Annotated in this window: 64 protein-coding genes, 1 tRNA gene and 1 pseudogene; 32 read left to right on the plus strand and 34 right to left on the minus strand. The window is 61.9% G+C overall.

What is annotated here, in order from left to right:
- Window positions 1–281: 281 nt before the first annotated feature.
- From D3227_RS20315 to D3227_RS20360, 9 genes and pseudogenes are all read right to left on the minus strand, one after another.
- Window positions 282–1,433, minus strand: a complete 1,152-nt coding sequence (locus D3227_RS20315; RefSeq protein ID WP_120016105.1) for a GGDEF domain-containing protein — start codon at window positions 1,431–1,433, stop codon at window positions 282–284.
- 480 nt (window positions 1,434–1,913) lie between these two features.
- Complete coding sequence (locus D3227_RS20325; RefSeq protein WP_120016107.1) at window positions 1,914–2,720, minus strand: DUF72 domain-containing protein; 807 nt, start codon at window positions 2,718–2,720, stop codon at window positions 1,914–1,916.
- 24 nt (window positions 2,721–2,744) lie between these two features.
- A complete protein-coding gene (locus D3227_RS20330) occupies window positions 2,745–3,215 on the minus strand; it encodes a GNAT family N-acetyltransferase (RefSeq protein ID WP_120016108.1) in 471 nt (156 codons plus the stop codon).
- 31 nt (window positions 3,216–3,246) lie between these two features.
- Window positions 3,247–6,168 carry an excinuclease ABC subunit UvrA gene (gene uvrA / locus D3227_RS20335; RefSeq protein ID WP_120016109.1) on the minus strand — a complete coding sequence of 974 codons (2,922 nt, stop codon included), beginning with the start codon at window positions 6,166–6,168 and terminating at the stop codon, window positions 3,247–3,249.
- A gap of 733 nt (window positions 6,169–6,901) precedes the next feature.
- A complete protein-coding gene (locus D3227_RS20340) occupies window positions 6,902–7,192 on the minus strand; it encodes a hypothetical protein (protein ID WP_120016110.1) in 291 nt (96 codons plus the stop codon).
- 79 nt (window positions 7,193–7,271) lie between these two features.
- A pseudogene (locus D3227_RS20345) lies at window positions 7,272–7,878 on the minus strand (ATP-dependent Clp protease proteolytic subunit).
- 22 nt (window positions 7,879–7,900) lie between these two features.
- Window positions 7,901–8,371 (minus strand): SRPBCC family protein, encoded by a 471-nt coding sequence (locus D3227_RS20350; RefSeq protein ID WP_120016111.1) that lies wholly within the window; start codon window positions 8,369–8,371, stop codon window positions 7,901–7,903.
- The gene (locus tag D3227_RS20355) at window positions 8,368–8,682 is read right to left on the minus strand and encodes an ArsR/SmtB family transcription factor (protein WP_006202047.1); all 315 of its coding nucleotides are present in this window, start codon (window positions 8,680–8,682) and stop codon (window positions 8,368–8,370) included. The genes D3227_RS20350 and D3227_RS20355 overlap by 4 nt, the downstream gene beginning before the upstream one ends.
- Before the next feature lie 44 nt (window positions 8,683–8,726).
- Window positions 8,727–9,116, minus strand: a complete 390-nt coding sequence (locus D3227_RS20360; protein WP_245451815.1) for a cupin domain-containing protein — start codon at window positions 9,114–9,116, stop codon at window positions 8,727–8,729.
- 318 nt (window positions 9,117–9,434) lie between these two features.
- Here D3227_RS20360 and ssb point away from each other — a divergent pair, with 318 nt between their 5' ends.
- The 3 genes from ssb to D3227_RS20375 are packed head-to-tail and all read left to right on the plus strand — an operon-like array spanning window position 9,435 to window position 10,837.
- Complete coding sequence (gene ssb, locus D3227_RS20365; protein WP_120016256.1) at window positions 9,435–9,956, plus strand: single-stranded DNA-binding protein; 522 nt, start codon at window positions 9,435–9,437, stop codon at window positions 9,954–9,956.
- Window positions 9,957–9,982: 26 nt separating this feature from the next.
- Window positions 9,983–10,381, plus strand: coding sequence for a DUF2306 domain-containing protein (locus D3227_RS20370; RefSeq protein WP_120016112.1), 399 nt, complete (start codon window positions 9,983–9,985; stop codon window positions 10,379–10,381).
- 30 nt (window positions 10,382–10,411) lie between these two features.
- Window positions 10,412–10,837, plus strand: coding sequence for an OsmC family protein (locus D3227_RS20375; RefSeq protein ID WP_120016113.1), 426 nt, complete (start codon window positions 10,412–10,414; stop codon window positions 10,835–10,837).
- Between the two features lie 52 nt (window positions 10,838–10,889).
- Here D3227_RS20375 and D3227_RS20380 read toward each other — a convergent pair whose 3' ends face one another.
- The 3 genes from D3227_RS20380 to D3227_RS20390 form a co-directional block, all read right to left on the minus strand.
- A complete protein-coding gene (locus tag D3227_RS20380) occupies window positions 10,890–11,519 on the minus strand; it encodes a MarC family protein (RefSeq protein WP_120016114.1) in 630 nt (209 codons plus the stop codon).
- 94 nt (window positions 11,520–11,613) lie between these two features.
- Window positions 11,614–11,991 (minus strand): VOC family protein, encoded by a 378-nt coding sequence (locus tag D3227_RS20385; protein WP_120016257.1) that lies wholly within the window; start codon window positions 11,989–11,991, stop codon window positions 11,614–11,616.
- Window positions 11,992–12,023: 32 nt separating this feature from the next.
- Window positions 12,024–12,554, minus strand: a complete 531-nt coding sequence (locus D3227_RS20390; RefSeq protein WP_120016115.1) for a hypothetical protein — start codon at window positions 12,552–12,554, stop codon at window positions 12,024–12,026.
- A gap of 85 nt (window positions 12,555–12,639) precedes the next feature.
- On the opposite strand from D3227_RS20390, the gene D3227_RS20395 reads away from it, so the two are divergent.
- Together D3227_RS20395 and gyrA are read left to right on the plus strand one after the other, a co-directional pair.
- The gene (locus D3227_RS20395; RefSeq protein ID WP_120016116.1) at window positions 12,640–13,467 is read left to right on the plus strand and encodes a helix-turn-helix transcriptional regulator; all 828 of its coding nucleotides are present in this window, start codon (window positions 12,640–12,642) and stop codon (window positions 13,465–13,467) included.
- A gap of 178 nt (window positions 13,468–13,645) precedes the next feature.
- Complete coding sequence (gene gyrA / locus D3227_RS20400; RefSeq protein ID WP_120016117.1) at window positions 13,646–16,441, plus strand: DNA gyrase subunit A; 2,796 nt, start codon at window positions 13,646–13,648, stop codon at window positions 16,439–16,441.
- Between the two features lie 60 nt (window positions 16,442–16,501).
- Here gyrA and D3227_RS20405 read toward each other — a convergent pair whose 3' ends face one another.
- Window positions 16,502–16,654, minus strand: a complete 153-nt coding sequence (locus tag D3227_RS20405) for a hypothetical protein (RefSeq protein ID WP_120016118.1) — start codon at window positions 16,652–16,654, stop codon at window positions 16,502–16,504.
- A 194-nt stretch (window positions 16,655–16,848) separates the two neighbouring features.
- Between D3227_RS20405 and coaD the strand changes: the two genes are divergently transcribed.
- The 7 genes from coaD to tgt all read left to right on the plus strand — a co-directional run bounded on the left by coaD (window position 16,849) and on the right by tgt (window position 21,426).
- A complete protein-coding gene (coaD, locus tag D3227_RS20410; RefSeq protein ID WP_120016119.1) occupies window positions 16,849–17,349 on the plus strand; it encodes a pantetheine-phosphate adenylyltransferase in 501 nt (166 codons plus the stop codon).
- 110 nt (window positions 17,350–17,459) lie between these two features.
- Window positions 17,460–17,954 (plus strand): peptidylprolyl isomerase, encoded by a 495-nt coding sequence (locus D3227_RS20415; RefSeq protein WP_245451822.1) that lies wholly within the window; start codon window positions 17,460–17,462, stop codon window positions 17,952–17,954.
- Window positions 17,955–17,981: 27 nt separating this feature from the next.
- Complete coding sequence (locus tag D3227_RS20420; protein WP_120016120.1) at window positions 17,982–18,494, plus strand: peptidylprolyl isomerase; 513 nt, start codon at window positions 17,982–17,984, stop codon at window positions 18,492–18,494.
- Window positions 18,495–18,506: 12 nt separating this feature from the next.
- Window positions 18,507–18,956, plus strand: coding sequence for a DMT family transporter (locus D3227_RS20425; protein WP_120016121.1), 450 nt, complete (start codon window positions 18,507–18,509; stop codon window positions 18,954–18,956).
- The gene (queA, locus tag D3227_RS20430) at window positions 18,956–20,044 is read left to right on the plus strand and encodes a tRNA preQ1(34) S-adenosylmethionine ribosyltransferase-isomerase QueA (protein ID WP_120016122.1); all 1,089 of its coding nucleotides are present in this window, start codon (window positions 18,956–18,958) and stop codon (window positions 20,042–20,044) included. Before D3227_RS20425 ends, queA begins: the two co-directional genes overlap by 1 nt.
- Window positions 20,034–20,303: a hypothetical protein gene (locus tag D3227_RS20435; protein WP_120016123.1), complete on the plus strand. Its 270-nt coding sequence runs from the start codon at window positions 20,034–20,036 to the stop codon at window positions 20,301–20,303. The genes queA and D3227_RS20435 overlap by 11 nt, the downstream gene beginning before the upstream one ends.
- A complete protein-coding gene (gene tgt / locus D3227_RS20440; protein ID WP_120016124.1) occupies window positions 20,296–21,426 on the plus strand; it encodes a tRNA guanosine(34) transglycosylase Tgt in 1,131 nt (376 codons plus the stop codon). Before D3227_RS20435 ends, tgt begins: the two co-directional genes overlap by 8 nt.
- A 7-nt stretch (window positions 21,427–21,433) precedes the next feature.
- Here the strand turns inward: tgt and D3227_RS20445 are convergent, their stop codons facing one another.
- Window positions 21,434–21,853, minus strand: a complete 420-nt coding sequence (locus D3227_RS20445) for a DUF4864 domain-containing protein (RefSeq protein WP_120016125.1) — start codon at window positions 21,851–21,853, stop codon at window positions 21,434–21,436.
- Window positions 21,854–22,059: 206 nt separating this feature from the next.
- Between D3227_RS20445 and D3227_RS20450 the strand changes: the two genes are divergently transcribed.
- The 15 genes from D3227_RS20450 (at window position 22,060) to glpK (ending at window position 38,191) form a co-directional block, all read left to right on the plus strand.
- Window positions 22,060–22,296 (plus strand): Lrp/AsnC ligand binding domain-containing protein, encoded by a 237-nt coding sequence (locus D3227_RS20450; RefSeq protein WP_120016126.1) that lies wholly within the window; start codon window positions 22,060–22,062, stop codon window positions 22,294–22,296.
- Window positions 22,297–22,466: 170 nt separating this feature from the next.
- Complete coding sequence (locus D3227_RS20455) at window positions 22,467–23,879, plus strand: circularly permuted type 2 ATP-grasp protein (RefSeq protein WP_167480778.1); 1,413 nt, start codon at window positions 22,467–22,469, stop codon at window positions 23,877–23,879.
- A gap of 21 nt (window positions 23,880–23,900) precedes the next feature.
- Window positions 23,901–24,842, plus strand: coding sequence for an alpha-E domain-containing protein (locus D3227_RS20460; protein ID WP_120016128.1), 942 nt, complete (start codon window positions 23,901–23,903; stop codon window positions 24,840–24,842).
- Between the two features lie 44 nt (window positions 24,843–24,886).
- Window positions 24,887–25,681: a transglutaminase family protein gene (locus D3227_RS20465; protein ID WP_120016259.1), complete on the plus strand. Its 795-nt coding sequence runs from the start codon at window positions 24,887–24,889 to the stop codon at window positions 25,679–25,681.
- A 31-nt stretch (window positions 25,682–25,712) separates the two neighbouring features.
- Entirely contained in the window at window positions 25,713–26,444 is a 732-nt protein-coding gene (locus D3227_RS20470) for a proteasome-type protease (protein WP_006202076.1), read from the plus strand.
- A 106-nt stretch (window positions 26,445–26,550) separates the two neighbouring features.
- Complete coding sequence (locus D3227_RS20475) at window positions 26,551–27,963, plus strand: pyridoxal phosphate-dependent decarboxylase family protein (protein WP_120016129.1); 1,413 nt, start codon at window positions 26,551–26,553, stop codon at window positions 27,961–27,963.
- 125 nt (window positions 27,964–28,088) lie between these two features.
- A complete protein-coding gene (locus tag D3227_RS20480) occupies window positions 28,089–28,856 on the plus strand; it encodes a DeoR/GlpR family DNA-binding transcription regulator (protein WP_006202078.1) in 768 nt (255 codons plus the stop codon).
- Window positions 28,857–28,994: 138 nt separating this feature from the next.
- Window positions 28,995–30,521, plus strand: coding sequence for a glycerol-3-phosphate dehydrogenase (glpD, locus tag D3227_RS20485; RefSeq protein WP_120016130.1), 1,527 nt, complete (start codon window positions 28,995–28,997; stop codon window positions 30,519–30,521).
- Window positions 30,522–30,560: 39 nt separating this feature from the next.
- Window positions 30,561–31,640: an ABC transporter ATP-binding protein gene (locus D3227_RS20490; RefSeq protein ID WP_120016131.1), complete on the plus strand. Its 1,080-nt coding sequence runs from the start codon at window positions 30,561–30,563 to the stop codon at window positions 31,638–31,640.
- 11 nt (window positions 31,641–31,651) lie between these two features.
- Entirely contained in the window at window positions 31,652–32,719 is a 1,068-nt protein-coding gene (locus tag D3227_RS20495) for an ABC transporter ATP-binding protein (protein WP_120016132.1), read from the plus strand.
- A gap of 1 nt (window position 32,720) precedes the next feature.
- Window positions 32,721–33,587, plus strand: a complete 867-nt coding sequence (locus D3227_RS20500; protein ID WP_120016133.1) for a carbohydrate ABC transporter permease — start codon at window positions 32,721–32,723, stop codon at window positions 33,585–33,587.
- A 1-nt stretch (window position 33,588) separates the two neighbouring features.
- Window positions 33,589–34,512, plus strand: a complete 924-nt coding sequence (locus tag D3227_RS20505; protein WP_120016134.1) for a carbohydrate ABC transporter permease — start codon at window positions 33,589–33,591, stop codon at window positions 34,510–34,512.
- A gap of 2 nt (window positions 34,513–34,514) precedes the next feature.
- Complete coding sequence (locus tag D3227_RS20510; RefSeq protein WP_120016135.1) at window positions 34,515–34,796, plus strand: DUF2160 domain-containing protein; 282 nt, start codon at window positions 34,515–34,517, stop codon at window positions 34,794–34,796.
- A 79-nt stretch (window positions 34,797–34,875) separates the two neighbouring features.
- Window positions 34,876–36,600, plus strand: a complete 1,725-nt coding sequence (locus tag D3227_RS20515) for an ABC transporter substrate-binding protein (protein ID WP_120016136.1) — start codon at window positions 34,876–34,878, stop codon at window positions 36,598–36,600.
- A 97-nt stretch (window positions 36,601–36,697) separates the two neighbouring features.
- Window positions 36,698–38,191 (plus strand): glycerol kinase GlpK, encoded by a 1,494-nt coding sequence (glpK, locus tag D3227_RS20520; protein ID WP_120016137.1) that lies wholly within the window; start codon window positions 36,698–36,700, stop codon window positions 38,189–38,191.
- Window positions 38,192–38,272: 81 nt separating this feature from the next.
- Here the strand turns inward: glpK and D3227_RS20525 are convergent, their stop codons facing one another.
- The gene (locus D3227_RS20525) at window positions 38,273–38,731 is read right to left on the minus strand and encodes a BA14K family protein (protein ID WP_120016138.1); all 459 of its coding nucleotides are present in this window, start codon (window positions 38,729–38,731) and stop codon (window positions 38,273–38,275) included.
- Between the two features lie 305 nt (window positions 38,732–39,036).
- Between D3227_RS20525 and D3227_RS20530 the strand changes: the two genes are divergently transcribed.
- Window positions 39,037–39,112, plus strand: a tRNA-Lys gene (locus tag D3227_RS20530).
- A gap of 137 nt (window positions 39,113–39,249) precedes the next feature.
- On the opposite strand, the gene D3227_RS41695 is transcribed toward D3227_RS20530, so the two are convergent.
- The 10 genes from D3227_RS41695 to D3227_RS20575 all read right to left on the minus strand — a co-directional run bounded on the left by D3227_RS41695 (window position 39,250) and on the right by D3227_RS20575 (window position 46,794).
- The gene (locus tag D3227_RS41695; protein ID WP_167480779.1) at window positions 39,250–39,396 is read right to left on the minus strand and encodes a hypothetical protein; all 147 of its coding nucleotides are present in this window, start codon (window positions 39,394–39,396) and stop codon (window positions 39,250–39,252) included.
- Window positions 39,397–39,501: 105 nt separating this feature from the next.
- A complete protein-coding gene (locus D3227_RS20535; RefSeq protein ID WP_147377639.1) occupies window positions 39,502–39,903 on the minus strand; it encodes a hypothetical protein in 402 nt (133 codons plus the stop codon).
- A gap of 186 nt (window positions 39,904–40,089) precedes the next feature.
- Window positions 40,090–40,491: a DUF5615 family PIN-like protein gene (locus D3227_RS41170; RefSeq protein WP_147377640.1), complete on the minus strand. Its 402-nt coding sequence runs from the start codon at window positions 40,489–40,491 to the stop codon at window positions 40,090–40,092.
- Complete coding sequence (locus tag D3227_RS42225) at window positions 40,488–41,144, minus strand: DUF433 domain-containing protein (protein ID WP_208646406.1); 657 nt, start codon at window positions 41,142–41,144, stop codon at window positions 40,488–40,490. Before D3227_RS42225 ends, D3227_RS41170 begins: the two co-directional genes overlap by 4 nt.
- A gap of 197 nt (window positions 41,145–41,341) precedes the next feature.
- A complete protein-coding gene (locus D3227_RS20550) occupies window positions 41,342–41,647 on the minus strand; it encodes a hypothetical protein (protein ID WP_147377641.1) in 306 nt (101 codons plus the stop codon).
- Window positions 41,647–43,887, minus strand: coding sequence for a phage tail tape measure protein (locus D3227_RS20555; protein ID WP_120016141.1), 2,241 nt, complete (start codon window positions 43,885–43,887; stop codon window positions 41,647–41,649). The genes D3227_RS20550 and D3227_RS20555 overlap by 1 nt, the downstream gene beginning before the upstream one ends.
- A 1-nt stretch (window position 43,888) precedes the next feature.
- Window positions 43,889–44,284: a hypothetical protein gene (locus D3227_RS20560; RefSeq protein WP_147377642.1), complete on the minus strand. Its 396-nt coding sequence runs from the start codon at window positions 44,282–44,284 to the stop codon at window positions 43,889–43,891.
- Window positions 44,285–44,288: 4 nt separating this feature from the next.
- Window positions 44,289–44,762, minus strand: a complete 474-nt coding sequence (locus D3227_RS20565) for a hypothetical protein (RefSeq protein WP_147377643.1) — start codon at window positions 44,760–44,762, stop codon at window positions 44,289–44,291.
- 364 nt (window positions 44,763–45,126) lie between these two features.
- On the minus strand, window positions 45,127–46,254 hold the full coding sequence (locus D3227_RS20570; protein WP_147377644.1) for a hypothetical protein: 1,128 nt from the start codon (window positions 46,252–46,254) through the stop codon (window positions 45,127–45,129).
- Between the two features lie 75 nt (window positions 46,255–46,329).
- Complete coding sequence (locus tag D3227_RS20575; RefSeq protein WP_120016145.1) at window positions 46,330–46,794, minus strand: hypothetical protein; 465 nt, start codon at window positions 46,792–46,794, stop codon at window positions 46,330–46,332.
- A 92-nt stretch (window positions 46,795–46,886) separates the two neighbouring features.
- Here D3227_RS20575 and D3227_RS41700 point away from each other — a divergent pair, with 92 nt between their 5' ends.
- Entirely contained in the window at window positions 46,887–47,063 is a 177-nt protein-coding gene (locus D3227_RS41700) for a hypothetical protein (protein ID WP_167480780.1), read from the plus strand.
- 183 nt (window positions 47,064–47,246) lie between these two features.
- Here the strand turns inward: D3227_RS41700 and D3227_RS20585 are convergent, their stop codons facing one another.
- The 7 genes from D3227_RS20585 to D3227_RS20615 form a co-directional block, all read right to left on the minus strand.
- Entirely contained in the window at window positions 47,247–47,747 is a 501-nt protein-coding gene (locus D3227_RS20585; protein WP_120016147.1) for a hypothetical protein, read from the minus strand.
- Window positions 47,744–48,061, minus strand: a complete 318-nt coding sequence (locus D3227_RS41175) for a hypothetical protein (RefSeq protein WP_147377645.1) — start codon at window positions 48,059–48,061, stop codon at window positions 47,744–47,746. The genes D3227_RS20585 and D3227_RS41175 overlap by 4 nt, the downstream gene beginning before the upstream one ends.
- Window positions 48,062–48,373: 312 nt before the next feature.
- On the minus strand, window positions 48,374–48,553 hold the full coding sequence (locus D3227_RS20595) for a hypothetical protein (protein WP_120016148.1): 180 nt from the start codon (window positions 48,551–48,553) through the stop codon (window positions 48,374–48,376).
- A complete protein-coding gene (locus tag D3227_RS20600; protein WP_120016149.1) occupies window positions 48,550–48,744 on the minus strand; it encodes a hypothetical protein in 195 nt (64 codons plus the stop codon). The genes D3227_RS20595 and D3227_RS20600 overlap by 4 nt, the downstream gene beginning before the upstream one ends.
- Entirely contained in the window at window positions 48,744–48,950 is a 207-nt protein-coding gene (locus tag D3227_RS20605) for a DNA-binding protein (protein WP_120016150.1), read from the minus strand. Before D3227_RS20605 ends, D3227_RS20600 begins: the two co-directional genes overlap by 1 nt.
- Window positions 48,951–49,029: 79 nt before the next feature.
- A complete protein-coding gene (locus D3227_RS20610) occupies window positions 49,030–49,995 on the minus strand; it encodes a hypothetical protein (RefSeq protein ID WP_120016151.1) in 966 nt (321 codons plus the stop codon).
- On the minus strand, window positions 49,995–51,215 hold the full coding sequence (locus D3227_RS20615) for a tyrosine-type recombinase/integrase (protein WP_120016152.1): 1,221 nt from the start codon (window positions 51,213–51,215) through the stop codon (window positions 49,995–49,997). Before D3227_RS20615 ends, D3227_RS20610 begins: the two co-directional genes overlap by 1 nt.
- Before the next feature lie 601 nt (window positions 51,216–51,816).
- Here D3227_RS20615 and D3227_RS20620 point away from each other — a divergent pair.
- A complete protein-coding gene (locus D3227_RS20620; RefSeq protein ID WP_120016153.1) occupies window positions 51,817–52,014 on the plus strand; it encodes a DUF1127 domain-containing protein in 198 nt (65 codons plus the stop codon).
- A gap of 69 nt (window positions 52,015–52,083) precedes the next feature.
- On the opposite strand, the gene D3227_RS41180 is transcribed toward D3227_RS20620, so the two are convergent.
- Window positions 52,084–52,305 (minus strand): hypothetical protein, encoded by a 222-nt coding sequence (locus tag D3227_RS41180; RefSeq protein WP_147377646.1) that lies wholly within the window; start codon window positions 52,303–52,305, stop codon window positions 52,084–52,086.
- Window positions 52,302–52,628, minus strand: coding sequence for a hypothetical protein (locus D3227_RS20625; RefSeq protein WP_120016154.1), 327 nt, complete (start codon window positions 52,626–52,628; stop codon window positions 52,302–52,304). The genes D3227_RS41180 and D3227_RS20625 overlap by 4 nt, the downstream gene beginning before the upstream one ends.
- Window positions 52,629–52,887: 259 nt before the next feature.
- On the opposite strand from D3227_RS20625, the gene D3227_RS20635 reads away from it, so the two are divergent.
- Window positions 52,888–53,178, plus strand: a complete 291-nt coding sequence (locus tag D3227_RS20635) for a hypothetical protein (RefSeq protein ID WP_120016156.1) — start codon at window positions 52,888–52,890, stop codon at window positions 53,176–53,178.
- A gap of 14 nt (window positions 53,179–53,192) precedes the next feature.
- Window positions 53,193–53,342 carry a hypothetical protein gene (locus D3227_RS41705; RefSeq protein ID WP_167480781.1) on the plus strand — a complete coding sequence of 50 codons (150 nt, stop codon included), beginning with the start codon at window positions 53,193–53,195 and terminating at the stop codon, window positions 53,340–53,342.
- The last annotated feature ends 322 nt before the right edge of the window (window positions 53,343–53,664 follow it).

The following is a 53,664-nucleotide window of genomic DNA, read 5'->3' on the forward strand; positions in this document are numbered from 1 at the left end:
AGGAGAAGATGGTGTGACCGGTCGAACCGGGACCAGCGAGGCATTCCGAGGTGCTCACCGGCAGCAAATGTCGTGTCCGTGTTTGGAACTCGCTATCCGTGCAGCCCATCTTGGCCAGCGCTCACAAATTCGCGCGCAAAAGGCCGGACATATGAGCGCAAGCGATCCGATCAAACTACCTCAGCCATCCTTGCAAGCACGGGGGCGTCCACATATGAGCACCGGAAGCGCAGGTAACCTCCATTCGCAGGCCGACATCACCTGAATATCAGCATTATACCTTAGCCTGCGCGCCGGAATGTCGAGGCCAGCACACGGTTGCGGCCGCCGTGCTTGGCGGCATAGAGCGCCTTGTCGGCGGCGCTGAGCACCTTGTCGAAACTCATGCCGTCCTTGCTGCCGAAGGCATAGCCCGCGCTGACCGTGCATGACAGCGGGCGCGTTTCGGTCTCGATCCGCCGCGCTGCGAAGGACGCACGGATGCGTTCGGCGGCAAATTCCGCCTTTTCGGGCAAGGTGCGCTTCATGACCAGCGCGAATTCCTCGCCGCCCATGCGCGCAGCGGCATCGGTCGGCAGCAGATTGGCGGTAAGCTCCTCGGCGAACACTTTCAGCACCTGATCACCGGTGGCATGGCCGAACTCGTCGTTGATGGCCTTGAAGCCGTCGAGGTCGAACACCACCACGGCCGTGAAGGCGCCGACCGGTGCATCGCCATGCAGGTCGAAAAGGGCACGTCGGTTGAGCAGGCCGGTCAGCGGATCGGTCAGTGCATTGCGGCGGTGATGCTGCGCCAGGCGTCCCTGGTTGAGCGCCAGCGACAGCGCGCCTATGCCGGTCATGCAGGCGATGACGATGACCAGGCTGAGATCCTCGGCCCAATTCCTCGGCGCATGGCCGAGCACGAGCTTGCCGTCCCGCGCCAGAACCGTGGCGCATAGCAGGAAGGATACGGCGGTGATCGAATAGAGCGCGGCGACGCCGATGATCGGGACGGGGGATTCGCTGCGCCCCTTCCAGTATTCGAGTGCGGTAGCGAACAGCAGCAGGGCGGCAAAGGAATTTTCCAGCATGAAGCCCAGCCCGTCGTAACCCAGCGCCATTGGTGGCAGGGCCGCGGCAAGCGAGATGCCGGCGCCAAGAGCGATATGCGGCAGCGGCGAGCGGCCTGTCGTGAACTGGTGGGCCGCACCCAGCATGGTCGAGAAGCCGAGCAGCAGCAGGGCGAGCGTGGCGACGCCGAGCATCGGCCCGGGCTTGTCGATATAGGCCTTGTAGGCGAAGACGTCGCCGACGACGAGCAGCACGCTGACCGCCCAGGTCAGCAGGAATTTCTCCGAACGCGCGGTGAGCCAGATGCCAAACAACGTCAGGCTCAGGCAGGCGGCGGAAAAGCCGACCGCGAGCAGCAGTGAGTTGTAGTCGAGCGCCATGCCTCGTCCTTGCCCGCGCTGGTGCAGCTCAGCGCCCGGTTGGATTCATGCAGCAAGGAGGTATCGATAAGGTTACGATATCGGTGAAGATGTCGAGATTCCACTGGGTTAGAGGATCGCCACCGACAAAAGCAGAATAAGGCCGACCCCCACCATCAGCAGTCCCGGCCAATTCTGTGAAAGGCCGAGGAAGCCGAGCCCGCGCCGGCTTGGTTCAAGCGTTGGGCTCGGGGTTGCGAGATGTGGCATCGGCCGATCCGAAGCTGCAGGCGCCGGACCGCTAAGCCGCCCCCGCCTGAGGGTTGCGCCCGCCATGTACACAACCCCGGCGACAGTAAGCAACGCACCGATGAGGATGATAGCCATCTTCCTCGCCTCTATTCACGTCCGCGGGCGCCCGCCCGGTGCCCGCGAAGGCAAACGATCTAGATGCCCTGCAGGTTCCGACAGGGCTGCTGGACGCAGTGAAGGCTGGCCGCTTTATTCCGTCACCCGCTTCATCAGCGCCATGGCGCCAAAGGGCGCGCGCACTTTGCCTTCGGTGATGAAGTAGGCGAACACGTCGCGCGGGTTGACCGGCGCCTCGGTCGAAGGGTCGGCGCGTGGCAGATCGGCAGGCGCCTTGCCTTCCGCCCAGGTCTTTACCCGCGCCGCCCATTCGTCGAGGCCTTTTGATGTGTAGCAGTCCGGATTGTCGTCGCTGCCGGTCTGCAGCCGCGCATAGATGAAATCGCCGGTGACGTCGGCAATCGCCGGATATTTGGCATGGTCGGCATAGACGATCGCCACCTTGTATTTGCGCGCCAGTGCGGCGAACTCCGGCACGACAAAACTGTCGTGCCGTACCTCGACGGCATGGCGCAGGGCCACCCCATCCTGCTTTTCAGGCAAGAGCCTCAAGAAGGCTTCGAAATCGTCCGGGTCGAATTTCTTGGTCGGCGCGAACTGCCACAGGATCGGCCCCAATTTGTCGCCGAGTGCCGCTATCCCGGAACCGAGGAAACGCGTCATCGATTCGCCGGCCTCGCCGAGCACGCGCCGGTTGGTGACGAAACGGTTGCCCTTCAGCGAATAGACGAAACCGTTCGGCGACTCGCTGGCCCATTTGACGAAGGTCGGCTCCTTGAAGCTGGAGTAATAAGTGCCGTTGACCTCGATGGTGGGAACCTGGCGGCTGGCGTATTGCAACTGCTTCGCCTTGGACAGCTTGTCCGGATAGAAGGACGTGTCCCACGGCTCGAAGGTCCAGCCGCCCATGCCGGCGCGGATTTTTCCTTGGCTGCTCATCGTCTTCCTCCCAATGCTCGAAAATCAGGCCGGCATGGCGCCATCGACGGGCTTGGCCATGTCGACGACGGTCCATCCTGGCCGGTAGGGATTGGGCCGTCGACCCGTTTCTCGGAAACCATAGGCCGCGTAGAGCTCAATGTTCCGCTCCATGCGCGAATTGGTGTAGAGCCGCACCTCCGGCAAGCCCCATAGCCGCGTCTGCTCGTCGGCGAAATCGAGCAGTCTGATGCCGAGTTTCTTGCCCTGGAAGGCCGGCGCGACCGCGACGCTGAAGATCATCGCATGATCGGGATGCCGCTCGATAACGATCAGCCCGGCCAGATCGGAGCCGCGCTCCAGCAACCAGACCTCGCCGCGTTCGATCCGCGGCGGATAGTCCTCGGTGACCGGGATCGGCGGCGCGCCCCACAAGGCGGTGTAGGGTGCATAGGCGGCTTCAGTCAGCGAGACGACAGTTTGCTGGTCACTGGCAAGCGCTTGTCTGATTGTCATTCAAAAACTCTCCAGACGCCGCGCTATCCGCCTATTCCGCCGCCTGAGCCCTCTTCCCCGGACGCCGCTCCAGAAGCTCCTTGAGGAACTGGCCGGTATAGCTGCGCTTCTCGCGCACGACCGCTTCCGGTGTACCGGAGGCGACCAGCTCGCCGCCGCCGTCGCCGCCCTCGGGGCCGAGGTCGAGCACCCAATCCGCCGTCTTGATCACTTCGAGATTGTGCTCGATGACCACCACCGTGTTGCCCTGGTCGACCAGTTCGTGCAGCACTTCCAACAGCTTGGCGACGTCGTGGAAATGCAGGCCGGTGGTCGGTTCGTCGAGGATGTAAAGCGTCTTGCCGGTCGCCTTGCGCGACAGTTCCTTGGCGAGCTTGATGCGCTGCGCCTCGCCGCCAGACAGCGTCGTCGCCTGCTGGCCGATATGGATATAGCCGAGGCCGACCTGCTTCAGCGTCTCCAGCTTGTCGCGCACTCCGGGCACGGCGGCGAAGAAGTCGACGCCTTCCTCGACCGTCATGTCCAAAACGTCGGCGATCGACTTGCCCTTGAACAGCACGTCGAGCGTCTCGCGGTTGTAGCGCTTGCCGTGGCAGACGTCGCAGGTGACATAGACGTCGGGCAGGAAGTGCATCTCGATCTTGATGACGCCGTCGCCCTGGCAGGCCTCGCAGCGGCCGCCCTTGACGTTGAAGGAGAAGCGTCCCGGCTGGTAGCCGCGCGCCTTGGCCTCCGGCAGCCCCGCGAACCAGTCGCGGATCGGCGTGAAGGCGCCGGTATAGGTGGCCGGGTTGGAGCGCGGCGTCCGCCCAATCGGCGACTGGTCGATGTCGATCACCTTGTCGAGGAATTCGAGACCTTCGATGCGATCGTGATCGGCCGGATGCTCGCGCGAGCCCATGATACGGCGCGAGGCCGCCTTGAACAGCGTCTCGATCAGGAAGGTCGACTTGCCGCCGCCCGACACGCCCGTGACCGCGGTGAAGGTGCCGAGCGGGATCTCGGCCGTCACGTTCTTCAGATTGTTGCCGCGCGCGCCGACGACCTTGAGGCGCCGGTTCTTCTTCGCTTCACGCCGCACCGCCGGTGTCGCCACTTCGAGCTCGCCCGACAGATATTTGCCGGTGATCGAGGCGGGCGTCGCCATGATCTGCTGCGGCGTTCCCTGCGCGATGATCTCGCCGCCATGGATGCCGGCGGCCGGGCCGATGTCGACGACATAGTCGGCATGCAGGATGGCATCCTCGTCATGCTCGACGACAATCACCGTGTTGCCGATGTCGCGCAGGTGCTTCAGCGTGTCGAGCAGGCGCGCATTGTCGCGCTGGTGCAGGCCGATCGACGGCTCATCCAGCACATAAAGCACGCCGGTGAGGCCGGAGCCAATCTGCGAGGCAAGCCGGATGCGCTGACTCTCGCCGCCCGACAGCGTGCCGGAATTGCGCGACAGCGTCAGATAGTCGAGCCCGACATCGTTGAGGAAGCGCAGCCGCTCGCGGATTTCCTTGAGCACCCGAACCGCGATCTCGTTCTGCTTGTCGTTGAGCTGCGCCGGCAGCTCGGTGAACCACTGGTCTGCCTTGCGGATCGATTGCTCGGTCACCTCGCCGATATGTTTTCCCGCGATCTTCACCGCCAGCGCTTCCGGCTTCAGCCGGTAGCCTTTGCAGACAGGGCAGGGCGTTGCCGACATGAAGCGCTCGATCTCCTCGCGCATCCAGGCGGATTCGGTTTCCTTCCAGCGCCGCTCGAGATTGGGGATGACGCCTTCAAAAGTCTTGGTCGTCTTGTAGGAGCGCAACCCGTCATCATACTGGAAGGTGATCTCGCGCTCGCCCGTGCCGCGCAGGATCGCTTCCTGGGATTCCGCGGTCAGGTCCTTGAACTTGTCGCCGAGCTTGAAGCCATAGGCCTTGCCCAGCGCTTCCAGCGTCTGCGCGTAATAGGGCGAGGTCGACTTCGCCCACGGGCTGACGGCGCCGTCGCGTAGCGAGACGTTCTCATCCGGCACGATCAGATTGGCGTCGATGGCGCGCTGGCTGCCGAGGCCGTCGCAGGTCGGGCAGGCGCCGAACGGGTTGTTGAAGGAGAACAGCCTGGGCTCGATCTCCGGAATGGTGAAGCCGGAAACCGGGCAGGCGAACTTTTCCGAGAACAGGATGCGCTCATGCGTCTCGTTCTTCGACTTGTTGACGGAGTCCTCGCCCGTCTGGCTGGCGTCGAGCGGCCGGTCGGCGAACTCGGCCACCGCCAGCCCTTCGGCGAGCTTCAGCGCCGTCTCGATGGAATCGGCAAGCCGGGTCGCGAGGTCGCCGCGCACCACGATGCGGTCGACGACGACGTCGATGTCATGCTTGTACTTCTTGTCCAGCGCCGGCACGTCGGCGATCTCGTAGAAGACGCCGTCGACCTTGACGCGCTGAAAGCCCTTCTTCTGCAGCTCCAGCAGTTCCTTGCGGTACTCGCCTTTGCGGCCGCGCACGATCGGCGCCAGGAGAAACAGGCGCGTGCCCTCCTCGACCGCCAGCACACGGTCGACCATCTGGCTGACTGTCTGGCTCTCGATCGGCAGGCCGGTGGCCGGCGAATAGGGAATGCCGACGCGCGCGAACAGAAGCCGCATATAGTCGTAGATCTCGGTGACGGTGCCAACCGTCGAGCGCGGGTTCTTCGACGTGGTCTTCTGTTCGATGGAGATGGCAGGCGACAGGCCGTCAATCTGGTCGACATCAGGCTTCTGCATCATCTCGAGGAATTGCCGCGCATAGGCCGACAGGCTCTCGACATAGCGGCGCTGGCCCTCGGCATAGATGGTGTCGAAGGCGAGCGAAGACTTGCCGGACCCCGACAGGCCGGTCATGACGATCAGGCTGTCACGCGGCAGGTCGAGATCGACGTTCTTCAGATTGTGTTCGCGCGCCCCGCGAATGGAAAGGTATTTATGGTCGGCCATCGCCGGTCGCCGCCTCAGGTCTGGAATTCGTGGGATCGGCGGGTTTTCCCGACCGTCCCCTATGTAGGTATTTTTGCCGCCACGTCGAGAGACGCCACAATTCTCGACAGAAGCGTTTAACCGTCTTTCGCGCGAGGGGGCAAGCGGAACGAACAAAGACCGAACACGCTCCTGACAAAGCGCTGTGAAAAGCCGGAACAGCGGGCGCTCCGTTGACCAGGCTCCCGGCCTACCACCCTTACCTGGACGTAACCTCCGGGCGATCACATTTTCCGTAACCGGCTATTCAAAGGTTGACGCTGCCGACTCGGGGGCGCAGTGTCCACGGGTCAACGGAGCCGGCCGTCTTTCGATGGCCTCGCCGCCTTAGGCGGCTTGCGAGACGCCGCAGGCTTTTGCGATTTGCGCTTCGGACGACATCGTCGCAACGGACAGAGGAGTGGAGCATGACGCCACCGGACAGTCCCTTGAGGCTCCACGTATCGCTGGAGCCGCGGCAGGCATAAGTGCCAGGGTGGGCGTGAGCGCCGACCCGACAAACCGTGACCTGCCGATCCCCTGACAATCAGAGACCACTGGTCGGATCGTCGGCTGAATGCCGCGAAGCATCCGAAATCAAAGTCGGTATAACACTACCGACACATTGGATTTTAGATCCATAAAAAGCCCCGTCCGTTTGCGGAAGCAGCGGCGGGGCTGCTCGTTTGAGGCGATGGCGGCAAGAAACCGAAAGCTACCGGTTGGATGGCTTGATCGCGCCGGCGCCGACATCGACCGTGATGCTGCCGGAAATCCTGACATCGGTATCGCCGATCTTGAACTGGCCGTTGCTGCCGGCCGGCAGCGCATCGTCCGGTTCGGGCTGCGGGGCCGGCTTGGCGATGCGATAGTCGCTGGTCACGCCGGGCAGGGCGCCTTTCTGGGTCGAGCTGTCGTCGGCAAAGGCGGCTCCGGCCAGCATGCTGGCGCCAGCGAAGGCGGCAGTGACGGTGCAAACAAGTCTGGACACGCGGATGTCGGTCATCCCCGGACTATAGTGTCGCGCCGCTGGCGAGGCCAGAGCGGCGCGATCAAAATGCCGCGCGTCCGCCGCTCGCGTCTCCTCAAGCCGCCTTCTTGCGGGTGTCGAAGACATGGTCCACGAGACCCCCAGGCCTTCGCCTCCTCGGCGGTCATGAAATAATCGCGGTCGAGCGTGCGTTCGACTTCTTCGTAAGTACGCCCGCAATGATGCGCATAAAGCTCGGTCATGCGCCGCTTGGTGCGCAATATGCCTTCGGCGTGGCGCTGGATGTCGGAAGCCTGCCCCTGAAAGCCGCCCAGCGGCTGGTGAAGCACGATGCTGGTGTTGGGCAGGGCAATGCGCCGCCCCGGCGTGCCGGCCATCAGCAGGAACGAAGCCATCGAGGCGGCAAAACCCATGCAGACGGTCGACACCGGGCAGGAGATGTATTGCATCGTGTCGTAGATGGCGAAGCCGCTGGTCACCACGCCGCCCGGCGAGTTGATATAGAGCGAAATCTCCTTGTCGGGATTGTCGGATTCCAGTGACAGAAGCTGGGCGCAGACCAGGGCCGATACGCCGTCATTGATCTCCCCGTTGATGAAGACGATGCGCTCGCGCAGTAGCCGCGAAAAAATATCGAAGGCGCGTTCGCCGCGGCTCGATTGCTCGATCACCATCGGCACCAGATTGGCGAGGCCGCTCATCTTTTTTCTCCGATTTCGCTGCTCAGGCCGCGCACAACAGCAGGCGCGGCGCATTCGCGGCGACAGGCAGTTTGGATTGGGGTGCATCGAGCGACAGCCGGCAGCCGGCGCCTGCCATGGCGAGCACAGGCGTTGCTGCCCGGGCGAACCCGTCATGGACAATACGCAGATGCGTGCCGCCCGAAACTGTGCGGTCGAGGGTGAACGTGACAATGCTGTCGAGCGCCTGGCTGGCATCGTCCGGCTCCGGCCGCTCGCGCCAGGAATAGCGCAGCAGCCGTCCGGGCTCGGCGTCGATTATTTCGCAATCGATCGGCGCGTCCGGTCCGGCAAAAGCGAAACGGCTGCCGATTTCAGGCTTGATGTCGTTGGGCATCATCCAGGCCGCCAGCAGCTTCGGCTCGGTCAGCGCGCGCCACACTTTCTCCGGCGGTTCCGCCAGCTCGCATTCGAATTCGAGCGAGTCCGCAGCACTTTTAGCATGCTTTGTCATGGGTCCATGTCCTTCAAAACGGCCTTCAGCCTTTCGATGCGCTCCGGCCAGAACGCACGGTAGCGTTCGATCCAGCCAAGCAGCGGGTCGAGCCCTTGCGGATCGGCGCGATAATAGGCGTTGCGGCCGGCCCGCCGCTCGGTGACCAGGCCGGCGCCGCGCAGCACCGCCAGATGCTGGGAGACCGCCGGCTGCGATACGGTCATGCCGGTGCGCAGCTCCGACACCGTCATCTCGCTGGCGGCGAGCCGTTCGTAGACGGCGCGGCGCGTCGGGTCGGCAAGGGCGCGAAAAATCTCTGCTTCGATCATGGTCAAAGCATAAGTGGATACTTATCGGTTTGGCAAGTGTTGTTTTATGGCGCCTCCGGAAGCCAGCGTCTCACCGGCTCGGCAGATCCCTCAAAAATTGCCTCGAAGATTGGTGACGCCAGCACGGCATGGACGTGAAGTGTCTCGGTGCCGACGTTTCGGAAGCCGTGCTTCCTCTCGGCAGGAACAAGAAGCGACTGTCCGGCCGTCAGCGTCATGCGGTCGTCGTCGATCCACATTTCGGCGGTTCCGATGAGGACGGTAAGCACCTCCTCGACCGAGTGCCAATGGGTCGGAGCTCCGACCCCGGGCTGGACCCATTGTTCAAATAGGCAGAGCTGGCTGGCACCATTGCCGGCTGAAACCAGCATCCGGGTTTCCACGCCCGCCCGCCACTGCTCTCGCGGGTGATCCATGCGTGCAATCACTTGCATTTGTGTTCGCCTCCTCGGTCACCATCCCGAGACCCATTGGATCCTAGCATAGATACCATTTGTGCTGCGGACCGACGTGGCGCCGATCGCGCGGCGGCATGGCGACGGCGGCACTTGTCCGCAAGGCGGGCGCGGCAGATGATGCCGGGGAGAAGAGCCCCATTGCTGACATTCCTTGACAACAGTCGTTGATGGGCCTAGAACGAAAAGAGAACAAAAAACCTTGTGGGAAAAGGCAGCCACAGCAGGCGGGGATTGTCCGTAGCCTGTAAGGTGCGGTCGACAAAAATTTGTTTCGGATGAGCGCGGAGACGTATGATGGCGGGTAGCATCAACAAGGTCATTCTGGTGGGCAATCTCGGGGCGGACCCGGAAATCCGCCGCCTGAACTCGGGTGAGCCGGTCGTCAACATCCGCATCGCCACCTCGGAAAGCTGGCGCGACAAGAATTCCGGCGAGCGCAAGGAAAAGACCGAGTGGCACAACGTCGTCATCTTCAACGACCAGATCGCCAAGGTCGCCGAGCAGTATCTGAAGAAGGGCATGAAGGTCTATGTCGAGGGCCAGTTGCAGACGCGCAAATGGCAGGACCAGACCGGTAATGACCGCTACACGACCGAAATCGTGCTGCAGAAATTCCGTGGCGAGCTGCAGATGCTCGACGCGCGCGGCGAGGGCGGCGGCCAGGTCGGCAGCTATGCCGGCGGCGGCAACAGCAGCCGCGGTTCCGATTTCGGCCAGTCCGGTCCGAACGAGGGTTTTAGCCGCGGCGGCGGTGGCGCTAAAGGCGGTGGCGGCGGTGGTTCGTCGCGCGAACTGGACGACGAAATCCCGTTCTGAGCCGATCGACTGCAGGAGAGGGCGCCATGTCGCTGGGACCGCTGCTTGCCGCGCCCCCTCCAATTCCCTGGCATGCCTTTGCGGCCTTTGCCGCTTTGGTGACCGGCGCCACTCAATTGGCGCTGCCCAAGGGCACGACGCGTCATCGCGTTGTCGGCTTTGTCTGGGCCGCGCTGATGCTGGTCATCGCCATCTCGAGTTTCTGGATCCAGCAGATCCGCCTCTTCGGCCGCTTCAGCCCGATACATCTGCTGTCGATCCTGTTGCTGGTCACGGTACCGTTGGCGGTCTGGCACGCGCACAACCATCGCGTCGAAAAGCATCGCCGCGTCATGATTGCGCTCTATGTTTTCGCATTGATTGGTGCCGGCGTATTTACGCTGCTACCGGGCCGGATCATGCACGCGGTCGTGTTCGACCAGTAATCAGCGCGATGACTTGCAGGGAAGAATCTAGTGAAAGCACGGGTAAAGTGGGTCGAGGAACGCACCTTTGTCGGCGAGTCCGGCAGCGGCCATAAGGTCGTGCTGGGCACCGCTTTCGGCCCGGAAGGCAGGACACCGGGTCCGAGCCCGATGGAACTGGTGCTGATCGGCACCGGTGGCTGCTCGGCCTATGACGTGGTCCATATCCTGGAAAAGGGCCGCGAGGCGGTAGAGGACTGCGTCGTCGAGCTCGACGCCGATCGGGCCGAGACCGAGCCGCGGGTGTTCACCCGCATCCACATGCATTTCATCGTCAAGGGCCGCGCGCTCTCGCACGACAAGGTGAAGCGGGCGATCGATCTCTCAATCGAAAAATACTGCTCGGCGACTGCGATGATGGCCAAGACTGCGGCTGTCACTCACGACTTCGAAGTCGTCGACACGGCGGCGAAGTAAGACTACGGTCCCGTCTCTGCGCGAGGCCGTTTCATCACACAAAAACAGTATCTTACCCCGCCATCAGCGCCTTGATGCCGTCGGCAACGAACTGCACCGCCAGTGCCGCCAGGATGACGCCGAGCAGCCGGGTCAGGATTGAACGCCCGGTCTGGCCGAGAATGCGGTCGATGCGCTCGGCGAGTACGAACACCAGATAGGTGATGGCGAGGCACACGAAGATGATGCCGACCAGGGCTGCCTGCGCGCCAAACCCCTGGAACGAGCCGGACAGCAGCACGGTCGCCGAAATCGCGCCCGGGCCGGCGATCAGCGGGATCGCAAGCGGGAAGGCGGCGATGTTGTGGATCATGTCCTTGGTGATGGCGACGTCGCCGATCTTTTCCTTGCGGTCCTGCCGCCGCTCGAACACCATCTCGAAGGCGATGAAGAACAGCAGAAATCCGCCGGCAACGCGGAAGGCCGGCAGTGTGATGCCGAACACCGACAGGATCGACGCGCCGGCGACCGCGAACAACGCCATCACCAGGAAGCCGATGGTCGAGGCGCGGACAGAGACCTGCTGGCGCTCCTCGCGGTTCATGCCGCGCGTCACGGCGAGGAAGAGCGGCGCCAGCCCGGGCGGGTCGATGGTCACCAGGATGGTGACGAAGGCATTGAACAGGCTGTCGAAGCTCGGCATCTTTCACGCCTCCCGCCGGGCGACGCCCGAACCCCTCAATTGGTAGAGCAAAGCAGGGGCGCTGGAAACAGCGCGGGAGGAGGATTTGAGCCGGCTAGCCGGGCGCGCCGCAATAGGCTTCGATGCGGTAGCCATCTGGGTCGATGATGAAGGCGGCATAGTAGTTTTCGCCATAGTCGGAGCGCAGGCCGGGCGCGCCATTGTCGCGGCCGCCTTCGCTGAGCGCGGCCGCATGGAACGCATCGACGCTGGCTCGCGTTGGCGCGGCGAAGCAGAAATGCAGGCCGGACTTCGCCTCCGCCGTCACCGGCCGCGGCGCTTCGTTCACCCATAGCGCCACCGTTTCACCGCCATAGCCAAGTGAGCCGGGTGAGTGGCTGAGGCAAGAGTAGCCAAGCGGCTTCAGCGCTGCGTCATAAAAATCTTTCGCGGCATTGGCGTCGCGGACGCCGATCGAGACGTGGTCAAGCATCGTTTTCTCCATGTTTGCAAATGGTTGGTTGATCAGGCTGGAGTCACGCGGCGCGCCAGGAACTCGACCTCGATGCGCCAGTCCTCGCTGCCTTCGTGTGAACACTCGCCCAGCCAGCGGAACGAGTTTTCGGTGATCCGGAAAAAGCTCCAGCGCACTGAGGAGCCACGGGCGTCGACACCTTGCTGGACGATCGTGTCGCCCTCGGCGCGGCCGAGCTGGCGGCTGAAATACTGGTTGCGCGGGTCGCTCCAGAAAATGTGCCAGGCATCGACGCCGGGATCGTAGACGCGCAATGTCGTGCCGTAGAACGTCCACGTGCCGAGCAACGGTGAAGGGCCGGCATCGCGTGCGGGCAGGATCCACACATCCTGGATTGCCTTGCCCTCCAGAACCCAGCCAAAATGCACCTCGCCGCGCCCGGTAAGCACCGTGCCGTCTTCGAGATGACGCGTGGCGTCGAATGTCCAGGCGCCGACGAAACGGCCGTAAAGGTCCAGCTTTTCAGCCAGGTCGGGGTTGGGTCCGTCGCTGTGCAGGGCTTCGGTAAAGGGATCGGTCATGGTTGCTGCCTCGTTTGTCAGGAGACCGCGACCAATAGGGGCATGGCAGGGTTCTGCGCTTGGGAAAAATTGCTATCTTTCGACGATGACGACGAGCGAGCAAAACCTTGCATCGGGGCAGGGCTGGCATGTGTCCGACGTGGTGTGCACGGCCGGCGCCGGCGACAGCCCGTTCGAGGAAGAGCACCGGACCTTTTGTGTCGCCGCCGTGACTCAAGGCACCTTCCGCTACCGCACGCGCCAGGGCATGGCGATGCTGGCGCCAGGCGCAATCCTGCTCGGCAATCCCGGCGCCTGCTATGAATGCGGCCACGAACATGGCGCCGGCGACCGCTGCCTCTCCTTCCATTTTGCCCCTGCCTATATGGAAGGCATCGTCGCCGAGGTGCCTGGCGCGAGGCGACTGGGCTTTGGTACACCGCGCCTGCCGCCATTGCGGGCGCTGGCGCCGCTGCTGGCGGAGGCGGAGGCCGCGCGCGAGGCGGCTGACAGCGATGGATTCGAGGAGCTCGGCCTGCGCATTGCCGGAGCGGCGGTGGCTTTTGCCACGGGTGCCGGGAATGTCGGCCGTGCGCCGAGCCGCCGCGACCAGAAACGCGTTGTAGAAGCGGTGCGGCGTATCGAGCTCGATGGCGACAAGCCGCTGTCGCTGGCCGAACTTGCCGGCGAGACCGCGACCAGTCCCTACCATTTCCTGCGCACCTTCCGGCACGTCGCCGGAATGACGCCTTACCAGTTCCTGCTGAAAACCCGGCTGCACCGGGCCGCGGTGCGGCTGCGAACGTCGCACGAGGCGATCTCGACCATCGCCTTCGAGGTCGGCTTCAACGACCTGTCGACCTTCAACCGACGCTTCCGGCGTGAAATGGGGCAGGCGCCCGGCGCCTATCGCGCCCACCGGCAGATCGCCTAGCGTTGGCCCACGTTGCCCGGCGGCGGCGAAAAGCGCCGTGGCCATATCGTCGCAATCGACGGTATCCTTTTGAAATTACCGCCGAAATTGTCTCTGGAAAAGCCGTCGCCAACATTGGAGTTTCGGGCGCGCTTCCTATATAAGCAGCCAGTGATTCCTGACTGGATTGTGACCTGATTTGACCGACCAGAAGACACCGCGCGGCGCCGACGGCGGCCCGACCGGCATCGAGCCGATATCCATCATCGAGGAGATGCAGCGCTCCTATCTCGATTACGCCATGAGCGTGATCGTCAGCCGTGCGCTGCCCGACGTGCGCGACGGCCTGAAGCCGGTGCATCGCCGCATCCTCTTTGCCTCGCATGAGAGCGGCTATCACTGGAACCGCAAATATGTGAAGTCGGCCCGCCCGGTCGCCGACGTGATGGGTAAATACCATCCGCATGGCGACGCCTCGATCTACGACGCCTTGGTGCGCATGGCGCAGGACTGGTCGCTGCGCGTGCCGCTGATCGACGGGCAGGGCAATTTCGGCTCGATCGACGGCGATCCGCCGGCGGCGATGCGCTACACCGAATCGCGCCTGACTAAGGTTGCGCACGAGTTGCTGGAGGATATCGACAAGGAAACCGTCGATTTCCAGGACACTTACGATGCGTCGGGCAGCGAGCCGAAGGTGCTGCCGGCGCGCTTTCCCAATCTTTTGGTCAACGGCTCCGGCGGCATCGCCGTCGGCATGGCCACCAACATCCCGCCGCACAATCTCGGCGAAGTCTGTAACGGCGCTATCGCGATCATCGACAATCCGGCGATCGACCTGCCGGCGCTGATGGAAATCATCCCCGGGCCGGATTTCCCCACCGGCGGCATCGTGCTCGGCCGTTCCGGCATCTACAGCGCCTATTCGACCGGCCGCGGCTCCATCGTCATGCGCGGCAAGGTCAACATCGAACAGCGCGGCAACGACCGCGAGTCGATCATCATCACCGAGGTTCCCTACCAGGTGAACAAGTCGTCGATGATCGAGAAGATGGCCGAACTGGTACGCGACAAGCGCATCGAGGGCATTTCCGACATCCGCGACGAGAGCGACCGGCAGGGCTACCGCGTCGTCATCGAGTTGAAGCGTGACGCCGTCGCCGACGTCATCCTCAACCAGCTTTATCGCTTCACGCCGCTGCAGACCTCGTTCGGCGCCAACATGGTGGCGCTGAATGGCGGTAAGCCGGAACTGCTGACGCTGACCGATATGCTGAAGGCCTTTGTGGCCTTCCGCGAGGAGGTGATCACACGGCGCACCAAATTCCTGCTGCGCAAGGCGCGCGATCGCGCCCATGTGCTGGTCGGTCTCGCCATCGCCGTCGCCAACATCGACGAAGTCATAAAGCTGATCCGCACCGCGCCGGACCCTCAGACGGCGCGCGAGCAGTTGATGGAGCGGCGCTGGCCGTCCGGCGACGTCGAATCGCTGATCCTGCTGATCGACGATCCGCGCCACCGGATTAACGAGGACGGCACCTACAATCTGTCGGAGGAACAGGCCCGCGCTATCCTCGAACTGCGCCTGCAGCGCCTGACCGCGCTCGGCCGCGACGAGATCGCCGAAGAATTGAACACGATCGGCGCCGAAATCATCGACTATCTCGACATCCTGTCGTCGCGTGCCCGTGTCCAGCAGATCGTCAAGGACGAGCTTGCCGCCGTGCGCGACGAGTTCGGCACGCCGCGCCGCACCGAGCTCTCCGAGGGCGGGGCGGACATGGAAGACGAGGACCTGATCCAGCGTGAGGACATGGTCGTCACGGTCAGCCATTCCGGCTACATCAAGCGCGTGCCGCTGTCGCTCTACCGGGCGCAGCGCCGCGGCGGCAAGGGCCGCTCCGGCATGTCGACCAAGGAAGAGGATTTCGTCACCCGGCTGTTCGTCGCCAACACGCATACGCCGGTGCTGTTCTTCTCCTCACGCGGCATCGTCTACAAGGAAAAGGTGTGGCGCCTGCCGATCGGCAACCCGCAGTCGCGCGGCAAGGCGCTTATCAACATGCTGCCGCTGGAGCAGGGCGAGCGCATCACCACCATCATGCCGCTGCCGGAGGACGAGACGAGTTGGGGCGAGCTCGACGTGATGTTCGCCACCACGCGCGGCACCGTGCGCCGCAACAAGCTGTCCGACTTCGTCCAGGTCAACCGCAACGGCAAGATCGCCATGAAGCTGGAGGAGGAAGGCGACGAGATCCTCGGCGTCGAGACCTGCACCGACAATGACGACGTGCTTTTGACCGCAAGCTCCGGTCAGTGCATCCGCTTTTCGGTCGGCGACGTGCGCGTCTTCCAGAGCCGCAACTCGGTCGGCGTGCGCGGTATCGCCATGGCCGAGACTGACAGGGTGATTTCCATGGCGGTGATCGAGAATGTCGATGCTCCGCCGGCTGAGCGCGCTGCCTATCTCAAGCGAGCGGCGGCCGAACGGCGGCTCGCCGCCGGCATAGCCGCTGGTGAAGAGGAAGAGATCGCGCTGACCAATGAGGAGATCGGCGAGGAGACGGAACTTTCCGACGAGCGCTACGAATTCCTGAAGGCGCATGAGCAGTACGTGCTGACAGTGACCGAATATGGCTACGGCAAGCGCTCATCGTCTTATGATTTCCGCCTGACCGGGCGCGGCGGCAAGGGCATCCGGGCCACCGACGTCTCGAAAGTGGCCGAGATCGGCCGGCTGGTTGCGACCTTCCCGGTCGGCAATGACGATCAGATCATGCTGGTCTCGGACGGTGGCACGGTCATCCGCGTGCCGATCGAGGGCATCCGTTTCGCCAGCCGCGCCACCAAGGGCGTGACCATCTTCAACACCGCCGAAGGCGAGAAGGTTGTCTCTGTCGAGCGGATTTCGGAACCGCAGTCGGACGAGGAAGAGAGCGTCGAGGGCGAGGCGGATACCGCAGGCGGCGACGCCAGCCCGGACAACGCCGAATAGGCCTGGAAACAGCGACGCCGGCCCGATGGGCCGGCGCGGTCGAAAACTCTTAGGCGAAATTTAGAAATGCCGGTACGGCTTGCGGGGTCCGAAACCTTCCAAGCGCTTGGTGTTGGCCCTGGCGCGAACGCGCCCAGCTTCCTGATGCAGCCCGAATACAGTGGCGATCAGCATGGCGACGGTCATTGCGGCGGCTAGCATGTAGATCAGCATGTGCGTGTTCTCCTGCGCCTAATAACGGTTAGATGGGGATTTGGTTTCATCATCTGAAGTGGGAACCTAGTGAACGCTGCGTGAAGCCTTCGTGATCAACGCATTCATCTGTCGTTCATGTCTGCGAAAAGGTTCACGGACGTGATCTCGATCGGATTTGCCTTTGGCCGAGAGGCTCGCTAGAAGCACCAGCCATGACCGAACGCATCGCCCTCTATGCTGGCTCCTTCGACCCGCTGACCAACGGCCATCTCGATGTGCTGAAGGCCTCGCTGGCCGTCGCCGACATCGTCTATGCGGCGATCGGCATCCATCCCGGCAAAAAGCCGCTGTTCTCCTTCGAGGAACGGGTGAAGCTGATCGAGCTTGCTACCAAGGCGGAATTCGGTAGCGACGGCGCCCGCATCAGGATCGTCGCCTTCGACGGGCTGGTCATCGACGCGGCCAGGAGAGAGGGCGCCTCGATCATGATCCGCGGCCTGCGCGACGGCACCGACCTCGACTACGAGATGCAGATGGCGGGGATGAACGAGACCATGGCGCCGGAACTGCAGACGGTTTTTCTGCCGGCCAGCCCCTCGGTCAGAACCATTACCGCCACACTTGTCCGCCAGATAGCCTCGATGGGAGGCGACATCCGCCCCTTCGTGCCGGCGGCGGTTGCCGGTGCGCTCACCGCCAAATTCGCGAAATAGGTTTCTTGGAGAAGACCATGCAGCTGAAGAAGCTCGCCTCGTTCCTCGTCGTGCTTGCCGGTCTCGCGACCGCCTCCGTTTCGGCCTTCGCTGCCGATGCGGAAAACACCATGATCGTCACGCTGAAGGATGGCGACGTCACCATCGCGCTGCGGCCCGATCTGGCGCCCAAGCATGTCGCGCAGATCAAGAAACTGGTGCGCGAAGGCGCCTACGACAACGTTGCCTTCCATCGCGTCATCGACGGCTTTATGGCGCAGACTGGCGACGTCAAGTTCGGCAACATGAAGAAGGGCTTCAATGCCCAGACTGTCGGCACCGGCGGCTCAGATCTTCCGGATCTGCCGGCCGAGTTCTCGCAGAGCGAACACTACAAGCGCGGCGTGGTCGGCATGGCCCGCTCGCAGGATCCGAATTCGGCGAATTCCCAGTTCTTCATCATGTTCGCACCGGCGCCGCCGCTTGATGGCCAGTACACCATCGTCGGCAATGTCGTCAGCGGCATGGAACTGGTCGACCACATTAAGAAAGGCGACGAGGCTGACAATGGGACGGTCACCGACCCCGACCGGATGATCAAAGTGCGCATTGCCGCCGACAAATAAATCTGTTTTTTCAAAAGGATATCTGACATGGCTGAGATCAAGGACCGCGAGAACGCGCTCATCATGGAAACGACCAAGGGCCAGGTCGTCATCGAACTTTTGCCCGATCTGGCACCCGGCCACGTCGCCCGCATCAAGGAACTGACACGCGAAGGCGCCTATGACGGCGTGGTCTTCCACCGCGTCATCGACGGCTTCATGGCGCAGACCGGCGACGTCAAGTTCGGCAATTCCTCGAAGCCAACGTTTGCGCCGTCGCGCGCCGGTATGGGCGGTTCCGACAAGCCCGATTTGAAGGCCGAGTTCTCCAACGCCAACCATGCCCGCGGCACCTGCTCGATGGCCCGGGCGCAGAACCCGAATTCGGCCAACTCGCAGTTCTTCATCTGCTTCGACGATGCCGCCTTCCTCAACCGCCAGTACACGGTCTGGGGCCAGGTCATCGAAGGCATGGACAATGTCGACAAGATCAAGCGCGGCGAGCCGGTGCAGGATCCCGACAAGATCGTGTCGCTGAAGGTCGCGGCCGACGTCGAGTAAGGCAAAACGACGATGATGGGCGCTGTCTGGTCCCTGCTCGGCATACTGTCCGGCGCTTTCATCGCCGTACAGGCGCCCATCAATTCGCAGCTGGCGCGCGGCCTGGGTCTCCCGGTCGCGGCGGCCGCGTTCTCCTTTCTGTCGGGCGCCATCGTGCTCGGCATCATCGCCGTCGCGGTGGTGAAGCTGCAGGGCCTTTCGCTCGACTGGAAGGCACCGGCGCCCTGGCTGTTCGTCGCCGGCGGTATGCTCGGCGGCTTCTACGTCACGCTTTCGACCATTCTCACGCCACGCATCGGCGCCGCCGCCCTGATGGCGTTCCTGGTCGCCGGGCAGTTGCTGGCCGGCATGCTCATCGACCGTGCCGGCTTCCTCGGCGTCGCCGTGCGCGAGATTTCGCTCGGCCGTGTCGCCGGTGCGGTTCTGCTGCTGGCCGGAGCGCTGCTTATCCGGCTCTACTGATGCGCGTCGACCTCTTCGATTTTGACTTGCCGGAGGAACGCATTGCGCTTCGTCCGGCCGAGCCGCGCGACAGCGCGCGCATGCTGGTGGTCAAACCCGACCAGGGGCTCGATGACCGGACGGTGCGCGACCTGCCGTCGTTTCTCGAAGCCGGCGATGTGCTGGTCTTCAACGACACCAAGGTCATTCCGGCGCAGCTCAGGGGCATCAGGCGGCGCGGCGAGGCGCAGGCACAGGTCGAGGCCACATTGCACATGCGCGTGGCGCCGGACCGTTGGCAGGCTTTCATGCGGCCGGGCAAGCGTATCGCTGCCGGTGATCGCATCCATTTCGGCCATGACGGCAATTCCTGCTTTCTCGGCCAGCTCGACGCCACGGTGATCGAGAAGGGCGATGCCGGCGAGGTGCTGCTCGGCTTCGATCTTTCGGGCGCGTTCCTTGACGAGGCGCTGCACGCCGTCGGCCATATCCCACTGCCCCCCTACATCGCCTCCAAGCGCGACGACGACGAGCGCGACCGCAGCGACTACCAGACCATCTATGCCAGGGAGGAGGGCGCGGTGGCCGCGCCCACCGCCGGCCTGCATTTCACGCCGGAGCTGTTCGCCGCACTCGATGCAAAAGGCATCGAGCGCCGTTTCGTCACCTTGCATGTCGGCGCCGGCACCTTCCTGCCGGTGAAAGCAGACGACACCGCCGACCACAAGATGCATGCCGAGACCGGCTCGGTCAGTCAGGACACCGCCGAGGCTTTGAACGCCGCGAAGGCAAGAGGCGGGCGCATCATCGCCGTCGGTACGACCTCGCTTCGCCTGCTGGAGAGTGCTGCGCGCGAGGACGGCACGCTAGCCGCTTGGTCTGGCCCGACCGACATCTTCATCACCCCCGGCTATCGCTTCCGAACCGCCGACATGCTGATGACCAATTTCCATCTGCCGCGCTCGACGCTGTTCATGCTGGTTTCGGCCTTCTGTGGCCTCGAAACGATGCGCGCGGCCTATGCGCATGCCATCGACAACAGCTACAGATTCTACTCCTACGGAGATGCCAGCCTGCTTTACCGAGCGGAGACGAGCGATGGACGATGATCTCGATGGAATGGACCGCGACACCCTGATCGCGGAAGTGAAAAAATTGCGCGCCGGCATTCGCCAGCATCGCGATGCCACCGGTCACGAACTCTGCTGGCATCATCCCGATTTGTGGGACCTTTTGCCGGAGCAGACCGAACCGGCGATCGCCGTGCCGCCCTGGCCAAAATTCATGCGCGGCTGCATCCACTACCGGCAGTCGTTGGACGAACAGGCACCTGGCGCGCCGGTGCACGACAAGGAATTCAATGGCTGACGCGTTCTCCTTCAAGGTGCTGGCGACGGACGGCAAGGCGCGGCGCGGCGTGATAGACATGCCGCGCGGCGAGATCCGCACGCCGGCCTTTATGCCGGTCGGCACCGGCGGTACCGTCAAGACGATGTATATGGACCAGGTGCGCAACCTTGGCGCCGATATCATCCTGGGCAACACCTACCATCTGATGCTGCGGCCCGGCGCCGAGCGCGTCGCGCGGCTCGGCGGCCTGCACGAATTTGCCCGCTGGCAGCATCCGATCCTGACCGACAGCGGCGGTTTCCAGGTGATGTCGCTGTCGAAGCTCAGGAAGCTCACCGAAAAGGGCGTCACCTTCCGCTCGCATATCGACGGCGCCGCCTATGAGATGTCGCCCGAACGCTCGATCGAGATCCAGGGACTGCTCGATTCCGACATCCAGATGCAGCTCGACGAATGTACGGCGCTGCCGGCCAAGGAGAAGGAAATCGAGCGCGCCATGGAATTGTCGCTGCGCTGGGCCGAACGCTGCAAGACGGCGTTCGGCGACCAGCCGGGCAGGGCGATGTTTGGCATCGTCCAGGGCGGCGACGTGCCCTCGTTCAGGGTGCGCTCGGCGCAGGCGCTGAAGGCGATGGATCTGAAGGGCTACGCCGTCGGCGGCCTGGCGGTTGGCGAGCCGCAGGCGGTGATGCTCGATATGCTCGACATCACCTGCGCCGAACTGCCTGAAGACAAGCCGCGCTATCTGATGGGTGTCGGCACGCCGGACGACATATTGAAATCGGTGGCGCGCGGCATCGACATGTTCGATTGCGTGATGCCGACCCGCGCCGGTCGCCACGGCCTCGCCTATACAAGGCGCGGCAAGGTCAATCTGCGCAACGCCCGCCACGCCGACGATCCGCGCCCGCTGGACGAGGAAAGCGACTGTCCGGCCGCGCGCGACTATTCGCGCGCCTATCTGCATCATCTGGTGCGCTCGCAGGAAGCACTGGGCGCGATGCTGCTGACCTGGAACAACCTGTCCTACTACCAGAGGCTGATGCAGGACATTCGTGCCGCGATCGGGGCCCAAGCCTTCGACGCGCGCGCAGCGGAGATTTCAGAAGGCTGGGCGCGGGGCGATATTCCGGCGAACTGAGCGGGCCTCAGGTGCTGACCGAGGTCGACGCGCGCAAGCTGCAGCCGGTGATCTGGAAACCGCCGTCGGGCTGCTGCTCCAGCGTATAGACCGCCTCGTAGTCCTTGCCGTCCGGCCCGACGATCAGCACCTGCTGGACGATCGAGGTCGGACCCGTCTGCTGCACCTTGCCGAAGAAATAGTTTTGCGGCTGGCGCACCGGCGCGTAGCCGTTGGTGACCATGTTCATGAAGGTGTCGACGGTCGGGAAGATGCGTTTCACATTCGGCGCGGCAAAACTGTAGGCGGCGGCGCCGTCATTGGCGATGAAGGCTTTCAGCTGACTGTCGATGACCGTCTGCGCTGCCTTGATCTCGGCATCACCGGCAAACGCCGAAGACGCGAGAATGAACGGAACGACTGCGAATGCCAGTAAGGTGCGGCGCATGGCCTGCCTCCCGTGTCTCCAGGGAAATCGCTGTTCGAAGACGACACTGTACCATACGCATTGCGGCGCTTCACGGTTTCAACAAGGACGGAACAATCGCAACGATACCGCATCGGCGGCGGCCTGAGCGCCCAAATGCTTGAAAGCCGGGCGGCAGTCTGCCACAAGGGCCGCTTATTCGCGCAGAGACCAGGCAGGACCGGGAAATGAAGGCGTTTTTCGTGCAGATAAAGTGCGACCTGGGCAAGGCCTATGATGTTGCCAGCGCACTCGCCGACGCCGAGATCGCCTCGGAAATCTACTCGACCGCCGGCAATTACGACCTGCTCGCCAAATTCTACGTCGAGGACGAGGAAGACATCGGCCACTTCGTCAACGAGAAGGTGCAGATTCTGCCTGGCATCAAGGACACGTTCACGGTCGTCACCTTCCGCGCTTTCTAGTCGCCACCAGGGCTTGCCCGGGCGAGAGGCAGAGCCTGACCCGGCCCTGTCGGCGCTGCCTTAATCTTAGGCAGTTGTGACATACTGACCGCCGCCATGCCCCAAATCACCGATTGCGCTTGATTTTCTCCGGCGGGGCCAGTGAAATGGCGTCACAGGGGAGTATGCGATTGGCAGCGTTCGACGAAATGCTTCCGGAAGTTTCCGGATTGAGAAAACCGTATTCGGCTTACGACCGCTGGCTGAAGGAGCAAGACCCGGCCAGGCTTACCGAGAAAATGCAGGACGCCGAGCGCGTCTTCCGCAAGACCGGCATCACCTTCGCCGTCTACGGCGAACAGGAAGCCTCCGAGCGCCTGATCCCCTTCGACATCGTTCCCCGCATCATCTCGGGCAATGAATGGCGCCGGCTGACGCAAGGCATCGAGCAGCGCGTGCAGGCGCTCAACGCCTTCCTCGACGACATTTACCACCGCCAGGAAATCCTGCGCGCCGGCCGTGTCCCAAGGGAGCTCGTCGCCAAGAACGAAGCCTTCCTGCCGGAAATGATCGGGGTCAGGCCGCCGGCCGGCGTCTACACCCACATTATCGGCGTCGATATCGTGCGCATCAGTGAGAACGAATTCTATGTGCTGGAGGACAATGCCCGCACGCCTTCCGGGGTCTCCTACATGCTGGAGAACCGCGAGACGATGATGCAGCTCTTCCCGGAGCTGTTCCAGCAGATCAAGGTGCGGCCGGTGGAGAACTATCCCCAGTTGCTGCGTCAGTCGCTGGCGGCGGTCAGGCCACAGAGTACCAAGGGCACGCCGACCATTGCCGTGCTGACGCCCGGCAGCTTCAACTCCGCCTATTTCGAACACGCCTTCCTGGCCGACCAGATGGGGGTGCAGCTTGTCGAAGGGCAGGATCTGCGCGTCGTCGACGGCCACGTCGCCATGCGCACGACCGAAGGCTACAAGCAGATCGACGTGCTCTACCGCAGGGTGGACGATTCTTTCCTCGATCCGCTGACCTTCCGTCCGGACTCCGCTCTTGGCGTGCCGGGAATCATGGACGTCTACCGCGCCGGCAACATCACCATCGCCAACGCACCGGGAACCGGCATCGCCGACGACAAGGCGATCTATTCCTATATGCCCGAGATCGTCGAGTTCTATACCGGCCGCAAGGCGATTCTCGGCAACATCCCGACCTGGCGCTGTTCCGAGCCGGACAGCCTGAAATACGTGCTCGAGCACATCCACGAACTGGTGATCAAGGAAGTGCACGGCTCCGGCGGCTACGGCATGCTGGTCGGGCCGGCGGCGACCAAGAAGGAATGCCAGGATTTTGCCAAGAAACTCCAGGCCAAGCCGTCGAACTACATCGCCCAGCCAACGCTGGCGCTATCGACCTGCCCGATCCTCACCGAAAAGGGCTTGTCGCCGCGCCATGTCGACCTCAGGCCCTATGTGCTGGTCTCCGACCGCATCCAGATCGTGCCCGGCGGATTGACGCGCGTTGCGCTGAAGGAAGGCTCGCTCGTCGTGAATTCCTCGCAAGGTGGCGGTACGAAGGATACGTGGGTGCTCGATGACTGATTTTCATTTGAAGGTTTTTTGATGCTTTTAGGCCGCACCGCCAACGGGCTTTACTGGATGAACCGCTACATCGAGCGGGCGGAAAATATGGCCCGCCTGGTCGATGCCGGCCTGCGCATGGCGCTGACGCGCACGCAGAACGCCTCGGAAGAGTGGAATTCGGTGCTGCTCAGTGCCGGCGCGGACGTTGCCTTCACCCAAAAATACCAGGACTACACTGCGGCCAATGTCTCCGATTTCCTTTTGCGCGACACCGCGAACCCGTCGAGCACGATGTCGGCGATCGAGACCGCCCGCAACAATGCCCGCATGGTGCGCACTGCGCTGACCCGCGAAACCTGGGAAAGCATCAACGAAGCCTGGATGTCGCTGAAGCGAATGCTGGCCAAGCCGATCGATGAACGCGACCTGCCGAGCGTGCTCGATGCCATCAAGCGCGAGACGGCGCTGATCCGCGGCTCGTTCTACGGCACCATGCTGCGCAACGAAATCTTCGATTTCTCGCAACTCGGCACCTATGTCGAACGCGCCGACAACACCGCGCGCATCCTCGATGTGAAATACTATGTGCTGTTGCCGTCGATTTCCTGGGTTGGTTCGACGCTCGACAACTACCAGTGGGAATCGATTCTGCGTTCGGTCTCGGCGCACCGCTCCTACCGCTGGGTCTACGAAGCCGACTACAAGCCGACCAACATCGCCGACTATCTGATCCTCAATGTCCGCATGCCGCGCTCGCTGACCTTCTGCTACCGCTTTCTCGCCGAGCATCTGAAGTTCCTCGGCGACGACTATGGCGAGCGCCATGCCTGCCATGCGACGGCGGAGAAGACGCAGGCCATGCTGAGGGCGGGATCGATCAAGGATATATTCGACACTGGCCTGCATGAATTCCTGGCCAGTTTCATACGCGACAACACCAGGCTCGGCGACGAGATCGCGCAGGACTACAAGTTCTACTGAGCACGATACGGCAAGATCATGCTCACAAATGGAAAATGACGCCCATGCGGCTCAAGATCACCCACCGGACCGAATACCTTTACGATGCGCCGGTTCAGTATCTGTTGCAGCGCCTGCGGTTGCTTCCGCTCAGCGGGCACACGCAGACCGTGCTGTCCTGGGAACTGAAGATCGACGGCGCGCGCGAGGAAGTGCGCTTCACCGACCACTTCGGCAATGACACGCGGTTGCTGAGCGTCGAGGGCGAGCAGCATGCCATCACCATCGAAGCGTCGGGCGAAGTGGTGACGCGCGACACCACGGGTGTTTCGGGACCGCATCAGGGATTTGCGCCGCTCTGGCTGTTTGGCCAGGAAACGACGTTGACTGCTGTTGGCGAGGGCATTCGCGAACTTGCCGCCTCAGTGGGCAAGGGCACCGACATCGAGCGGTTGCACCGGCTGATGGACATCATCGGCCAGCGCGTTGCCTATAAGCCCGGCACCACCAATGTCATGACGCCGGCCGAGGAAGCGCTGGCGCTCAAGACCGGTGTCTGCCAGGACCACAGCCATATCTTCGCCGCGGCCGCGCGCGCCATGGGTTTTCCGGCCCGCTATGTCAGCGGCTACCTGATGATGGATGCGATGGTCCAGCAGGCGGCCAGCCATGCCTGGGCCGAAGCGCATGTTTCGGGCCTGGGCTGGGTCGCCTTCGATGCCGCCAACGGTATTTCTCCCGACGAACGCTATGTGAGAGTGGCAACCGGCCGAGATTATCGCGACGCCTCGCCGGTTTCGGGGATCAGGCTGGGACAGGCGCAAGAACAGCTTGCGGTCACCGTCACGGTAGAGCAGTAATTCCAGCGGAATCGCTGCTAAAAGAGAATCGATGACCTATTGCGTCGGCTTGAAGATTGATCGCGGACTCGTGTTCATGTCGGACACCCGCACAAATGCCGGCATGGATTCGATCTCGACCTTCAAGAAGATGCATGTGTGGGAGGAGCCGGGCGAGCGCGTCATCGTGCTGATGTCGGCCGGCAACCTGGCGACGACGCAGGCCGTCGTCAGCCTGCTCGACGAGCGCACCAAGGCGGTGGCCGACCGTCACGCCACGCTGCTCGAGACGCCGTCCATGTACCAGACGGTGCGGTTGGTCGGCGACACCGTCAAGGAAGTCATCGCCCATTCGTCGCCGGCGGGCGAGAAGGCGGACTCCTATTTCAATGCCTCCTTCATTCTCGGCGGCCAGATCAGGGGCAGCGCGCCGCGCTTGTTCATGATTTATCCCGAGGGCAATTTCATCGAATCGACCGACGACACGCCCTTCTTCCAGATCGGCGAGACCAAATACGGCAAGCCGATCATCATCCGCGCCTATGAAAAGACGATGAGCCTGGCCGAAACGGTGAAGCTGCTCTTGGTGTCGTTCGATTCGACGCTGAAGTCGAACCTGTCGGTCGGCCTGCCACTTGACCTTTTGTTCTACGAGAAGGACGCCTTCAAGATCAGCCTGAAGAAGCGGATCGGTCAGGACGATCAATATTACCGCACCATCTCGGATGGCTGGTCGAGTGCGCTGAAAGCGGCCTTTGCCAGCCTGCCTGACTTTCCGGGATAGCGCTTCTTTCGACTTCGCGACTGTTGCTGCATTATATTTAACGTGTTAATCACAATGACAGAAAAGGCTGGCTGGGAGCCGGCCACCATGCGTTTCGGGAGGATGCATGAACAACGACGAGTTCCGTGCGTGGTCGAGGCGCGCCGCCGACTGGGGCACCGACTATCGCGACACTTTGCGGGAAAGGCCGGTTCGGCCGGCGCTTTCGCCAGGTGCAATTTTCCGCAGCATCGAAGCCTCGCCGCCGGAAGCGGCCGAATCTATGGACAGGATCTTCGCCGATTTCGAGCAGAAGATCGTGCCCGGCATGACGCATTGGCAACATCCGCGCTTCTTCGCCTATTTCCCGGCCAATGCGGCCCCTGTCTCGGTGGTGGCCGAATATCTAGTCTCGGCGATGGCCGCGCAATGCATGCTGTGGCAGACCTCGCCGGCAGCGACCGAACTCGAGACGCGCACCGTCGACTGGATGCGCCAGGCGCTCGGCCTGCCTGACGGGTTCTCCGGCGTCATCCAGGACTCGGCGTCATCGGCAACGTTGGCCGCCGTGCTCACCATGCGCGAGCGGGCGCTCGACTGGCAGGGCAACAGGCAAGGCCTGTCCGGGCAGGCGACGTTGCGTGTCTATTCTTCCGACCAGGTCCACACTTCGATCGACCGCGCGATCTGGGTGTCCGGCATCGGCGAGGAGAACCTTGTCCGCATCCCCGTTGCCGGCCGCTTTCGCGCCATGGACACGGCAGCACTTGAAGCGGCCATCGTCGCCGATCGCAAGGCCGGCATGCTGCCTGCGGGAATCATCGCTTGCGTCGGCGGCACAAGCACCGGCGGCACCGACGACATTGCCGCCGTTGCAGCGGTTGCCAAGCGGCACGGGCTTTATATGCATGTCGATGCCGCCTGGGCCGGATCGGCGATGATCTGCCCGGAGTACCGGCATTTCTGGACCGGCGTCGAAGAGGCCGATTCCGTCGTCTTCAACCCGCACAAATGGCTGGGCGCGCAGTTCGATTGCTCGATCCAGTTCGTCCGTCAGCCGGAAGATCTCGTTCGCACGCTGGCCATCAAGCCGGACTATCTGAAGACCCACGGCCATGACGGCATCATCAACTATTCCGAATGGTCGGTGCCGCTCGGCCGGCGGTTCCGTGCCCTGAAACTCTGGTTCCTGCTGCGCGCCCATGGCCTGGAAGGCCTGCGCACCATGATCCGCAACCATGTCGCCTGGAGCGAAGGCCTCGCCGCAAGGTTGGCAAAGGAGCCGGATTTCGACATTGTCACCGAGCCGATGCTGTCACTGTTTTCGTTCCGGCATCGGGCGGGGGCGAGCGCCGATCCCGACGAACACAACCTTCGCCTAGTCAACGCCATCAACGACGATGGGCGCATCTATCTCACCCAGACACGCGTGGATGGCCGTGTCGCGATCCGCTTCCAGACCGGCCAGTTCGATGCGACGGCGGCCGATGTCGATGCGGCATTCGACGTCGTGACGGAGACTGCGCGCGGTTTCGCCTGAAACTGCCCTGGCGGGTGCGTACAGGTTTGTCATTGCAATCGGAAGGTTTTCATTAGCCGGCTTATGCCTTTTCATCGCTTTCGTTTTCAGGTATAGACAACAAAAACGAAAACGGGAGGCTTTTGATGTATTTGTCGCCGCGCCACGCCGAAATCATCCAAATGGCCAAGGATCAGGGCCGCGTCCTGGTCGATGATCTGGCAACGCATTTCAACGTGACGCCGCAGACCATCCGCAAGGACCTCAACGATCTCTGCGACCAGCGGCTGCTTTCGCGCATCCATGGCGGCGCGCTTTTCCCATCCGGCATCGAGAACATGGAGTATGAGGCGCGGCGCAAGATCGCCGCCGACGAGAAGGAGGCGATCGGCCGTGCGGCGGCCAGGCTGATCCCCGACAATGCCTCGCTGTTCATCAACATCGGCACCACGACGGAATCGGTCAGCAAGGCGCTTCTGGACCACAACGGCCTCATGGTCATCACCAATAACATTAATGTTGCCAACAGGATGCGCGTGTATCCTTCGATCGAGGTGGTGATTGCCGGCGGCGTCGTTCGCGGTTCCGACGGCGGCGTGGTCGGCGAGGCGGCGGTCGATTTCATCCGGCAGTTCAAGGTCGACTACGCGGTCATCGGCGCCTCGGCCATCGACCATGACGGCGCGCTGCTCGATTTCGACTTTCGCGAAGTGAAAGTAGCGCAAGCCATCATCGCCAATGCCAGGCACGTCATCCTGGTCTCCGACCAGACCAAGTTCGAACGCACCGCGCCCGTTCGCATCGGTCATCTGTCGCAGGTCAACACCTTCATCACCGACCGTTGCGACATCCCTTCGGTACGCAAAATCTGCCAGGAGGCGGAGGTTCAGTTGATCGAGACGGCGCTCGGCTAGGCGGCTTTTGGAGCTCCATCACAGGCCTCTCACATGTCCGTGATATTTCGTTTGACATTCGTTCCTATTTCGAAATAATCCCACAACGGTTTCGCAAAAGACCAAAAATGCTGCAATGCGAAATCGCTGGAGGACTTCTTGGACGCATCTCCGATCCATGACATTTTCGTCATCGGCGGCGGCATCAACGGCTGCGGCATCGCCCGCGACGCTGCCGGGCGTGGCTTTTCAGTTTTTCTGGCCGAGATGAACGATCTGGCCAGCGGAACCTCGTCCGGCTCGACCAAGCTGATCCATGGCGGCCTGCGCTATCTCGAATTCTATGAATTTCGCCTGGTGCGCGAAGCGCTGATGGAGCGCGAGGTGCTCTGGAAGAACGCGCCGCACATCATCTGGCCGATGCGCTTCGTGCTGCCTTATGCCAAGGGCCTGCGTCCGGCCTGGCTGATCCGGCTCGGCCTCTTCCTCTACGACCATATTGGCGGGCGCAAATTGCTGCCGGCGACGAAGACGCTGGACATGGCGAAGGACCCGGCCGGCAAGCCGCTGAAGCCGCTATTTCGCAAGGCTTTCGAGTATTCCGACGGCTGGGTCAACGATGCCAGGCTGGTGGCGCTCAACGCACGCGATGCCGCCGACCGCGGTGCAACCATCCGAACCCGAACGAAGGTGGTCAGTGCACGCCGCGAGGGCGATCTCTGGGCGATAAGGCTAGAAGACGTCCACACCGGTCAGGCCGAAGAGGTCAAGGCGCGGCTTCTGGTCAATGCCGCAGGCCCTTGGGTCGACCAGGTGTTGTCGGCGACGGTCGGCCTGAACGACGTCCACAATGTCCGCCTGGTGCAGGGCAGCCACATCGTCATCAACAAGAAGTTCGAAGACCCGCGCGCCTATTTCTTCCAGAACAAGGACGGCCGCATCATTTTCGCCATCCCCTATGAGGATGAGTTCACGCTGATCGGCACCACCGACCGGGATTATCCGGGCGATCCGCATGATGTGAAGATCAGCGACACCGAGATCGACTATCTGTGCGCTGCGGCAAGCGAATATTTCGCGCAAGGCGTCAAGCGTTCGGACATCGTCTGGACCTATTCCGCCGTACGCCCGCTCTATGACGATGGCGCCTCGAAGGCACAGGAAGCGACCCGCGACTATGTGCTCAAGGCCGATGGCGGCGAGGGCGCGGCCCCGATCATCAATGCCTTTGGCGGCAAGATCACCACCTATCGCCGGCTGTCGGAATCGATGCTGGAAAAGATCGAGGCTTTCCTCGGCAAGCGCGGCAAGCCCTGGACAACAGATGCACCTTTGCCCGGCGGCGATTTCCCGGCCACCGGTTTCGACGTCGAAGTGGCGAAGCTGAAGACCGCCTATCCCTTTCTCGACGCGCGCCTGGCCCGCCGGTTGACCCGCCTCTACGGCACCCGCGCCCGCACGCTGCTGGGCCTCGCCAGGTCGAATGCCGATCTTGGCCGGAATTTCGGTGCCGACCTCTACGAGGCCGAGGTGCGCTATCTCGTGCAAAACGAGTGGGCGATGACGGCGGAAGATGTATTGTGGCGCCGAACCAAGCGCGGCCTGCAACTGAGCCGCGAGCAGGCGAGTGCACTGGACGAATTCATGCGCGGAATAAGCCGGCGCCATGTCGCGGCGGCAGAATAAGGATGGCTGGCTGATGCAGAAAGCCTGGGAGGAGGCATCATGCTGGAACTGAGAAACGTCACCAAGACGGTTGGCGCCGCGGAGCATATAAGCGACGTGTCGCTGACGCTTCAGCATGGCTCGCTCAACGTCCTGCTCGGACCGACGCTGTCTGGCAAGACCAGCCTGATGCGGCTGATGGCAGGCCTCGACGTGCCGACTTCCGGCTCGGTCTGGTTCGACGGCAAGGACGTCACCGGAATGCCGGTGCAGAAGCGCAACGTCGCCATGGTCTACCAGCAGTTCATCAACTACCCGGCGATGACGGTCTACGAGAACATCGCCTCGCCGCTGCGCGTCGCCGGCACCGACCAGGCAAAGATCGACAAGGAAGTGCGCAACGCAGCAGGACTTCTGAAGCTGACGCCCTATCTCGACCGCACGCCGCTCAGCCTGTCCGGCGGCCAGCAGCAGCGCACGGCCCTTGCCCGCGCCATTGTCAAGAACGCCAGCCTGGTGCTGCTCGACGAGCCGCTCGCCAATCTCGATTACAAGCTGCGCGAGGAGCTGCGCGCCGAACTGCCGAAGATCTTCGCCGCGGCCGGGACCATCTTCGTTTATGCGACGACCGAGCCGCATGAAGCGCTGCTGCTCGGCGGCAACACGGCGACGCTTTCACAGGGCCGCATCACCCAGTTCGGGCCAACCATCGACGTCTTCCGCAAGCCCGTCGACCTGGTGACGGCAAAGACCTTCGCCGACCCGCCGCTGAACACCATCGTGCTGGCCAAGAAGGGTCCGGATTTCCTGCTCGAGGGTGGCGTCAAATTGCCGGTGCCGGCCGATCTCGCCGGCATTGCCGATGCCAACTATACGATCGGCTTCCAGCCGCACCATCTGTCGCTCGAGCGGCCAAATGCTGCCGCCGTGCCGGTGCGTGCGAAGGTCACCATTACCGAGATCACCGGTTCGGAGAGCTTCGTCCATCTCGACTTCGCCGACGCGCGCTGGGTCATGCTGACCCACGGCATCCGCGATTTCGAACCCGACGCAGAGGTCGAGGTGTTCATCGATCCGCGCCACATCATGGTCTTCGACGAGCACGGCCGCGCCGTGGCCGCGCCGAAGCTGGCGGCATAGGGAGGCAAGCGATGGCGCGCATCGACGTCAACCATATCAGGCACTCCTATCTGCCGAACCCGCAGAAGGATGCCGATTTCGCCCTGAAGGAAGTGCACCACACTTTTGAGGATGGCGGCGCCTATGCGCTGCTCGGTCCGTCCGGCTGCGGCAAGACCACGCTGCTCAACATCATCTCGGGGCTACTGCATCCCTCGCACGGCCAACTGCTGTTCAACGGCAAGGACGTGACCCGGCTGTCGACGCAGGAGCGCAACATCGCCCAGGTGTTCCAGTTCCCGGTCATCTACGACACCATGACCGTCTACGACAATCTGGCCTTCCCGCTGCGCAACCGCGGCGTGCCGGAGGCCGACGTCGACCGCAAGGTGCGCGAGACGCTCGACATGATCGACCTTGCGGAACTTGCGAAGAAGAAGGCGCGCGGGCTGACCGCCGACCAGAAGCAGAAGATCTCACTCGGCCGTGGGCTGGTGCGTTCGGATGTCAACGCCATCCTGTTCGACGAACCGCTGACCGTCATCGATCCGCACATGAAGTGGGTGCTGCGCTCGCAACTGAAGCAGCTCCATCGTCGCTTCGGCTACACCATGGTCTATGTCACGCACGACCAGACCGAGGCGCTGACCTTCGCCGATCGGGTCGTCGTCATGTATGACGGCGAGATCGTCCAGATCGGCACGCCGGCCGAACTGTTCGAGCGGCCGCGCCACACCTTCGTCGGTTACTTCATCGGCTCGCCCGGCATGAACGTCATGCCGGTGGCGATCGACGGCAAGACCGCGACGATCGGCAGCCAGCGCATCGAACTGCCCGGCGTGCCCAAGGCCGGCGCCGGCGCCATCGAGCTCGGTATCCGCCCGGAATATGTCAGGCTCGGCCGCGACGGCATGGCCGTCAAGATCAGCAAGGTCGAGGACGTCGGCCGCCACAAGGTGGTCCGCGCCAATCTTGAAGGCCGCGAGATCGCTGCCGTGATCGGCGAGGATGAGACCGTGCCGGCCGAACCAAAGGTGCGGTTCGACCCCGTCGGCATCAATATCTATGCCGATTCCTGGCGCGTCGAGATGGGGGCATAGAATGGAAAAGACCTGGAACAACAAAGCCTGGTTCATGGTGCTGCCGGTGCTTCTGCTGGTGGCGTTCTCGGCGGCGATCCCCCTGATGACGGTGGTCAACTATTCGGTACAGGACACGTTCGGAAACAACGTCTTCTTCTGGAACGGCTCAGACTGGTACACCGAAATCCTGGGGTCGGATCGTTTCTGGCTGTCGATGGTCCGCAACCTGATCTTCTCCGCAATCATCCTCGTCATCGAGATTCCGCTCGGCATCTTCATCGCTCTCAACATGCCCAAGAAAGGCTGGGGCGTGCCGGTCTGCCTGGTGCTGATGGCCCTGCCGCTGCTCATCCCGTGGAACGTTGTCGGCACGATCTGGCAGGTGTTCGGCCGCATCGACATAGGTCTGCTCGGCTACACGCTTTCCGCGCTCGGCATCGACTACAACTATGTCAACGACCCGACCGACGCCTGGGTGACGGTCATCCTGATGGACGTATGGCACTGGACTAGCCTCGTCGTCCTGCTCTGCTACGCCGGCCTCGTCTCCATACCGGATGCCTATTATCAAGCCGCCAAGATCGATGGCGCGTCGCGCTGGGCGATCTTCCGCTACATCCAGCTGCCGAAGATGAACCGCGTGCTTCTGATTGCCGTTCTACTGCGCTTCATGGACAGCTTTATGATCTACACCGAACCCTTCGTCGTCACTGGTGGTGGCCCCGGCAATTCGACGACATTCATGTCGATTGACCTGGTCAAGATTGCCGTCGGCCAGTTCGACCTCGGGCCGGCAGCCGCCATGTCGATCATCTACTTCCTGATCGTCCTGCTGCTGTCATGGGTGTTCTACACCGTCATGACCACCGTCGATGCGGAGCGCTGAGATGAGCGGCGCCAACGAAAGAACGACAAGGCAGGACCGAGTGAGTGAGACGACGGTTTCGGACGGGCTCGCCAGCACCCTGTCACAGGACCAGATCGCGCGGCTGATGCGCCGGCGCGGCGAAGAATCCCGGTTCTGGTGGCTGGTGCCGACGATCTACATAATCGTTCTGATGCTGCCGATTTACTGGCTGGTCAACATGAGCTTCAAGACTAATCAGGAGATCCTGGGCGCCTTTTCGCTGTGGCCAAAGGACCCGACCATCGCCAACTACATGGTGATCTTCACCGACCCGTCCTGGTACAAGGGCTACATCAATTCGATCATCTATGTCGTCATGAACATGGTGATCTCGGTTTCGGTGGCGCTGCCTGCGGCCTACGCCTTCTCGCGCTACAGGTTCCTCGGTGACAAGCACCTCTTCTTCTGGCTCTTGACCAACCGCATGGCGCCGCCGGCGGTGTTCGCGCTGCCTTTCTTCCAGCTCTATTCGGCCTTCGGCCTGATCGACACGCACATCGCCGTGGCGCTGGCGCACTGCCTGTTCAACGTGCCGCTGGCGGTCTGGATCCTCGAAGGTTTCATGTCCGGCGTGCCGAAGGAGATCGACGAGACGGCCTATATCGACGGCTACTCCTTTCCGCGCTTCTTCCTGAAGATATTCATGCCGCTGATCGCGAGCGGCATCGGCGTGGCCTGCTTCTTCTGCTTCATGTTCTCATGGGTCGAGCTGCTGATCGCGCGCACCTTGACCACGACCGCCGCCAAGCCGATCGCGGCGATCATGACCCGCACGGTCTCCGCATCCGGGCTCGACTGGGGCGTGCTCGCCGCCGCCGGCGTGCTCACGATCTTGCCAGGCGCGCTCGTGATCTGGTTCGTCCGCAACTACATCGCCAAGGGCTTTGCCCTGGGGAGGGTATGACCATGAACCTCACCTGGATGGCATGGACGCTGCCGACGGCGCTGTTTTTCATCACGATCCTGGTGCTGCTGTGCGGCATGGCGGTCTGGGAATACGCCTCGCCGGGCGGCAATCCGCGCGTAGGCATCCTGCGCTTCGAGACGACGCGCGGCGACCGCCTCTTTGTTTCGCTGCTTGGCAGCGCCTTTATCCATCTCGCTTGGCTGGGTCTTGTCGGACCCAACCTGTGGTGGGCTCTCGCTCTCTCCGTAGTCTACGCCGTCGGCGTGTTCCGCTACGTATAGAGGGGGAAACTGTTGGAGCGGCCGCGTGCCGACGGCCGCTCCAGATCGCACTTGAAACCTGAAAAGTGGAGGAAACGAAATGCGAAGGCAATTTTTAACATCAACGACTGCGCTTGTCCTGCTCTGGGGAGCAGGCCAGGCGTTCGCCGGAATGGACGAAGCCAAGACCTTCCTCGATACCGAAATCAAGGACTTGTCGACGCTCGATCGCGGCGCCCAGGAAGCCGAGATGCAATGGTTCATCGATGCCGCCAAGCCTTTCGCCGGCATGGACATCAAGGTGGTCTCCGAGACCATCGATACGCATAGCTATGAGTCTAAGGTTTTGGCGCCCGCCTTCACCGCGATCACCGGCATCAAGATCACCCACGACCTGATCGGCGAAGGCGACGTCGTCGAGAAGCTGCAGACCCAAATGCAGTCGGGCGAAAACATCTACGACGCCTACGTCAACGACTCCGACCTGATCGGCACGCACTGGCGCTACCAGCAGGCGCGCAGCCTGACCAAGTGGATGGCGAATGAGGGCAAGGATGTCACCAACCCCAACCTCGACCTCGCCGACTTCATCGGCACCAAGTTCACGACCGCTCCGGACGGCGACCTCTACCAGCTGCCCGACCAGCAGTTCGCGAACCTCTACTGGTTCCGCTACGACTGGTTCAATGACGAGAAGAACAAGGCCGATTTCAAGGCCAAGTACGGCTACGACCTTGGCGTTCCCGTCAACTGGTCGGCCTATGAGGACATCGCCGAATTCTTCACCGGCCGCGAGATCGACGGCAAGAAGGTCTATGGTCACATGGACTACGGCAAGAAGGACCCGTCGCTCGGCTGGCGGTTCACCGACGCATGGCTGTCGATGGCCGGCAATGGCGACAAGGGCCTGCCGAACGGTCTTCCGGTCGACGAATGGGGCATCAAGGTCAACGAGAAGTCGCAGCCTGTCGGCTCGTGCGTCGCGCGCGGCGGCGACACCAACGGCCCGGCTGCCGTGTATTCGATCCAGAAGTACCTTGATTGGCTGAAGGCCTATGCGCCGCCGGAAGCCCAGGGCATGACGTTCGGCGAATCCGGCCCCGTCCCGTCCCAGGGCACAGTCGCGCAGCAGATGTTCACCTACACTGCCTTCACCGCCTCCTTCGTCAAGGACGGGCTGCCGGTCGTGAACGCGGACGGCACCCCGAAATGGCGCTTTGCTCCGTCGCCGCATGGCGTGTACTGGAAGGATGGCATGAAGCTTGGCTACCAGGACGTGGGTTCCTGGACCCTGCTGAAGTCCACGCCCGACGATCGCGCCAAGGCCGCCTGGCTTTATGCGCAGTTCGTCGTGTCGAAGACGGTCGACGTGAAGAAGAGCCATGTCGGCTTGACGCTCATTCGTGAGTCGACGATCCAGGACAAGAGCTTCACGGAACGCGCTCCGAAGCTCGGCGGCTTGATCGAGTTCTACCGCTCGCCGGCCCGCGTCCAGTGGTCGCCGACCGGCACGAACGTGCCGGACTATCCGAAGCTGGCACAGCTCTGGTGGCAGGCGGTCGGCGATGCCTCGTCGGGTGCCAAGACGGCGCAGGAGGCGATGGACTCGCTCTGCGCCGAGCAGGAAAAGGTCATGGAACGCCTGGAAAAGGCAGGCATCCAGGGCGACATCGGTCCGAAGATGGCCGAAGAGCATGACCTCGCCTACTGGAACGCCGACGCGGTCAAGAACGGCCACCTCGCGCCTCAGCTCAAGATCGAGAACGAGAAGGAAAAGCCGGTCACCATCAACTACGACGAACTGGTGAAGAGCTGGCAGAAGTAAGACTGCCTGATGCGGGCGCCAACGGGCCCGCACGGAACCTGCGGGGGAGGCGGCTTTTGGCCGTCTCCCCTGTTGCATGAATAACGGAGGAGCGGAAATGAGCGGCTTTGTGCTGGCCATCGACCAGGGGACGACTTCGACCAGGGCGATCCTGTTCGACGACAAGATGAAGGTTGCAGGCACTGGCCAGCAGGAATTCACCCAGCATTATCCGGCCTCCGGCTGGGTCGAGCACGATCCGGAGGATATCTGGGGAAGCGTCGTCGCCACGGTGAAGGCCGCGCTGAAGAATGCCGGCAGCGCAGCTTCGGACGTCGCCGCCATCGGCATCACCAACCAGCGCGAGACCGTCGTCATTTGGGACAGGGCGACCGGCAAGCCGATCCACAACGCGATCGTCTGGCAGGACCGGCGCACCGCGCCACTCTGCCACAAGCTGAAGAAGCAGGGGCTGGAGAAGAAGTTCACCCGCAAGACCGGCCTGCTGCTCGATCCCTATTTTTCCGGCACCAAGATCGCTTGGATGCTGGACAAGGTGAAGGGCGCCAGGAAACGCGCCGAGAAGGGCGAACTGCTCGCCGGCACCATCGACAGTTTCCTGATCTGGCGGCTCACCGGCGGCAAGGTTCATGCCACCGACGCCACCAACGCCTCGCGCACGCTCGTCTACAACATCGAGAAGAATGTCTGGGACGACGAGCTGCTGTCCATCCTGCGCATTCCGGCCGCCATGCTGCCGGAAGTGAAGGATTGCGCCGATGACTATGGAGTCACTGAGAAAGGCCTGTTCGGCGCCGAGATAAGAATCCTTGGTGTCGCCGGCGACCAGCATGCCGCGACAATCGGCCAGGCCTGTTTCGAGCCCGGCATGATGAAATCCACCTACGGCACCGGCTGCTTCGCGCTGCTCAACACCGGCACCGATCTGGTGCGCTCGAAGAATCGCCTATTGACGACCATCGCTTATCGCCTGAACGGCAAGACCACCTATGCGCTGGAAGGTTCGATCTTCATTGCCGGTGCTGCCGTGCAATGGCTGCGCGACGGCATCAAAGTGATCGGCAAGGCTGAGCATAGCGGCACATTGGCGGCCGAGGCGGATCCCACTCAAGACGTCTATTTGGTGCCGGCCTTCGTCGGCCTCGGCGCACCGCATTGGGACGCCGAGGCTCGCGGTGCCATCTTTGGCCTGACCCGCAACTCCGGCCCGGCCGAATTCGCCCACGCGGCGCTGGAATCCGTCGCCTACCAGACTCGCGACCTGCTCGACGCCATGCGCAAGGACTGGAAGGGCGCTTCGGCCAAAACCGTGCTTCGGGTGGATGGCGGCATGGTGGCGTCCGACTGGACCATGCAGCGGCTGGCCGACATCCTCGATGCTCCGGTCGACCGCCCGACTATCCTGGAGACCACCGCGCTCGGTGCTGCCTGGCTCGCGGGCTCGAAGGCGGATGTATGGCCGAAGGCGAAGGACTTCGCCAAGAGCTGGGCGCTCGAGCGGCGCTTCAAGCCGGACATGGAGGCGGCGGTCCGTTCAGCCAAGCTCGCTGGCTGGCGCAATGCGGTGCGCAGGACCTTGAGCAGGCAGTAGGTTCTGCCGGCAAAATGAAAGCCCGCACCGTCACCGGCACGGGCTTCCATCAGCCTCCCGTGTTCGATCCGCCGGGGGCCCCTAGTAAGGCGAATAGCACTGCTGACGCGGGCCGTCATAAGGCTGGAACGTGTTGTCCCAGGCGCGGTAGGATCTATAGCGGTCGTAGCACCACTGCACATGCGCATCGCCGCCGCGATAGACCCGGTTCTGGTTGTTGATGATTGCACCGGTGATCAATGCACCAGTTGCGAAAGCAGCAAGCGGGAACCAGAAGTCGCCGTGACGGCGATAACCGCGACGGTATTCGCGGTAGCCGCGATGACCGTTCCAATACATGCCGTCATTGCGGGAAAAGTTGCGATTGCGGTTGAGGTTGCGGTGTCGCCGCCAATCCTGGTACTGCACGGTCTGCACGTCCGACGAAAGCCCTTGCCCCAGCGGCACATAGCTCGGCTGGGCATTGACCGGGACGATCTCGGCCGCAACGAACGAAGCGGACAGGGTTGTCGCCAGCAGACCCGATATGATCCTGTTCATGGTCTTCTCCTTGAAAAGGGGGCGGTTGACGTCCCTTGTGGCAAGGAAACGGGCAGGCCGGGCAATTGTTCCCGCCAGGATTGCAAGTGATTGTTTTCGTGTGTGTTTCTCGCTAGAGACATAGACGCGAAACAGCCGCTTCAGGCTCTGCCTCGGCCGGTGGTCTCGTCGGTGCGCGATGCCCGGCGGCACCACGCCGAGCCCCGGGAAATCCGCCTTCCATGCCCCGCTTTTTCCGGTTGACCGGCCGGTGCACTCTCCCTATGTTCCGCGCAATTTCGAGGGCAGCCTTTTCGCGCCCGCGGGAGCGCGTAGCTCAGCCGGTAGAGCAACTGACTTTTAATCAGTAGGTCTCGGGTTCGAACCCCGACGCGCTCACCAAAAACAGCCAAAAATCAATGGCTTGTGAGAGGTGAGGCTGGTTTCTGTGTCCGTTCAATTTTCGTGTCCGCACCATGTCCGCAAAAAAGCCCGGAAGCCGAAGCCGCCGGGCCTTTGTCGTTGCGCTTGCGGAATGATCAGGCGGCGTGTGCCTCGTCCTTCTCGTCTTCCAAAGCCTTGTAATAGGCCGTCTTGACCTTCTGCGCCATGTGGGCAGCGGTGCTGGCAATGAAGAAAATGCGGGCGCGCTCGGATGCTGTTATGGACCACGTTGTCTTCGCCACTCCTCGCGAAGTCCGGTTCCAGTATGGTCAGCAACACGTCCATCATATTGTCTGCATCGCAGACCAGCGGCTCCAGGTCGTCGAAAGTGGTCTTCCTGGCGGCGCTCATGACTGCAACCCTTCCAGATAGGCCAGCGCTGCACCCACCATTGGCGGCACCGTCGGAGATGCCTCGAACGAGCTCATTTCATCCAGAGCAAGACGCAAGGCCTCAATGGCGCCCTGCTTTGATGTTGCCGGCCGCTCCCATTCTTCGATGACGGTCATCGGCAGCCCAAAGGAAGCCTCGGCATAGGCGTCCAATTTTTCCTCATCCTCTAGCCGCGCGTTCCGGTCGTAGTCGTCAAGTCCAGCGCGAAAGGCGGCGATCGCATCGATCAGTGGATCATTGACGGGAATAGCAGCCGAAGGCGCTGTAGCGCCCGCTGTGGCCAGAATAGAGGCTATTGCGCCCAAGGCGGCGCGACGTGTGAGTGCATGATTGGTCATGGTGGACTTCCTCTCCAATGTTGAGGAAGCCGGGCAAAATGCCTAGCGGCGATGACGCGCGAAATGATAAATGAGATTCGGTCACTGCGAGGCCCTGATCCGGCTTCCGTGGTGGCAAGTGCCGGCTGGCAGCGGAAACTGTCAGCCGGTGCGCCTAACTTGTTCTCATTTGCTGAAATCGTCAAGCGCGCCAGCGGGCCAACCCTAGCGCTTCGTGTGCATCGCTTCGTCATTGATCTCTATGAATATGCGCCGGTCTTTGGAGCCAACGCTGTAATTCCATTCATGCTCGATGAGAGACATAGCTTGGGTAACGCGAGCGGCGGCGCGGGTCTCCCTGCATGAAAGTTTTAACAGGCTTAGTTTTCGGTATCGGCGTTGTCCGACTCCATGGCGCTGCGCCAACTGTCGCATGTCGCCGTCAAGCGCAACCAGGATGGCGTCGTTCGCCTCGGAAACAGCGCAAACCAATTGATCGGGCGAGCCAGTGGCGATGGCGTCGCGCAGATAAACAACCGTGTGGCCAGCTTCTAAAAACATGCGACCCACTGAATCGGGAACGCCTTCATCGATGAACAGTTTGAGCGTGGGCCGCTTGGGGCTCACGCAGCTTTTTCTTCCTGCCCATAGGAAATGGCGGCCCTTACATCCGCTTCCGACAGAGTCGGGTATTCCGAAAGGATCTGCTCAATTGTAAAGCCATCTTCGGAAAAATGCTGAATCGCAGACACTGGTATTCTGGTTCCCGAAACAACTGCAGCATTGTGTGCGACGTACCGGTTTTTCTCGATGTGGCCGATCTGTTCCTCTGAGCGCGTAGAGAGAGCTTTCACATCGCGTCGGGTGTCGGAAACCACCATCTCCAGCGGGATGCCGATCATGTACTGGCCGGAGACCACTTCCTTCTGGCGCCCATCATCTTCTGGATCGTCAAAGATGACCTTGCGATTGAAGACGTAGAGCGTAGTTCGCGACCAGGCGCCGTTATCCATCGTGCCCAGTCTCCGCGAGACATGGCGAAGATGCTGAAGCGGTACGTTGTGCTGGTTTAGAAGGACAGCAAGAACTCGAAGCGCCGCCACATCCATGAACGAATAGATTCGGCTAAAGGGAACCCGGCGATTGTCTGCCCCGTAGCTCGGCCGAAAGAACTCTGACCGGTCCCAATACCGGAGCCGGTGCGCCGTTATTCCGGTCAGTCGTGCCACCTGTTCTTCGGTGAACGCCGAGACGACCACATTTGTATCTGGCTTGGCCATGCTGTGATCCTACGCTGCCTTTAGGGCCAGAAGAAGAGGCGATGGTTTCCGTATGATGTAGCCTCGCCGCTTTCGGAAGCTTTAAAATCTAAGCCGCCCCCGAGAAAGCCCCCGGCAGCCGGGCCGCCTGATTTCTCAATGCAGCAGCAGCGCGCCGACGACGGCGCACGAGACGATGAAGGCGAGCCAGGCGATCATCATGCGCTGCCGCCCGTTTCTGCCTTGGCGAGCAGCAGTTGGCCCATAAAGTCGATGGTGCCGACGACATCGGTGAAGAACTGTTGCGCCATCTCACAGGGCAACGCGAAGCGATGGATCGAGCCATCCGGCCGATGAAGCTGCAAGCCTAGCCATCGGCCATCCGGCGACGTACCGATCCAGTATTGATCGAAGGCGACAGCTTCGAAGTCTCCAAACTGTTCCATAAACGCCCGGCGATTGTTGGCGACGAGCTCGGCTGCCTCCGGTGGCGCTTCCCACCACTTTTCCGACCAACTGGTCATCAGCGGGGCCTCCGGCCGGCGCTGCTCGTCGCTTCAGCCAAGGCGAACTGCTGAAACCGCGTCACCGGGTCAGCCTGCCCGATCAGGTCGATGACATCCTGCACGGTCGTGCCGTATTGAAGCTTGATCAGCGTCGTCTTGCCAGTGAAGCCGGAGGCCGGCGCCAGATTGGTTTTTGCAAGGCCGCCACCGGCGAAACGCTGGACTGACATGGAGCGGTTGAACTGGTCGACGGCACCGCCGAGCGAAAATCCCTGAAGGCCTTTCAGCGAGGGCAGGAAGCCGTTATTCAGGGCATGAAAGAAATCGGCGCCGAGTGCCTTGACCACCTTCGCCCTTATCACGAATTCGCCGACGGACAGGCGAGCCATGATTGAATCGGAGGTCGACGTGCCCGGCCCGTTGGCCAGGAAGCCACCGCGCGCAAAGCCTTGTGAGCCGCCGCCGCCCGAGCCGCTGTCGCCACCCAGCCCGACGAGTTGTTTCAGCTTGTTGATGGCGGCCGAGATCCTGGCGATGATGTTGTCGATGAACGAACCGATGCGGCCCAAAGCCGACTGCGCCATCTGAACAACGCCATTCCAGACGGCAGATAGGCGCTGCTTGAGGCCATCGAACGCACTGACGATGCGGTTGACGACTTGGGTGGAGATATCGCCCAGGCGGGCGACCAAGCTGTTCCAGACCTCGACGACGGCCTCGACAGTCGCGTTGAAGGCATCAACGGCAAGTTGCTGGCCTTCCTGGAAGGCGCCGACGATGTTGTTCCATAGGCCGGTTGCGCCGTCCACAATCGCCTGCCAGGCGCCCGCAGCGCCATCGCTGATGAATTGCCAGGTGGCAGCGGCGCCGGCCTTGATATCCTCCCAAAAAACGCCGATCAGGACGCCGGCCGTAACCGCCGCTGCGGCGATGGCGAGCGGGATTCCTCCCACCAAGCCGGCCAGGAAGCCGATGCCCGCGACCACAGCGCCGATGGTCGAGGCAAGCAGGGCGAAGGCTCCGACAGCCGACAAAATAGCAGTGCCGAGCGCAAGTTCGCCGGCTGTGACATCTGTGCCGAAAACTCGGTTGATCTGGTCGGCAACGAATTGCGCGCCCTCCCGCAGCAACCTGAACGCCGGCAGGATTAGGCCGTTGAAGACGCCAGCGACATCATTGCCGAACTGGACGATGGCGGCGCCCCATTCCCTGATGAATGGCGATTTGATGTTTTGCGTGTTGCCGGACAGCAAGTGAAAGAGATCGCCGAGCGCGCCGGCCGTGACCTGCGCAACCTTCTGCCCGAAGGCGACAATGGCGACCCGGTTGTTGTTGATCTCATCGCGAAGCCCGGCGGCAAGCGTGGTGAACAGCGGCGCGAACAGCAGACCCAATTGGATGCGCGTACCGCGTACCGACTTGCCGAGCGAAGCAACGGTGTCGTTGAAATCTTCGGCCGCCTTCGTCTGTTCGGGCGTGAAGACGATTCCAAGGCTTTCGGCTTCCTTGCCGAGATCGATGAGCCCCTTTTTCCCGGCATTCAAAAACGGCAAGAGTTCAGCGCCCGCCTTGCCGAACAACTCGATTGCCAATGCAGATTTCAGCGCACCGTCTGGCATCCTGGCGAAAGCATCGGAGACTTCGAGCAGGATCTGTTCGTTGGTCTTCAACTTGCCGGAGGCGTCCCGAACGCTAATGCCGAGTTTGGTGAAGATGTCTGCAACCGGCTTTGCCGCCGCCGCCGCGTCCTTGGCCTTGGCCCCGAAGCGGGTGACATGAACGCCGACGTCCTCAATCGCCTTGCCGGCCTTGGTGCCCTGCGCCGCCGCTTCGGCAATCGCCCTGTTGAGCCGCGACATGCCGGAGACGAACTGTTCCTGGCTGACATCGGCTTGACTAGCGGCGAATTCCAACCGGCCATAAGCGTCGATCTGCAGGCCGGTTTTCTGTGCTGCCTTGCCGGCAGCATCGGCGGCTTCAGAACCTGACTTGGCAAGGCCGAGCACCGCCGCGCCCGCGGCAGTAGCGCCCGCCGCCAGGCCGGTGCCCAGCAATGCCAGGTTCTTGCCGAGCGCGGCAAGGTCCGTGCGGGCTTTCGACAGGCTGGCCGAGAACTTCTGAAAGTCGGCCTTGCTCGCTGCCTGCTGAATGGCTTTGAACGCCGCTTCGCCGGTTTTTCCGAGCGCCAGGAGTTGGGCTTTGATGGTGTCGCCGCCGTCGAGCGCGATTCGTTGCGTGATTGTGGATTTGCCGGCCATGTCAGAAGCCCTTCGCAAGTTTGTCATTCGCCTTGGCAATCGCCTTATCCCAGGCATTCACTTTGGGCTTTTCGGGCTCCTTGGCCGTGGAAGCCGGAGCGCTCGCGCTTCCGAGATTGGCCTTGGATTTCGCGATGATGGCCTGTGCCGCCTCGCTTCGCTTTGTGCGAGTGCGCATGTTGGCTTCGAGCGATTCGTCGGGATACCGGCTCTGCAACATGGCGAGGTTCTCTTTCTCGCCGTCGGTGAGTTTCATGAACGTACCGTAGCCGCCGGTTTTGGCGCCCGTGGCGGTGAAAAAGGCGATGAGGTCTTCGGCCTGGGCGAAGGCAGAAGCGTCACCGTGCTCGACGGCGCGGCGCCAGTGGCTGGGGAAAGATGCGGGGACCATTTTCAATTCCTCAAAGTTGGAGCTTCGCGGCGCTAACCGCGTCGCCCGTCTTGCGGGCCAGGATGGAAGCCGAAACAAGCCAGTCGATCACCCATGACGGGCGAAGCATAAAACCGGCGCCGGTCTCGAAATCGCCGCGCTCGACATAAGGACAGCCGGCACGAAGCCACGTCAGCACCGACGCGGCCGGCTCGCCGATGAGGTCGGCCATCTCGTCAAGCCTTACGGGCTTGGCCTCTGTGGAATGGACTTCCTGCCAGCTATCCAGACGGTCGAGCATAGCGGCAAGCGGACCGTCGGCAGGATCGAACTGCTTCGGTGGCTCGGCCTTCAGCGCCTTCAGAGCGGTTCGCAGATACCATGCGCGGTGGCCGCCTGTGACCACGCCATCGGCGGTGACACGATCGAGCGCGGCGGCAATTGTGCGACGGTCTCGGTTCAATTCAACGGCCAACGCGGAGATGCTGTAAAGGCTCGGGGTCATCGCCATTGTTCACACTTTCGCTGCCCTGTGGTGGAACACGTTCACAATCCTGTGGCTAGGGGGAGCATGTGCTACGCCGCCCCGCATACGGTTTGACGGCCGGGGAGGACCCGTCAGAGTTGCAGGGTGCGGGCCGGATGCAACCGCTGAGCAACACCCGGCCCTGTGCCTCTGCTGCAGACTGACAGGAATGCCGCTGTGGCAATCTGAGATGCAGGCAGAGCAGCAGCACCAAGTGCCACCCTGCCTGCTATGCCCGAGCGCAATGACGAAAAAGCCACGGGCAATTGGCGAGACCGGCCGACGGTTTGCCGCCCGGTCTCTTGTTGCAATGCGGGAAGGATCACCCATTGCTCTGCTTAACCTATGAGATCTGTATGCCGAGCACTGCCTGTGCATCAGCATCGGTGCGGCGGTCGATGCGCGTGCCGCTCAACTCTGCCTGATCGATCAGGGCTTCCTCGTCACGCTCTAGGCCATGCAGGCGTGCGGTAAGCTCTGCCTCGGCTGATGCGCGGTCATTGTCAGAGATCCCGGTGCCGTCGGCGACCGCGTCGATCTCCTTGTTGATGGCTGCGATCAGCGCGTCACGGTTCACCCAAGTGGTAAAGGCAAGGGCCGCGAACAGATCGCGGGAAATGTTGGACTGGCTGCGAGGCTCAAGCGAGAGGGCGAAGCGGACTTGCTCGCCGTGGTCGAGCAGGCTCAGGACAGACGGGCGGCCATCGGCGGCAAGACGCTCGATCTGTTCCTTGGCCTTGGCCTTGGCTGCCGCCACTGTGATCGGTCGGGCGCGCAAATCGTTGAGGTCGGCCAACGCCACGGCCCGCTCCTGTCGAACGCGCTCGATTGCCTCGACGGTGGTTTCGCCCTTTCGCAACTTAGGCGCCGCTCCCTGATAGGGGATGATCTTGGAACCGGGCGGGAGTGCCTTCAGCCAGCGCTCCAGGTTGGAGTCGAGCAGTCCGGCCAGCGCCCGGGAGCGTCCCGATTTCTCGCTCTGCTGTTCGACGAGACGATTGTGGATTTCCGTCAACCTGGCGTGCTTGCGCTTCGTCTCGTCGATCCGGGCAAGGAACGCCTTGGCCGATGACGTCGGCTCACGACCGGCGCGTTCGTCGCTGGCGAAATGGATGTTGCGGTTATACTCGCTTTCGAGCTTCTGAATTTCATGAAAAGCCTTCAGCTTGTCGATGTGGGAATCGTTGATCCTATCGAACATCGGCTGGACCAGGTCATGGGCTGCCGTCCGTTCATCGCGCAGGCGCAGCAGCTTTGCGCGCGCTGGCTTCGGCAGGCGGTCGGCGGGATCAGTGCCATCATCAACAAACGCCCACATGAAGCCGTCAGCCGTGGCGTATGGCTTGAAGTTGCTGGCCTCGCCGTTGGCAATCGCAATCGCGCGGTCCCAGCCGATGCCGCCGCCGTTACCGTCGCCCCTTGCGGAAACGCGCCGTGGCGTATGGTCTTCTCGATAGCTGCCGTATGGCATGTTGCGCTCCAATTCGTGAATGTTGGTGAGATCATAGCAGGTCGGATTTGGCCGCCTCAGAATGAAGACGCGTTATCAGTCCTGAACAATTTCAATGAGATAGGCAGGGCTCAAGACGCGCCCGCCGGACAGTTTCAGCACCGACCACAACAATCCAGCGCGCGTTCCGATATCTTCCGGGCAGCGTTCGCAAGTTCGAAGCGTCGGCCAATGCCAGGACGCGAACTGCTCCAACTCGTCGAGCATGGCGTCGATGACATTGCCGCCGGCAGCATCTTCTCCGAGGTCACCGGCAAGGGCTCGAATGGCTTGGTCGCGGTCGGCGATCTGAAGCGCGCGCCGTGCGGATGTCTGGCCCTTGCCGGCACGCACTCCCAGCGTGGAATCGATCGAGGTGCCGTCGAGGAGGTAGCGGTCGATCGCATCGGCCAGGGGTTCGGCGTCCTCGGGATCGATCGGCCTGCCTTCACGGAGACGACTACAGATGCGCCGGAGACGCAGGCCAGCCTCGGTTGCATGTTGGCGGGCGGGAACCGTCATGGCCTCGCCCCCGCGTCACGGCGCGAGCCGCCGCTGCCCACAATTACGGAACGAACCGGTCCGCCGTGAGTTAGCCAATCATGATAAACACCATGAAACCCCACCAGGCCGATATTTTGGCGTCGGAACTCGCCAATGCCAGGGAGCGCATCAATCGCACCGAGCTCGCGATTGAACGCACAGAAGAAATGCTGGCCGAGAATCTCGCGCTGCGCGGCAGGATACGAACTGCTGTCGAAGCTGCAGAGCGCTTTAGCTTTCGAGGGTAAAGCGCCATCGGCGCGTCTTGGCGCCTCTTTCCTCCCAAGCCCCTTTGCGGCGCTGGTGACGAACGCGAACTTTCGCGATTGATCCTCTAAAGTTTCAGTTTCGGTCTTTCGTATTGTTTCGGTCTCCGTCTCCGTCTCCGTCTCCGTATATCGATAGTCCTTCGATACCCTATCCATGGGCTATCACCGCTGCATGATGCGAGTGTTGAGCAAACGGCTCTGGGTATTGGCTGCGCTTGACAAACCTGCCCGTTCCGCAGAGCCAGCGGCTTCTGCAGCCTCGCCCAATTCCGTGCCCATGAAGTCGGCGTCCACCTTCTCCCTGAGCATCTCGCTCTCGATCTTGTCGACTTGCGCCCGGATGGCCTTGGCGTACTTCCAAGAGCCCTTCGAGTTGTGCTTGAACCAGCGCTCGACGTAGATCTCGTTCGTGTCGGCATCGGTGATGATGAGCCCAGCCTCTTCCACGGTCGACAGATAGCGCTGGTACTTCTCCAGGGGCCAATGCGGTCCAAGGTCTGCGCACGCATAGCCAGGCCTGATTTGCGAACATCCGCAGCTTGTCTGGTGCGGTCCGGTCAGCAAGTAGAGGAACAGCGACCGACCGCTGTCATCGAGGCCCAGGTAACGCCTGGAGCTATGAAGCCCAGGCGCCACCATCGTAAAGTTGCGAGTGTTGCTCATGCGGCACCGCCGATCTGGCCGGCGATCCGCCGGAGGAGCGCCGTTACCGACGACTCCGCCTCAATCGCCATGGGAATAGGGTCTCCCATCTCGATTGGCTTCACCTCCCTGTATTGAGACAGCATCTCTCGATTGCGCCGCCAGTCAGCTTCGGTCTCGGAATGCCAGCTTGAGAAGATGTTTTCGCCTGCCGACCAGCGGACACGATGATGAGGGCAGAAGCACCAATGCGACTTGTGGACGTTCGCCCAATGGGCTTCGCCGCACTGTGGGCAGCCGCCGAAGTATTCCTCGCACACAAGCTTCGTGCTCATGACGCGGCCTCGCAGCGCAGCCGGCGGTGCTCTGCAACATGATGGCGACGACATAGAAACCGCCCGCGCAAGGGCTGGTCGTAATGCTCCGGATCATGATGGAAATCGGCTTTCTCTTCGCCGCAGACTTCGCAGCCCTGCCTAACGAGAAGGCCCCGGCGAATGGCCGACGCAACCGCGACGTGAGCCCAGCGGGCAAGGGGATGGTTGTCCCTCCACCGGGCTTGAGGTGTGGTGCCGGAAGCGTTAGAAGTGCGTGTCGACTTTCCTTTGCCGCTGCTCCCGATGCTAGTCGGGGCGGCGGCTTCCATTTCAGGAGGCCCGCGCATTGGCGCCTCCCTTCACGATCTTGAACAGTTCGAGGGCTTCAGCCGGCGTCAGCCGAAAGCGCTGCGCCAGCCATTCGCGAACGGTCCAGCCGTCCTTGCCTTCGCCGGCATAGGCGACGAAAAACGAGGCCTTTTCGATAAGGTCGTCGGTGAAGGTCATCATCCGGCCCTCGCCATTGCCATGTTGTGGCGCCTCACGGCTTCACAAGCCTCTGCGGGGCTGAGGCCCATCGCCCTAAGTGCCGGGATGGCGGGGCCGCGCTGACTGCGTGGCGTTTCGGCCAGGAAGCGCTCGCCGCGTTCGATGGTCGACGGCTCGGTGGTGTGGTCTTCTGTTTCGGGATGGCCAGTCATCACGCAGCCCTCCGGCGAGGATTCGGCTTGCGCTCCAGAGCCTCTATCCATGCCTTCACCGACGGCACGCGGTAGAGGATGCGGCCGCCGAGTTCGACATAGGGAAGGCCGTCGGGAAGACGCTGCCACCGGATCAAGGTGCGCTCGCTGACCCGCAATTCTTTCGCGAGGGCAGGGCGGTCGAGATATTCGTCAAGTAGGCTCATTTCGCTGACACTCCTTTCGGTGAGGTGACAGCGAGAACCTACGGACGGACACGCGCTTAGGTCGTCCGAACAACCCGGCCTATTTTGATAGGGTTGTTCGGATTTTCGCCTTGCGTTCAAATCGAGGAATTGCGAGCCAACTGGACAGACGCTCGGCGCGGAGGGCCATGAAATCCGCTTCCTTGATCCTGCCGATCGCGCGGAGTTCAAGCGACTTGCTGAAATGTTCGGCGGCTCGGCCCCTGATCCGCTCCCTTGTCTTCATCGCTTTTACAGCCAATCCGATATCGTCCTTCAGTCCGGCATTTTCGGGATCTGCGCCGGTGGCAAATATATAGGCCAGCCGAACAAACTGAGCGAAGCGGCCGGTTGGCGAACTGGTGAGATCATGTCCGGCTTCGATGTTCCAGAGGAAGCTCAGATGTCGGACGAATTTCTGTTTTGGGGAACCATATAGATGCGCATGAAGCCCACGACCTCCGCCGGACCCTCTGTCCGGCATGTCGGGATTACCTGTGCCGTATTTCTTCACAAGATCACCCCGCGCTGCCTGGGCGGAGTGTGAGGTCTGGCGCAACAATTCTTCAATTTCGCTGCGCAACGCCAACATCACAAAATCGTCGAGAGGTTCGCCTGCCTTTTTCCCGATTGCGTCAAGTTGCTCAACAACGTTTTTGATCAAACGTCCGAGAGATGCTGCCCCTTTCGATATATCTTCAAGCGCGCTAGACATCCGAGAGACGCGAAAATCGTCATTTCGTTTGGAGTATTCATTGAAGTGGTCGACAATTTCCAACAATTTTACAGTGAAAGTCAGCGAAGAGCCTTCATCAGCGTCACCCACAAGCATATGCAGGAGTTCACCGAGCAAGGCGTCTCCCTCCGAGGGTTTGGAGGCCGGCTGCCGTTCTGAAGTCTCGTGCTCTAACGCCAGGAGCGCCCTTTCGTCCTCTGTCAAAAGCCGAGGCGGGTCGGGATCGACGACAATGTTGCGAACGTGCGCCTTCCATTCCTCATGCGAGGGGCGGCGCTTCTTTTTGTCCATCACGCACCGCCTTTCAGCGGCATGACCTCGGCACCCTTGTCCTTGGCCATCACAATCGATCCTGCGCGCTCGGTGGCCTGCCGCAGTGGGTCGTCCATAAGATGGCTGTAGCGGGCCGTGGTGGCCGGCTGTGAGTGTCCTAGCAGTGCCCCGATGATTGGCAGGGAAAGGCCGGCGCTGGCCAGCACAGAGGCGTAGGTATGCCGTAGATCGTGTATGCGGGCCGATGGCTTCAACACGATCTTTTCGCCGACGGTTTCGGCGGTGACGATGCCGGCGGCAAGGCATACCTCACGCCACTCTCCCTTGATCTCGACGCGGTGATCGGCGCCCCGGCCAGGGAACACATACACGGCATCGTCCTTGGCCTTCTCCCGCAGTTCGGTGAGCAACAGGCGGGCAGGGGCCGACAATGGCACCCTGTGCATGGTCTTTTGCTTCGTGGTCGCACCCGGCTTGGTCCATACGCCAGCAGTGAGGTCGAACTGGTCCCACTTCGCGGCCTGGACTTCACCGCGGCGCGCGCCGGTGAGAAGCAGAAGACGGAAAATGTTTGCCGCCTGTTGATCCTCCAGCGTGGTCAGTGCCTCGGTGAGTTTCAGAAGCTCGGCGGGGGAAAGATAGCGGTGGCGCTTCTGCTCGTCGTTCCGCTCGATGCCCTTGGCTGGATTGTCGATGCGCCACCGCCATTTGATGGCAAGGCCGAACATCTTCGAAAGCACAGCGACCGTCCGGTTCGCCAGATATGGAGCCGTCTTTGAAATCTTCCGGTGCAGGTTGTCGATGTCGGTGAACTCGACTTCGACCACCTTCTTGTTTTTGAGGGCCGGCAGGACGTGGTTCTTGATCAGCGCCTTGTAGTCGCGGGCAGTCGAATCGCGCTTCTTTGTCAGATGATCCTTTTCGAACCGATCGCAGAGATCAGCGACGGTCTTTGCCTCCCGTGAGGCGGCGACCTGGCCCATAGGGTCGGATCCTACATCGATCTGCTTTTTGAGGTTCTTCGCTTCTTCGCGGGCAGCGGTGTATTTCCAGTCGGTGGAGGAGCCGATGGTGTAGCGTCTTTCCAAGCCGGACTTGGTCCGATAGTTGAGAATGAACGCCCTGGCGCCGGCGGCAGTCACGCGAACGCCGAAGCCCTTCACGTCGTCGTCATAAGTGATCTTGTTGCCGCTGGCGGGTGTCGGCAGCGCCTTGATAATGGCATCTGAAAGCTTCACGCCCTTGCTCCGTGTCCGCACTGTGTCCGTCGAAAGGACGGCAATCAGGTTGCGAGCATTGTCGCATGGTGTCCTGATTTGTCAAAGCATGTCCATTTGAAATCAATCGCTTAATGTGCGGACACGGACAAAATCGAATGAAAGCAAAGCCTTGGCAAAACGGCCCGGAATGAACTTTTAATCAGTAGGTCATGGGTTCGAATCCCATCGCGCTCACCAAAAATCTCCAAGCAAACACAAATAGATAAAGTTTCGGATACGAAACGAATAAGAAGCGGGATTTCGGCTGGGCTAACGGACGGCTAACAAAAAGCCCGCCACCCAGGGAGAGGCGGCGGGCGCTAGTTCGGGAGGAGTGTCGGGCGCATCCCCTTTGCCCGTGAACAACGGTACGCCTCGCTTAGCTGGATAATAAGCTCGCGCCGGTTGAAGCTCTGCATATTCAAGCTGCGTGACTTTTCTGCCACAAGATACAGAAAGCCCGCCACCTGAGGCAGCCGGGCAGTCTTTGCCGTACGGGTCTGTGAGGTTTGTCACAGACGCATCGACGTATCGGCTTAGGCTGCGTGCAGTTTCCTGCAGCGGTGAAGGGAGTGCTCCGATGCTTGTGAATCTTCCTCTTGTCGCAGTAGTTGGTCCCCTTGTCGATTGGCTCGATCGCCGAGCCGAACAGAAGGCGCAGTTGAAGGCAATGGACGAACTGAGTGACGCACCAGACGACATGCTCAGTGACATCGGGATTTCCCGTGATGACATCGAGACCACACGCCTGCGGTCCAGCCGGAGGGTGGTGGGCTAACAAAAAGGCCCGCCACCGTGAGGCAGCGGGCCAATTATTCTCGTCGGGAATATTTTGGATCAGCAGTGTTCAGTTGAGAGTTGGCTCCGCCAGCCACTCGTTCCTGCCGAGCGATGCCGGATAGACGCTGAGGCAGACCGGATAACCGACTGAATTCGACGCCCGCAAGTATTCGTCGAGTGCGGCAGCTAGCTCCCTTCCTAGCCGCTTTAGTTTTTGTTCAGCCGTCGCGATCTCTTGAAACCGCCAAGAGTGTTGGAGGTTTTTCGCCGGAATTGTTGCGCCGCTCATATCCCGCTCTTCACCAGCACTTCTTGCGATTCTAGATCGTCGGGCCACATGATGATTTCGCCGTCTCCCGATGGCTCGCTGTCCCCGCCTTCCTCGTCGTCGCAATTGTCGTGCTCCAGATCATCGGGGCAGCCTAGCGACGGCTCGTCGTCGCCGGTCTCCTCCAGATCGCAATCGGCTTCCATGAGATCCAGCGCCGTGATCAGCGACATGGCACGGTCCAGGAGGTCACTCAGGCGCTTCTCGACCGACTGGCGCCATTCGCGCGGATCCATCCCCTTCGGCATGCCGAGAGGCTGCAGTACGGGCGTATGCGCGTTCATGACACGACCTCGCCATATCGCGTCACAGGCCCGATGATCCCATAGGGGTCATTCAACTTCCCTGCGTTGGTGCTGAGAATGCGCGAAAGGCTTGACCCTTCGGTGCACGTTATGATCAGCCACGGGCACTGAAATTCCTCCTCCAGCAAGGCTTTCAGCGCGTGGAAGTGATGCTTGATCTGCTCCCGCCGCGACGGCGGGTTTTTGGCCGCAGCGACGGCTGGCAGTGCCAGCGACGCCGTATGAGGTTTTGCGAACAATGGACCAGAATGCGGGCTGCTTCACCCCACCTGTGGCGACAAAAATCAGGGCCATGAAAGAGCAACTCGCGACTCTGAGGATGCCGTTTGCTAAGCAAGAGCTTAAAGGGAAAGGCGGCCCTATCAGGGGTGAGAATTCGGTTACCAGCCTCAACAACAAATCATTTAAGTTTCGCGTCAGCGGGGAAAGCTTCGATGCTCGAGAAATGATTGCATCGGTTTGTGAACTGCTCGCTAGCATTCGTCGGGCGGATATTCTCAAACCAATGCCCATCGCCCCAAGATCATAGCATCGCGGGGGATCTTGATTTCCTTCTACATTGCCGTCATCACCGCCTCGATGCTTGCCGGTGCCGTCTGGCGCTATCGTCGCCGCGACATGATCGGCATGGGTGCCTGCCTTCTGATGGCCGGCATGGGTGTCTACGTTCTGTTTCGCGAGTTGCCGGGGTGAGGCCGCGGAAGGCATGAAATTGGCCCGCTGCCGGGAAAAGCAGCGGGCCCTATCATCAAGGCTGGCCGGAAACGGGATTGGGGCACAAGGGCATCCGGCCAGCGCAATAAACGGCGCCGGATAAGGTTTGTTCCTACGCCAGGGCCCTTGGTTAAATTCGTACCATTCGTTTAGGCGTCGCGGGATGGCGATCGCCGGTTGACGCGAGTTCATCGCGGCGGGATGTCAGAATGACTTAGGCGGCACGTACAGGCAGATCGTAATGTCAGGGTTGCCAACTGGTATTTCACCATGCCGGCCTGCCGTTCCTTGGGCGTGACAC

The sequence above is a fragment of the Mesorhizobium waimense genome (assembly GCF_003601975.1).
GTDB lineage: Bacteria > Pseudomonadota > Alphaproteobacteria > Rhizobiales > Rhizobiaceae > Mesorhizobium > Mesorhizobium waimense.

Excerpts from the sequence above, each read along its gene's own strand:
- ssb (WP_120016256.1), top strand. The coding sequence starts at position 9,435 with ATGGCGGGTAGCATCAACAAGGTCATTCTGGTGGGCAATCTCGGGGCG.
- D3227_RS20395 (WP_120016116.1), top strand. The coding sequence starts at position 12,640 with ATGACGACGAGCGAGCAAAACCTTGCATCGGGGCAGGGCTGGCATGTG.
- D3227_RS41180 (WP_147377646.1), bottom strand. The coding sequence starts at position 52,305 with ATGAGCGGCGCAACAATTCCGGCGAAAAACCTCCAACACTCTTGGCGG.
- D3227_RS20420 (WP_120016120.1), top strand. The coding sequence starts at position 17,982 with ATGGCTGAGATCAAGGACCGCGAGAACGCGCTCATCATGGAAACGACC.
- D3227_RS20490 (WP_120016131.1), top strand. The coding sequence starts at position 30,561 with ATGCTGGAACTGAGAAACGTCACCAAGACGGTTGGCGCCGCGGAGCAT.
- D3227_RS20515 (WP_120016136.1), top strand. The coding sequence starts at position 34,876 with ATGCGAAGGCAATTTTTAACATCAACGACTGCGCTTGTCCTGCTCTGG.
- D3227_RS20600 (WP_120016149.1), bottom strand. The coding sequence starts at position 48,744 with ATGACTGGCCATCCCGAAACAGAAGACCACACCACCGAGCCGTCGACC.
- D3227_RS20435 (WP_120016123.1), top strand. The coding sequence starts at position 20,034 with ATGGACGATGATCTCGATGGAATGGACCGCGACACCCTGATCGCGGAA.
- D3227_RS20325 (WP_120016107.1), bottom strand. The coding sequence starts at position 2,720 with ATGAGCAGCCAAGGAAAAATCCGCGCCGGCATGGGCGGCTGGACCTTC.
- D3227_RS41700 (WP_167480780.1), top strand. The coding sequence starts at position 46,887 with ATGAAACCCCACCAGGCCGATATTTTGGCGTCGGAACTCGCCAATGCC.
- D3227_RS20355 (WP_006202047.1), bottom strand. The coding sequence starts at position 8,682 with ATGATCGAAGCAGAGATTTTTCGCGCCCTTGCCGACCCGACGCGCCGC.
- D3227_RS20495 (WP_120016132.1), top strand. The coding sequence starts at position 31,652 with ATGGCGCGCATCGACGTCAACCATATCAGGCACTCCTATCTGCCGAAC.
- D3227_RS20610 (WP_120016151.1), bottom strand. The coding sequence starts at position 49,995 with ATGGACAAAAAGAAGCGCCGCCCCTCGCATGAGGAATGGAAGGCGCAC.
- D3227_RS20445 (WP_120016125.1), bottom strand. The coding sequence starts at position 21,853 with ATGCGCCGCACCTTACTGGCATTCGCAGTCGTTCCGTTCATTCTCGCG.
- D3227_RS20475 (WP_120016129.1), top strand. The coding sequence starts at position 26,551 with ATGAACAACGACGAGTTCCGTGCGTGGTCGAGGCGCGCCGCCGACTGG.
- D3227_RS20525 (WP_120016138.1), bottom strand. The coding sequence starts at position 38,731 with ATGAACAGGATCATATCGGGTCTGCTGGCGACAACCCTGTCCGCTTCG.
- D3227_RS20595 (WP_120016148.1), bottom strand. The coding sequence starts at position 48,553 with ATGATGACCTTCACCGACGACCTTATCGAAAAGGCCTCGTTTTTCGTC.
- D3227_RS20480 (WP_006202078.1), top strand. The coding sequence starts at position 28,089 with ATGTATTTGTCGCCGCGCCACGCCGAAATCATCCAAATGGCCAAGGAT.
- D3227_RS20385 (WP_120016257.1), bottom strand. The coding sequence starts at position 11,991 with ATGCTTGACCACGTCTCGATCGGCGTCCGCGACGCCAATGCCGCGAAA.
- D3227_RS20415 (WP_245451822.1), top strand. The coding sequence starts at position 17,460 with ATGATCGTCACGCTGAAGGATGGCGACGTCACCATCGCGCTGCGGCCC.
- D3227_RS20500 (WP_120016133.1), top strand. The coding sequence starts at position 32,721 with ATGGAAAAGACCTGGAACAACAAAGCCTGGTTCATGGTGCTGCCGGTG.
- D3227_RS20380 (WP_120016114.1), bottom strand. The coding sequence starts at position 11,519 with ATGCCGAGCTTCGACAGCCTGTTCAATGCCTTCGTCACCATCCTGGTG.
- D3227_RS20315 (WP_120016105.1), bottom strand. The coding sequence starts at position 1,433 with ATGGCGCTCGACTACAACTCACTGCTGCTCGCGGTCGGCTTTTCCGCC.
- D3227_RS20370 (WP_120016112.1), top strand. The coding sequence starts at position 9,983 with ATGTCGCTGGGACCGCTGCTTGCCGCGCCCCCTCCAATTCCCTGGCAT.
- glpK (WP_120016137.1), top strand. The coding sequence starts at position 36,698 with ATGAGCGGCTTTGTGCTGGCCATCGACCAGGGGACGACTTCGACCAGG.
- D3227_RS20620 (WP_120016153.1), top strand. The coding sequence starts at position 51,817 with ATGCTTGTGAATCTTCCTCTTGTCGCAGTAGTTGGTCCCCTTGTCGAT.
- D3227_RS20505 (WP_120016134.1), top strand. The coding sequence starts at position 33,589 with ATGAGCGGCGCCAACGAAAGAACGACAAGGCAGGACCGAGTGAGTGAG.
- D3227_RS20510 (WP_120016135.1), top strand. The coding sequence starts at position 34,515 with ATGAACCTCACCTGGATGGCATGGACGCTGCCGACGGCGCTGTTTTTC.
- D3227_RS20360 (WP_245451815.1), bottom strand. The coding sequence starts at position 9,116 with ATGCAAGTGATTGCACGCATGGATCACCCGCGAGAGCAGTGGCGGGCG.
- D3227_RS20390 (WP_120016115.1), bottom strand. The coding sequence starts at position 12,554 with ATGACCGATCCCTTTACCGAAGCCCTGCACAGCGACGGACCCAACCCC.
- D3227_RS20405 (WP_120016118.1), bottom strand. The coding sequence starts at position 16,654 with ATGCTGATCTACATGCTAGCCGCCGCAATGACCGTCGCCATGCTGATC.
- D3227_RS20575 (WP_120016145.1), bottom strand. The coding sequence starts at position 46,794 with ATGACGGTTCCCGCCCGCCAACATGCAACCGAGGCTGGCCTGCGTCTC.
- D3227_RS20550 (WP_147377641.1), bottom strand. The coding sequence starts at position 41,647 with ATGACCAGTTGGTCGGAAAAGTGGTGGGAAGCGCCACCGGAGGCAGCC.
- D3227_RS20570 (WP_147377644.1), bottom strand. The coding sequence starts at position 46,254 with ATGCCATACGGCAGCTATCGAGAAGACCATACGCCACGGCGCGTTTCC.
- D3227_RS41175 (WP_147377645.1), bottom strand. The coding sequence starts at position 48,061 with ATGAGCACGAAGCTTGTGTGCGAGGAATACTTCGGCGGCTGCCCACAG.
- D3227_RS20465 (WP_120016259.1), top strand. The coding sequence starts at position 24,887 with ATGCGGCTCAAGATCACCCACCGGACCGAATACCTTTACGATGCGCCG.
- D3227_RS20565 (WP_147377643.1), bottom strand. The coding sequence starts at position 44,762 with ATGACCCCGAGCCTTTACAGCATCTCCGCGTTGGCCGTTGAATTGAAC.
- D3227_RS20635 (WP_120016156.1), top strand. The coding sequence starts at position 52,888 with ATGGACCAGAATGCGGGCTGCTTCACCCCACCTGTGGCGACAAAAATC.
- D3227_RS20350 (WP_120016111.1), bottom strand. The coding sequence starts at position 8,371 with ATGACAAAGCATGCTAAAAGTGCTGCGGACTCGCTCGAATTCGAATGC.
- D3227_RS20425 (WP_120016121.1), top strand. The coding sequence starts at position 18,507 with ATGATGGGCGCTGTCTGGTCCCTGCTCGGCATACTGTCCGGCGCTTTC.
- D3227_RS42225 (WP_208646406.1), bottom strand. The coding sequence starts at position 41,144 with ATGGCCAAGCCAGATACAAATGTGGTCGTCTCGGCGTTCACCGAAGAA.
- D3227_RS20555 (WP_120016141.1), bottom strand. The coding sequence starts at position 43,887 with ATGGCCGGCAAATCCACAATCACGCAACGAATCGCGCTCGACGGCGGC.
- D3227_RS20625 (WP_120016154.1), bottom strand. The coding sequence starts at position 52,628 with ATGAACGCGCATACGCCCGTACTGCAGCCTCTCGGCATGCCGAAGGGG.
- coaD (WP_120016119.1), top strand. The coding sequence starts at position 16,849 with ATGACCGAACGCATCGCCCTCTATGCTGGCTCCTTCGACCCGCTGACC.
- D3227_RS20340 (WP_120016110.1), bottom strand. The coding sequence starts at position 7,192 with ATGACCGACATCCGCGTGTCCAGACTTGTTTGCACCGTCACTGCCGCC.
- queA (WP_120016122.1), top strand. The coding sequence starts at position 18,956 with ATGCGCGTCGACCTCTTCGATTTTGACTTGCCGGAGGAACGCATTGCG.
- tgt (WP_120016124.1), top strand. The coding sequence starts at position 20,296 with ATGGCTGACGCGTTCTCCTTCAAGGTGCTGGCGACGGACGGCAAGGCG.
- D3227_RS20605 (WP_120016150.1), bottom strand. The coding sequence starts at position 48,950 with ATGAGCCTACTTGACGAATATCTCGACCGCCCTGCCCTCGCGAAAGAA.
- D3227_RS20450 (WP_120016126.1), top strand. The coding sequence starts at position 22,060 with ATGAAGGCGTTTTTCGTGCAGATAAAGTGCGACCTGGGCAAGGCCTAT.
- D3227_RS20460 (WP_120016128.1), top strand. The coding sequence starts at position 23,901 with ATGCTTTTAGGCCGCACCGCCAACGGGCTTTACTGGATGAACCGCTAC.
- uvrA (WP_120016109.1), bottom strand. The coding sequence starts at position 6,168 with ATGGCCGACCATAAATACCTTTCCATTCGCGGGGCGCGCGAACACAAT.
- D3227_RS20585 (WP_120016147.1), bottom strand. The coding sequence starts at position 47,747 with ATGAGCAACACTCGCAACTTTACGATGGTGGCGCCTGGGCTTCATAGC.
- D3227_RS20470 (WP_006202076.1), top strand. The coding sequence starts at position 25,713 with ATGACCTATTGCGTCGGCTTGAAGATTGATCGCGGACTCGTGTTCATG.
- D3227_RS20330 (WP_120016108.1), bottom strand. The coding sequence starts at position 3,215 with ATGACAATCAGACAAGCGCTTGCCAGTGACCAGCAAACTGTCGTCTCG.